Source organism: Streptomyces dangxiongensis (assembly GCF_003675325.1).
In the GTDB taxonomy this organism is placed as follows: domain Bacteria; phylum Actinomycetota; class Actinomycetes; order Streptomycetales; family Streptomycetaceae; genus Streptomyces; species Streptomyces dangxiongensis.
This window is the reverse complement of the sequence record NZ_CP033073.1, coordinates 6,085,647-6,142,799: the sequence shown is the minus strand read 5'-3', so window position 1 is coordinate 6,142,799 and position 57,153 is coordinate 6,085,647. Positions and strand designations below refer to the sequence as shown.

Annotated in this window: 51 protein-coding genes, 2 pseudogenes and 1 riboswitch (2 of these 54 running past the window's edge); of the genes and pseudogenes, 33 read left to right on the top strand and 20 right to left on the bottom strand. The window is 73.9% G+C overall.

What is annotated here, in order from left to right:
- Positions 1-810, bottom strand: partial view of a CynX/NimT family MFS transporter gene (locus D9753_RS27725; RefSeq protein WP_121789488.1) — the 5' portion only. Its footprint begins 465 nt before the window's first position; 810 of the gene's 1,275 nt are visible here — the first part of the coding sequence; its start codon is at positions 808-810; the stop codon falls past the left edge of the window.
- Between the two features lie 124 nt (positions 811-934).
- On the opposite strand from D9753_RS27725, the gene D9753_RS27720 reads away from it, so the two are divergent.
- Entirely contained in the window at positions 935-1,627 is a 693-nt protein-coding gene (locus tag D9753_RS27720) for a FadR/GntR family transcriptional regulator (RefSeq protein ID WP_121789487.1), read from the top strand.
- Here D9753_RS27720 and D9753_RS27715 read toward each other — a convergent pair.
- The 3 genes from D9753_RS27715 to fabG all read right to left on the bottom strand — a co-directional run bounded on the left by D9753_RS27715 (position 1,605) and on the right by fabG (position 3,609).
- The gene (locus D9753_RS27715) at positions 1,605-1,955 is read right to left on the bottom strand and encodes a hypothetical protein (protein WP_121789486.1); all 351 of its coding nucleotides are present in this window, start codon (positions 1,953-1,955) and stop codon (positions 1,605-1,607) included. The genes D9753_RS27720 and D9753_RS27715 overlap by 23 nt on opposite strands.
- A 161-nt stretch (positions 1,956-2,116) precedes the next feature.
- Complete coding sequence (fabI, locus tag D9753_RS27710) at positions 2,117-2,884, bottom strand: enoyl-ACP reductase FabI (protein WP_121789485.1); 768 nt, start codon at positions 2,882-2,884, stop codon at positions 2,117-2,119.
- A gap of 5 nt (positions 2,885-2,889) precedes the next feature.
- Positions 2,890-3,609 carry a 3-oxoacyl-[acyl-carrier-protein] reductase gene (gene fabG / locus D9753_RS27705; RefSeq protein ID WP_121789484.1) on the bottom strand — a complete coding sequence of 240 codons (720 nt, stop codon included), beginning with the start codon at positions 3,607-3,609 and terminating at the stop codon, positions 2,890-2,892.
- Between the two features lie 248 nt (positions 3,610-3,857).
- Between fabG and D9753_RS27700 the strand changes: the two genes are divergently transcribed.
- From D9753_RS27700 to tyrS, 3 genes are read left to right on the top strand one after another with little or no spacing between them, the layout of a single operon-like run.
- Entirely contained in the window at positions 3,858-5,381 is a 1,524-nt protein-coding gene (locus tag D9753_RS27700; protein WP_121791321.1) for a TldD/PmbA family protein, read from the top strand.
- A complete protein-coding gene (locus tag D9753_RS27695; RefSeq protein ID WP_121789483.1) occupies positions 5,378-6,775 on the top strand; it encodes a metallopeptidase TldD-related protein in 1,398 nt (465 codons plus the stop codon). Before D9753_RS27700 ends, D9753_RS27695 begins: the two co-directional genes overlap by 4 nt.
- 56 nt (positions 6,776-6,831) lie before the next feature.
- Entirely contained in the window at positions 6,832-8,100 is a 1,269-nt protein-coding gene (tyrS, locus tag D9753_RS27690; protein WP_121789482.1) for a tyrosine--tRNA ligase, read from the top strand.
- Between the two features lie 111 nt (positions 8,101-8,211).
- On the opposite strand, the gene D9753_RS27685 is transcribed toward tyrS, so the two are convergent.
- Positions 8,212-8,493, bottom strand: a complete 282-nt coding sequence (locus tag D9753_RS27685; RefSeq protein ID WP_121789481.1) for a GlsB/YeaQ/YmgE family stress response membrane protein — start codon at positions 8,491-8,493, stop codon at positions 8,212-8,214.
- 253 nt (positions 8,494-8,746) lie between these two features.
- Between D9753_RS27685 and D9753_RS27680 the strand changes: the two genes are divergently transcribed.
- Together D9753_RS27680 and D9753_RS27675 are read left to right on the top strand one after the other, a co-directional pair.
- Positions 8,747-9,115, top strand: a complete 369-nt coding sequence (locus D9753_RS27680; RefSeq protein ID WP_163010807.1) for a DUF3099 domain-containing protein — start codon at positions 8,747-8,749, stop codon at positions 9,113-9,115.
- A gap of 217 nt (positions 9,116-9,332) precedes the next feature.
- Entirely contained in the window at positions 9,333-9,569 is a 237-nt protein-coding gene (locus D9753_RS27675) for a hypothetical protein (protein WP_121789479.1), read from the top strand.
- Between the two features lie 56 nt (positions 9,570-9,625).
- Here the strand turns inward: D9753_RS27675 and D9753_RS27670 are convergent, their stop codons facing one another.
- The gene (locus D9753_RS27670; RefSeq protein WP_121789478.1) at positions 9,626-10,558 is read right to left on the bottom strand and encodes a LysR family transcriptional regulator; all 933 of its coding nucleotides are present in this window, start codon (positions 10,556-10,558) and stop codon (positions 9,626-9,628) included.
- 119 nt (positions 10,559-10,677) lie between these two features.
- Between D9753_RS27670 and D9753_RS27665 the strand changes: the two genes are divergently transcribed.
- Entirely contained in the window at positions 10,678-11,490 is an 813-nt protein-coding gene (locus tag D9753_RS27665) for an inositol monophosphatase family protein (RefSeq protein ID WP_121789477.1), read from the top strand.
- A 77-nt stretch (positions 11,491-11,567) separates the two neighbouring features.
- Positions 11,568-12,212, top strand: coding sequence for an NADPH-dependent F420 reductase (locus tag D9753_RS27660; RefSeq protein ID WP_121789476.1), 645 nt, complete (start codon positions 11,568-11,570; stop codon positions 12,210-12,212).
- Between the two features lie 41 nt (positions 12,213-12,253).
- On the opposite strand, the gene moaA is transcribed toward D9753_RS27660, so the two are convergent.
- The 3 genes from moaA to D9753_RS27645 form a co-directional block, all read right to left on the bottom strand.
- The gene (gene moaA / locus D9753_RS27655) at positions 12,254-13,243 is read right to left on the bottom strand and encodes a GTP 3',8-cyclase MoaA (RefSeq protein ID WP_205614279.1); all 990 of its coding nucleotides are present in this window, start codon (positions 13,241-13,243) and stop codon (positions 12,254-12,256) included.
- Positions 13,244-13,415: 172 nt separating this feature from the next.
- Complete coding sequence (locus D9753_RS27650; protein ID WP_121789475.1) at positions 13,416-15,071, bottom strand: solute symporter family protein; 1,656 nt, start codon at positions 15,069-15,071, stop codon at positions 13,416-13,418.
- Entirely contained in the window at positions 15,068-15,424 is a 357-nt protein-coding gene (locus D9753_RS27645; protein ID WP_121789474.1) for a DUF485 domain-containing protein, read from the bottom strand. Before D9753_RS27645 ends, D9753_RS27650 begins: the two co-directional genes overlap by 4 nt.
- Before the next feature lie 348 nt (positions 15,425-15,772).
- On the opposite strand from D9753_RS27645, the gene D9753_RS27635 reads away from it, so the two are divergent.
- The 3 genes and pseudogenes from D9753_RS27635 to D9753_RS38235 all read left to right on the top strand — a co-directional run.
- On the top strand, positions 15,773-17,278 hold the full coding sequence (locus tag D9753_RS27635; protein WP_121789472.1) for a S8 family serine peptidase: 1,506 nt from the start codon (positions 15,773-15,775) through the stop codon (positions 17,276-17,278).
- A 71-nt stretch (positions 17,279-17,349) separates the two neighbouring features.
- Positions 17,350-18,726 carry a CoA transferase gene (locus D9753_RS27630; protein ID WP_121789471.1) on the top strand — a complete coding sequence of 459 codons (1,377 nt, stop codon included), beginning with the start codon at positions 17,350-17,352 and terminating at the stop codon, positions 18,724-18,726.
- Positions 18,727-18,864: 138 nt separating this feature from the next.
- Positions 18,865-18,989 (top strand): annotated as a pseudogene (locus tag D9753_RS38235) (3-hydroxyacyl-CoA dehydrogenase NAD-binding domain-containing protein); the annotation flags it as partial.
- A 97-nt stretch (positions 18,990-19,086) separates the two neighbouring features.
- Here the strand turns inward: D9753_RS38235 and D9753_RS27625 are convergent.
- Positions 19,087-19,797, bottom strand: coding sequence for a VIT1/CCC1 transporter family protein (locus D9753_RS27625; RefSeq protein ID WP_121789470.1), 711 nt, complete (start codon positions 19,795-19,797; stop codon positions 19,087-19,089).
- A gap of 630 nt (positions 19,798-20,427) precedes the next feature.
- On the opposite strand from D9753_RS27625, the gene D9753_RS27620 reads away from it, so the two are divergent.
- The 5 genes from D9753_RS27620 (at position 20,428) to D9753_RS27600 (ending at position 25,335) form a co-directional block, all read left to right on the top strand.
- Positions 20,428-21,411 (top strand): DEDDh family exonuclease, encoded by a 984-nt coding sequence (locus D9753_RS27620; protein ID WP_121789469.1) that lies wholly within the window; start codon positions 20,428-20,430, stop codon positions 21,409-21,411.
- Between the two features lie 127 nt (positions 21,412-21,538).
- Positions 21,539-21,772: a hypothetical protein gene (locus tag D9753_RS27615; protein WP_121789468.1), complete on the top strand. Its 234-nt coding sequence runs from the start codon at positions 21,539-21,541 to the stop codon at positions 21,770-21,772.
- A gap of 49 nt (positions 21,773-21,821) precedes the next feature.
- The gene (locus D9753_RS27610) at positions 21,822-22,619 is read left to right on the top strand and encodes an SURF1 family cytochrome oxidase biogenesis protein (protein ID WP_121789467.1); all 798 of its coding nucleotides are present in this window, start codon (positions 21,822-21,824) and stop codon (positions 22,617-22,619) included.
- 164 nt (positions 22,620-22,783) lie between these two features.
- A complete protein-coding gene (locus D9753_RS27605) occupies positions 22,784-24,574 on the top strand; it encodes a glycoside hydrolase family 15 protein (protein WP_121789466.1) in 1,791 nt (596 codons plus the stop codon).
- A 5-nt stretch (positions 24,575-24,579) separates the two neighbouring features.
- Positions 24,580-25,335, top strand: coding sequence for an SDR family oxidoreductase (locus tag D9753_RS27600; RefSeq protein ID WP_121789465.1), 756 nt, complete (start codon positions 24,580-24,582; stop codon positions 25,333-25,335).
- A 243-nt stretch (positions 25,336-25,578) separates the two neighbouring features.
- On the opposite strand, the gene D9753_RS27595 is transcribed toward D9753_RS27600, so the two are convergent.
- The 4 genes from D9753_RS27595 to D9753_RS27580 all read right to left on the bottom strand — a co-directional run bounded on the left by D9753_RS27595 (position 25,579) and on the right by D9753_RS27580 (position 29,730).
- A complete protein-coding gene (locus tag D9753_RS27595; protein ID WP_121789464.1) occupies positions 25,579-26,382 on the bottom strand; it encodes an enoyl-CoA hydratase/isomerase family protein in 804 nt (267 codons plus the stop codon).
- 117 nt (positions 26,383-26,499) lie between these two features.
- Positions 26,500-26,721 carry a helix-turn-helix domain-containing protein gene (locus D9753_RS27590; RefSeq protein WP_010355597.1) on the bottom strand — a complete coding sequence of 74 codons (222 nt, stop codon included), beginning with the start codon at positions 26,719-26,721 and terminating at the stop codon, positions 26,500-26,502.
- 335 nt (positions 26,722-27,056) lie between these two features.
- Positions 27,057-28,655, bottom strand: coding sequence for an ABC-F family ATP-binding cassette domain-containing protein (locus D9753_RS27585; protein WP_121789463.1), 1,599 nt, complete (start codon positions 28,653-28,655; stop codon positions 27,057-27,059).
- A 130-nt stretch (positions 28,656-28,785) separates the two neighbouring features.
- Positions 28,786-29,730: a PQQ-binding-like beta-propeller repeat protein gene (locus D9753_RS27580; RefSeq protein ID WP_240468299.1), complete on the bottom strand. Its 945-nt coding sequence runs from the start codon at positions 29,728-29,730 to the stop codon at positions 28,786-28,788.
- Between the two features lie 212 nt (positions 29,731-29,942).
- On the opposite strand from D9753_RS27580, the gene D9753_RS27575 reads away from it, so the two are divergent.
- Complete coding sequence (locus D9753_RS27575; protein ID WP_121789461.1) at positions 29,943-30,356, top strand: VOC family protein; 414 nt, start codon at positions 29,943-29,945, stop codon at positions 30,354-30,356.
- 16 nt (positions 30,357-30,372) lie between these two features.
- Here the strand turns inward: D9753_RS27575 and D9753_RS27570 are convergent, their stop codons facing one another.
- The 3 genes from D9753_RS27570 to D9753_RS27560 form a co-directional block, all read right to left on the bottom strand.
- Positions 30,373-31,791, bottom strand: coding sequence for a hypothetical protein (locus D9753_RS27570; protein ID WP_205614278.1), 1,419 nt, complete (start codon positions 31,789-31,791; stop codon positions 30,373-30,375).
- Between the two features lie 172 nt (positions 31,792-31,963).
- Positions 31,964-33,091: an alpha/beta hydrolase gene (locus D9753_RS27565; RefSeq protein WP_121789459.1), complete on the bottom strand. Its 1,128-nt coding sequence runs from the start codon at positions 33,089-33,091 to the stop codon at positions 31,964-31,966.
- 178 nt (positions 33,092-33,269) lie between these two features.
- Positions 33,270-33,956, bottom strand: coding sequence for a class II aldolase/adducin family protein (locus D9753_RS27560; RefSeq protein ID WP_121791319.1), 687 nt, complete (start codon positions 33,954-33,956; stop codon positions 33,270-33,272).
- Positions 33,957-34,419: 463 nt separating this feature from the next.
- On the opposite strand from D9753_RS27560, the gene D9753_RS27555 reads away from it, so the two are divergent.
- From D9753_RS27555 to cobI, 10 genes are all read left to right on the top strand, one after another.
- Complete coding sequence (locus D9753_RS27555) at positions 34,420-35,043, top strand: GH25 family lysozyme (RefSeq protein ID WP_394346759.1); 624 nt, start codon at positions 34,420-34,422, stop codon at positions 35,041-35,043.
- Positions 35,025-36,281 carry an inorganic phosphate transporter gene (locus D9753_RS27550; protein ID WP_121789458.1) on the top strand — a complete coding sequence of 419 codons (1,257 nt, stop codon included), beginning with the start codon at positions 35,025-35,027 and terminating at the stop codon, positions 36,279-36,281. Before D9753_RS27555 ends, D9753_RS27550 begins: the two co-directional genes overlap by 19 nt.
- A 35-nt stretch (positions 36,282-36,316) precedes the next feature.
- Entirely contained in the window at positions 36,317-36,544 is a 228-nt protein-coding gene (locus tag D9753_RS27545) for a hypothetical protein (protein WP_121789457.1), read from the top strand.
- Positions 36,545-36,674: 130 nt separating this feature from the next.
- Positions 36,675-36,815, top strand: a riboswitch (cobalamin riboswitch).
- Positions 36,816-36,930: 115 nt separating this feature from the next.
- Positions 36,931-37,875 (top strand): cobalamin biosynthesis protein, encoded by a 945-nt coding sequence (locus D9753_RS27540; protein WP_121789456.1) that lies wholly within the window; start codon positions 36,931-36,933, stop codon positions 37,873-37,875.
- Positions 37,872-39,380 carry a cobyric acid synthase gene (locus tag D9753_RS27535; protein ID WP_121789455.1) on the top strand — a complete coding sequence of 503 codons (1,509 nt, stop codon included), beginning with the start codon at positions 37,872-37,874 and terminating at the stop codon, positions 39,378-39,380. The genes D9753_RS27540 and D9753_RS27535 overlap by 4 nt, the downstream gene beginning before the upstream one ends.
- A complete protein-coding gene (cobN, locus tag D9753_RS27530) occupies positions 39,377-43,027 on the top strand; it encodes a cobaltochelatase subunit CobN (protein ID WP_121789454.1) in 3,651 nt (1,216 codons plus the stop codon). Before D9753_RS27535 ends, cobN begins: the two co-directional genes overlap by 4 nt.
- On the top strand, positions 43,024-45,072 hold the full coding sequence (locus D9753_RS27525; protein ID WP_121789453.1) for a putative cobaltochelatase: 2,049 nt from the start codon (positions 43,024-43,026) through the stop codon (positions 45,070-45,072). Before cobN ends, D9753_RS27525 begins: the two co-directional genes overlap by 4 nt.
- Positions 45,072-45,680 (top strand): cob(I)yrinic acid a,c-diamide adenosyltransferase, encoded by a 609-nt coding sequence (gene cobO / locus D9753_RS27520; RefSeq protein ID WP_121789452.1) that lies wholly within the window; start codon positions 45,072-45,074, stop codon positions 45,678-45,680. The genes D9753_RS27525 and cobO overlap by 1 nt, the downstream gene beginning before the upstream one ends.
- A complete protein-coding gene (locus D9753_RS27515; RefSeq protein WP_394346758.1) occupies positions 45,674-47,089 on the top strand; it encodes a cobyrinate a,c-diamide synthase in 1,416 nt (471 codons plus the stop codon). Before cobO ends, D9753_RS27515 begins: the two co-directional genes overlap by 7 nt.
- On the top strand, positions 47,086-47,817 hold the full coding sequence (gene cobI / locus D9753_RS27510; protein ID WP_121791317.1) for a precorrin-2 C(20)-methyltransferase: 732 nt from the start codon (positions 47,086-47,088) through the stop codon (positions 47,815-47,817). Before D9753_RS27515 ends, cobI begins: the two co-directional genes overlap by 4 nt.
- 14 nt (positions 47,818-47,831) lie before the next feature.
- Here cobI and D9753_RS27505 read toward each other — a convergent pair whose 3' ends face one another.
- Complete coding sequence (locus D9753_RS27505) at positions 47,832-48,560, bottom strand: ZIP family metal transporter (protein WP_121789451.1); 729 nt, start codon at positions 48,558-48,560, stop codon at positions 47,832-47,834.
- A 150-nt stretch (positions 48,561-48,710) separates the two neighbouring features.
- Between D9753_RS27505 and cobM the strand changes: the two genes are divergently transcribed.
- The 6 genes and pseudogenes from cobM (at position 48,711) to cobC (ending at position 55,044) form a co-directional block, all read left to right on the top strand.
- Entirely contained in the window at positions 48,711-49,529 is an 819-nt protein-coding gene (gene cobM / locus D9753_RS27500) for a precorrin-4 C(11)-methyltransferase (RefSeq protein ID WP_121789450.1), read from the top strand.
- Positions 49,526-50,762 (top strand): annotated as a pseudogene (gene cbiE / locus D9753_RS27495) (precorrin-6y C5,15-methyltransferase (decarboxylating) subunit CbiE). The gene cobM and the pseudogene cbiE overlap by 4 nt, the downstream one beginning before the upstream one ends.
- Positions 50,759-52,462: a precorrin-3B C(17)-methyltransferase gene (cobJ, locus tag D9753_RS27490; protein WP_121789449.1), complete on the top strand. Its 1,704-nt coding sequence runs from the start codon at positions 50,759-50,761 to the stop codon at positions 52,460-52,462. Before cbiE ends, cobJ begins: the two are co-directional and overlap by 4 nt.
- Positions 52,459-53,046: a precorrin-8X methylmutase gene (locus D9753_RS27485; RefSeq protein ID WP_121789448.1), complete on the top strand. Its 588-nt coding sequence runs from the start codon at positions 52,459-52,461 to the stop codon at positions 53,044-53,046. The genes cobJ and D9753_RS27485 overlap by 4 nt, the downstream gene beginning before the upstream one ends.
- On the top strand, positions 53,043-53,969 hold the full coding sequence (locus D9753_RS27480; protein ID WP_121789447.1) for a sirohydrochlorin chelatase: 927 nt from the start codon (positions 53,043-53,045) through the stop codon (positions 53,967-53,969). The genes D9753_RS27485 and D9753_RS27480 overlap by 4 nt, the downstream gene beginning before the upstream one ends.
- Positions 53,959-55,044: an Rv2231c family pyridoxal phosphate-dependent protein CobC gene (cobC, locus tag D9753_RS27475; RefSeq protein ID WP_121789446.1), complete on the top strand. Its 1,086-nt coding sequence runs from the start codon at positions 53,959-53,961 to the stop codon at positions 55,042-55,044. The genes D9753_RS27480 and cobC overlap by 11 nt, the downstream gene beginning before the upstream one ends.
- A gap of 389 nt (positions 55,045-55,433) precedes the next feature.
- Here cobC and D9753_RS27470 read toward each other — a convergent pair whose 3' ends face one another.
- Together D9753_RS27470 and D9753_RS27465 are read right to left on the bottom strand one after the other, a co-directional pair.
- On the bottom strand, positions 55,434-56,342 hold the full coding sequence (locus D9753_RS27470; RefSeq protein ID WP_121789445.1) for an SCO1860 family LAETG-anchored protein: 909 nt from the start codon (positions 56,340-56,342) through the stop codon (positions 55,434-55,436).
- Between the two features lie 133 nt (positions 56,343-56,475).
- A protein-coding gene (locus tag D9753_RS27465; protein ID WP_121789444.1) for an amidohydrolase family protein crosses the window boundary here: on the bottom strand, positions 56,476-57,153 show its 3' portion. The gene runs 414 nt beyond the window's last position; 678 of the gene's 1,092 nt are visible here — the last part of the coding sequence; its start codon lies beyond the right edge, outside the window; its stop codon occupies positions 56,476-56,478.

The window sequence follows — 57,153 nt, the reverse complement described above, 5'->3', positions numbered from 1 at the left end:
CGGGACACCGGCGTCCCGGAAGATCTGCGGCATCCAGCCCATGGTGATGTAGGCGGCGGTGGCCTGGAGGCCGAAGAAGACGGCGAGGGCCCAGGCGGTGCGGCTGCGGGAGATCCGCAGCGGTGCGGCCCGCGCCGGCTCCGGCGGCGTCTCGCGGTGTTCCCCGGCCGGGGCCGCGCCGCGGTCGCGGACGAGCGGCAGCCAGGGCAGGACGGCGACGGCGGCGATGGTCGCCCACACGGCGAGCCCGGGCTGCCAGTGGCCGCCGAGGGCGTCGGTCAGGGGGACGGTGACCGCTGCGGCGAGGGAGGTGCCGAGGGCGAGGGCCATCGAGTACAGGCCGGTCATGGAGCCGACGCGGTCGGGGAACCAGCGCTTGACGATGACCGGCATGAGGACGTTGCTGACGGCGATACCCATCAGGGCGAGGGCGCTGCCGGCCAGGAATCCGGCGGTGTTCCCGGCGTACGGCCGTATGAGCAGGCCGGCGGTGATGGCGGCCATGCCGGCGCACACCACGGCGGCCGGTCCGAAGCGGCGGGCCAGGCGGGGGGCGGTGACGCCGAAGACGGCGAAGCACAGCGGGGGCACGGAGGTGAGCAGGCCGGCCACGCTGCCGCTCATGCCGAGACCGTCGCGGACCTCCTCCAGGAGTGCGCCGAGGCTCGTGATGGCCGGCCGGAGGTTGAGCGCGGAGAGCACGATGCCGACGACGACCAGCCGCGCCGCCCACGCGCGCCTGCGGGCCGCGCCGGGGGTCGTCCCGCGCGGGCGCGCCTGGTCGGCCGTACCGCGTTCGGTCGGTGACATCGCCGTACGGGTGTCCGCTGTCCGGGTTTCCTCACTAGCCATGCAGTCCATCATAGAATCATGGGATGATTGGTTGTCCATCCCCGGGACCTCCGTGCCCGGGCCTCGCGTGCGAAGGTGTGCCATGCCCTTGAGCCACCCCCGTCGTTCGGCGCTGTCCGAGCAGGTCATCGCCGAACTGCGGAACCAGATCACCTCCGGCGAGTGGCCGGTCGGCTCGCGCATCCCGACGGAGCCGGAACTGGTCGAGCAGCTCGGCGTCGCCCGCAACACCGTCCGCGAGGCCGTCCGCGCGCTGGCGCACAACGGTCTGCTGGACATCCGTCAGGGTTCGGGCACGTACGTCGTCGCGACGAGCGAGCTGGCCGGCGTGATGCACCGCCGGTTCGCCGGCGCCGACCCGCGGCACATCGCCGAGCTGCGTTCCACGCTGGAGTCGGCCGCCGCCAAGCTGGCCGCCGAGCGGCGCACCGAGAAGGACCTCAAGCAGTTGGACGCGCTGCTGGCGCGGCGCGACGAGACCTGGGAGACCGGCGACACGGAGGCCTTCGTGACGGCCGACGCCACGTTCCACCTGGCCGTGGTGGCCGCCTCCCACAACGACGTGATGACCGCGATGTACGCGGACCTGGGCGAGGTGCTGCGGGACTGGCTGCGCGCGGACGTCGGCGCGGAGCTGACTCCCGACACGCGCATGGACCACACGCGGCTGATGGACGCGATCCGCGCGGGGGACGCGGAGTCGGCGGCGGCGGAGGCCGCGAGCTATCCGTTCCTGTGCCGTCCGGGCCGGTTCACCGCGCCTTCTGGTGGCTGACCCAGACGGTACGGACCTCCTTCCAGCACCGGCCGGTGAGCCGTACGGTCAGGGCGGGCCCGGCGTCCACCGGGGCGCTGTCGGTGTCGATGTCCCACCAGCGGGCGCACTCGATGTGCAGTCGTACGCGATCGATGTCGACGTACGGGTTGTGGCAGTAGGCCACCACGCGGGAGCCCCGGACGGCCGTCCGGCAGGCGGCGCCGAACCGGCTCGGCGCGGGCGGTTTCCCGTCGCTCACGCGCGCGTGCGGAAGCGCGTCGTACGGCAGGGACAGCACGAGGGCCAGGGCCACGGTCACCGGGGCGAGGCTGCGGGACAGGCGCACAAGGGGACCTCCTCGGCCGGGCTGCGGAGGGACCTGGGGGGACGGCGTAATCCAGGGTGCGCCGCCGCGTCCGGGGCGGCCCGGCGGGTGAGCCGAACGGGTGACGCCCCGTTCCCCGCTCGTGACGGCGGGGAACGGGGCGTCGGTGAGGCCCGGCGAGGTCAGGCGCCGATGGCGTGCAGACCGCCGTCGACGTGGATGATCTCGCCCGTGGTCTTCGGGAACCAGTCGCTCAGCAGGGCGACGACACCGCGGCCGGCCGGCTCGGGGTCCTTCAGGTCCCACTCCAGCGGGGAGCGGGTGTCCCACACGGCGGCCAGGTCGCTGAAGCCCGGGATGGACTTGGCGGCCATGGAGCCGATCGGACCCGCCGAGATGAGGTTGCAGCGGATGTTCTGCTTGCCGAGGTCGCGCGCCATGTAGCGGCTGGTGGCCTCCAGGGCGGCCTTTGCCGGGCCCATCCAGTCGTACTGCGGCCAGGCGTACTGGGCGTCGAAGGTGAGGCCGACGACCGAGCCGCCGTTCTGCATCAGCGGCAGGCAGGCCGTGGTCAGCGACTTAAGGGAGAACGCCGAGACGTGCATGGCGGTGGCGACCGATTCGAACGGCGTGTTCAGGAAGTTGCCGCCGAGCGCGTCCTGCGGGGCGAAGCCGATGGAGTGGACGATGCCGTCGAGGCCGCCCAGCTCCTCGCCGACGACGTCGGCCAGGCGCGCGAGGTGCTCCTCGTTCGTCACGTCCAGCTCGATGACCTTGGCGGGCTTCGGCAGCTTCTTGGCGATGCGCTCGGTCAGCGTGGGCCGCGGGAACGCGGTCAGGATGATCTCGGCGCCCTGCTCCTGGGCGAGCCTGGCGACGTGGAAGGCGATGGAGGACTCCATCAGCACACCCGTGACCAGGATGCGCTTGCCCTCGAGAATTCCGCTCATGGTGATCAGTGACCCATTCCCAGTCCGCCGTCAACGGGAATGACGGCTCCAGTGATGTACGAGGCGTCGTCCGAGGCGAGGAACCGCACCGTCGCGGCGATCTCCTCCGGCTGCGCGTAACGGCCGAGCGGCACCTGAGAGACGATGTTCTTGCGCTGCTCGTCGGAGAGCGCCTTCGTCATGTCGGTGTCGACGAAGCCGGGCGCGACGACGTTGAAGGTGAGGTTGCGCGAGCCCAGCTCGCGGGCGAGGGAACGCGCGAAGCCGACCAGGGCGGCCTTGGAGGCGGCGTAGTTCGCCTGGCCCGCCGAGCCGAGGAGGCCGACCACGGACGAGATCAGGACGACCCGGCCCTTCTTGGCGCGCAGCATGCCGCGGTTGGCGCGCTTGACGACCCGGAAGGTGCCGGTGAGGTTGGTGTCGATGACCGAGGTGAAGTCCTCCTCGGACATGCGCATCAGTAGCTGGTCCTTGGTGACACCGGCGTTGGCGATCAGGACCTCGACCGGACCGTGCCGGTCCTCGATCTCCTTGTAGGCCTGCTCCACCTGCTCCGGGTCGGTGATGTCGCACTTGACGGCCAGGCAGCCCAATTCCGTCAGGGCGGCCGGCGGCTCACCCGAGCGGTACGTGATCGCGACCTTGTCGCCGGCGTCGGCGAATGCGCGGGCGATGGCGAGGCCGATGCCCCGGTTGCCTCCGGTGACGAGAACCGAGCGGCTCAACGGATCACCCTTTCGATAGCGGTCTGATGCAGTCCGACAATCCGCCCGGACACCTCAATGACAGGCGGCTTCACCAGAAACCTATCGGTCCGCATTCCCGCGCGGACATTCGGGCACCGACAGTGGCTCGGGGGTGTCACTGTCGGGTCCCTACAGATTCGACCGGTCCGGCCACCCGAACGTGTGGTCCGCCGGACCGCTCGCACGACATGATCGGGACGACAGGCCACGACAGCAGGGAGACCTCCGTGCCTCATTCCATCGACGAAGCCTTCACGGCGCTTCCCCTACGGGCCCTCGCCGACGCCGCGCTGGCCCGCGCGCGTGCGCTGGGGGCCGAGCACGCGGACTTCCGGTTCGAGCGGGTGCGCAGCGCGTCCTGGCGGCTGCGGGACGCCAGGCCCGCCGGGACGTCGGACACCACCGACCTCGGGTACGCGGTCCGGGTGGTGCACGGGGGTACGTGGGGCTTCGCGTCCGGGGTGGACCTGACCATGGACGCCGCCGCGCGCGTCGCCTCCCAGGCGGTCGCGATGGCCAAGCTCTCGGCGGAGGTGATCAGGGCGGCCGGGTCGCGGGAACGGGTCGAACTGGCCGACGAGCCGGTGCACGCCGACCGGACGTGGATCTCGTCCTACGAGATCGACCCGTTCTCGGTGCCGGACGAGGAGAAGGCCGCGCTGCTGGCCGAGTGGAGCGGGCGCCTGCTGGCCGCGAACGGCGTCGACCATGTCGACGCCTCCCTGCTCACCGTGCACGAGAACAAGTTCTACGCCGACACCGCCGGGACCGTGACGACCCAGCAGCGGGTGCGGCTGCACCCCGCGCTGACGGCCGTGTCCGTCGACGGGTCGAGCGGCGAGTTCGACTCCATGCGCACCCTCGCGCCCCCGGCGGGCCGCGGCTGGGAGTACCTGACCGGCTGCGGCTGGGACTGGGACGCCGAGCTGGAGCGGATGCCCGGGCTGCTGGCCGAGAAGATGCGGGCGCCGAGCGTGGAACCCGGCCTGTACGACCTGGTCGTCGACCCGTCCAACCTGTGGCTGACCATCCACGAATCCATCGGCCACGCCACCGAGCTGGACCGCGCCCTCGGTTACGAGGCCGCCTACGCCGGCACCTCCTTCGCCACCTTCGACCAGCTCGGCAAGCTCAGGTACGGCTCCGAGCTGATGAACGTCACCGGCGACCGCACCGCCGAGCACGGCCTCGCGACCATCGGCTACGACGACGAGGGCGTCGAGGCGCAGTCCTGGGACCTGGTGCGGGACGGCACGCTGGTGGGCTACCAGCTCGACCGGCGGATCGCGCGGCTGACCGGGTTCGAGCGGTCCAACGGATGCGCGTTCGCCGACTCGCCCGATCACGTGCCGGTGCAGCGCATGGCCAACGTGTCACTGCGACCGGACCCGGCCGGGCTGTCCACGGAGGACCTGATCGGGGGCGTCGACCGGGGCATCTACGTGGTCGGCGACCGGTCCTGGTCGATCGACATGCAGCGGTACAACTTCCAGTTCACCGGGCAGCGCTTCTTCCGGATCGAGAACGGGCGGATCACCGGGCAGCTCAAGGACGTGGCCTACCAGGCGACGACCACCGACTTCTGGGGGTCCATGGCCGCCGTGGGCGGTCCGCAGACGTACGTCCTCGGTGGCGCCTTCAACTGCGGCAAGGCCCAGCCGGGCCAGGTGGCCGCCGTGTCCCACGGCTGCCCCTCCGCCCTGTTCCGGGCAGTGAACATCCTCAACACCACGCAGGAGGCCGGTCGATGAGCGCCCGTACCACCAAGCCGCACGAGATCGTCGAGCAGGCCCTCGCGCTGTCCCGCGCCGACGGCTGCGTCGTCATCGCCGACGAGCACTCCACCGCCAACCTGCGCTGGGCGGGCAACGCGCTCACCACCAACGGCGTCACGCGGGGCCGTACGCTCACCGTGATCGCGACGGTGAACGGCCGGGAGGGCACCGCCTCCGGTGTCGTGTCCCGGTCGGCGGTCACCCCCGAGGAGCTGGAGCCGCTGGTGCGGGCCGCGGAGGCCGCCGCGCGCGGTGCCGGGCCCGCCGAGGACGCGCAGCCGCTGGTCGTCGGGGTGCCGCTGTCCCCGGACTTCACTCAGGCGCCCGCGGAGACCTCCTCCGCCGTGTTCGCCGACTTCGCCCCGGCGCTCGGCGAGGCCTTCGCACGCGCGCCTGCGGGCGGCCGGGAGCTGTACGGCTTCGCCAGCCACGAGCTGGTGTCGACGTACCTCGGCACGTCCACCGGGCTGCGGCTGCGGCACGACCAGCCCAGCGGCACGCTGGAGATGAACGCCAAGTCGCCGGACCGTACGCGCTCGGCATGGACCGGCCGGTCAACGCGGGACTTCAAGGACGTCGACCCCGGGGCGCTGGACGCCGAGCTGGCCGTACGGCTCGGCTGGGCCGAGCGGCGGGTCGAACTGCCCGCGGGCCGCTACGAGACCCTGCTGCCGCCGACCGCGGTCGCTGATCTGCTGATCTACCAGCTCTGGTCGGCGTCGGGCCGGGACGCGGCCGAGGGGCGGACGGTGTTCTCCCGGCCCGGCGGGGGCACGCGGGTCGGCGAGAAGCTGGGCGCGCTGCCGCTGACCCTGCGCAGCGACCCGGACGAGCCGGGCCTGGAGTGCTCGCCCTTCGTGGTCGCGCACTCCTCCGGCGGCGACCGCTCCGTGTTCGACAACGGGCTGCCGGTCCGCGCCACCGAGTGGATCAGCGACGGCGTGCTCACGCGGCTGACCACCACCCGGCACAGTGCGGGCCTGACCGGGCTGCCGGTCGCCCCGGCGCTGGGGAACCTGATCCTGGACGGCGGGCAGGACCGCTCCCTGGAGGAGATGGTCGCGGACACGCGCGGGCCCTGCCTGCTGCTGACGTGCCTGTGGTACATCCGCGAGGTCGACCCGGCGACGCTGCTGCTGACCGGCCTGACCCGGGACGGCGTCTACCTCGTGGAGAACGGCGAGGTGACCGGGCAGGTCAACAACTTCCGGTTCAACGAGTCGCCGGTGGACCTGCTCGGCCGGGCCACGGAGGCCGGGCGGACCGGGAAGACGCTGCCGCGCGAGTGGAGCGACTGGTTCACGCGCACCGCGATGCCCCCGCTGCGCGTCCCCGATTTCAACATGAGCTCTGTCAGTCAGGGCGTATAACCTCGTAGGCGGCTGTCACCCGACCGCCCCGACATCTTCGAGGAGACACGAGAACCGTGACGGACATCGTCGACGAACTGAAGTGGCGGGGGCTCATCGCCCTCTCCACCGACGAGGACGCACTGCGCAAGGCGTTCGCGGACGGTCCCGTCACGTTCTATTGCGGCTTCGACCCGACCGCGCCCAGCCTCCACCTCGGCAACCTCGTGCAGATCCTCACGATGCGCCGCATCCAGGAGGCGGGGAACCGTCCGCTGGCGCTGGTCGGCGGCGCCACCGGGCTCATCGGTGACCCCAAGCCCACGGCCGAGCGCACGCTGAACGCGCCGGAGGTCGTGGCCGGCTGGGTGGAGCGGCTGCGCGCCCAGATCGAGCCGCTGCTCCACTTCGACGGGCCGAACGCCGCGGTGATGGTGAACAACCTGGACTGGACCCAGGGCATGTCGGCCATCGAGTTCCTGCGGGACATCGGCAAGCACTTCCGGGTCAACAAGATGATCGCCAAGGAGGCCGTCTCCCGGCGGCTCAACTCCGACGCGGGCATCAGCTACACCGAGTTCAGCTACCAGATCCTCCAGGGCATGGACTTCCTGGAGCTGTACCGGCGGCACGGCTGCACGCTCCAGACCGGCGGCAGCGACCAGTGGGGCAACCTCACCTCCGGCACGGACCTGATCCACCGGGTCGAGCCGGGCGCCGAGGTGCACGCGCTGGGCACCCCGCTGATCACCAAGGCGGACGGCACCAAGTTCGGCAAGACCGAGTCCGGCACGGTGTGGCTCGACCCGGAGATGACCACGCCGTACGCGTTCTACCAGTTCTGGGTCAACGCGGACGACCGGGACGTCTCCAAGTTCCTGCGCATCTTCAGCTTCCGCTCCCGTGCGGAGATCGAGGAGCTGGAGCGGCAGACCGAGGAGCGTCCGCAGGCCCGCGCCGCGCAGCGCGCGCTCGCCGAGGAGCTGACGACGCTGGTGCACGGCGCCGGCCAGACGGCCGCGGTGATCGCCGCGTCGAAGGCGCTGTTCGGCCAGGGCGAGCTGGCGGAGCTGGACGAGAGGACGCTGGCCGCGGCGCTGTCCGAGGTGCCGCACATCCAGGTCGCCGAGCCGGCCGCGGTGGTCGACCTGTTCGCCGAGGTCGGTCTCGTCGCCAGCAAGTCCGCCGCCCGGCGGACCGTGAAGGAGGGCGGGGCCTACGTGAACAACGTGAAGGTCGCCGCCGAGGACTTCGTCCCGGGGACCGACGCGCTGCTGCACGGGCGGTGGCTGGTGCTGCGGCGGGGCAAGAAGAACCTGGCCGCGGTGGAGGTCACCGGCGCCTGAGACGCCGTAGTGGCGCGGCGGCGTCGAGGGACGCGGGGGGTGTGCGAGCGTCCGCCTGATGGTGGACACCGGTGCGCGCCCCGTGCCCCGTCCGCGGCGTCGGCCGGGGGCTCAAGCCCGCTGGTGCTTCCGCTTGCCCAGCGTCGCCATGTACAGGGCGTCCACCGCGGCGACGATGATGATCGCGGCCACAAGCTGGAAGGCGTGCCGGCTCCAGTCGATGCCGGGGGTCTCGGCCACGCCGAGCGCGCGGGCGACGGCGTTGCCCACGATGGCGCCGAGCACGCCGCAGATGGTGGTCAGCCACAAGGGGCTGTGCTGCTTGCCCGGGATGACCGCCTTGGCGATGAGGCCCAGCACGAACCCCACGACGATCGCCCACAACCAGCCCATGGCTGCCTCCTCGTACGGCTCGACGTGAGCATTACGATCAGTGTGCTGCCGTGCGCCGCCCGGCGCATGCCGGGTTCCCCCGTACGCGGGGCGGGCTGCATCGGCGCAGGTTGCGCGATACCCGGTCTCGTGGGCGGCGTGGGCGCGGCGTACCGTTGACAGTGCCCCCGGTCCGGTGCCCTTCCGGTTCGCCGCCGGGTGCGGACGGCGGCGAAAGCCGGGGAAGTCCGATGCGGGCGGATGGTGGAATGTGATGCGGAAGCAGCACGGCGACGACGTCCAGGTGTTCCGGATCACCGGGGCCCGGACGGGACTCGCCGAGGACGTACGGGGCCGGCAGCGGCGGTACGTGATCTCGATGTTGATCCGTACCGTCTCCGTGATCCTCGCGATCTCCCTGTGGAACGTCGAGCGGTACGTGGCCATCGTCGCGCTCGTGCTCGGCGCGGCCCTCCCCTACATCGCCGTGGTGATCGCTAACGCGGGCCGGGAGAGGCCGCCGTCGCTTCCGTCGACGTTCGTCACCGTGCCCGTGCGGCCGATGATCACGCCGCCGCCACCGAGCGAGGGCGAACGGGCGGAGCCGTCCGGAATGCCCGGTGAGCGCCCCGGTACGGCCTGAGCGCGGCGGACGCCGCGGAAGCGGAATGTGGCCGTGTGTCAAGCTCAAGAAAACCTCAGATCAATCCTGCTGTTCCGGTGCCGGGCGGCGGGATGTGCGTGACATACTGCGTACGCGCTCCGCATCCCCCGTCGGAGCGACAGACCGACGCCGGGCAGCTCCCCCCGTGGCTGCTCGGCGTCGCCTTGTTCCCCCCCCGTTTTCGTGAGACGAACCCGTGAGTGACGAGACCCCGATCTGCTCCGCCAAGGGCTGCCGCACCGCTGCCGTGTGGGTGCTGGCGTGGAACAACCCGAAGATCCACACCCCGGAGCGCCGCAAGACGTGGCTCGCCTGCGACGAGCACCGCGAGCACCTGTCCGAGTTCCTCGGGGTGCGGGGGTTCCTCAAGGACGTGGTGACGCTCGAGCAGTGGCAGGCGTCCGAGGACGCCGGGCCGTCGGTGGCGGGCTAGCCGAGACCCTACGGAACCGCTGACCGATCCGCGTGTGCCCGACGCCGCTGTCCGGTTCAGGGAGTGGGGTCCTGGGGCGAGGCGGGCGGGGGTTCGAACAGTGCCCGGACGGTCTCGGTGGCCAGGTCGCGCAGCCAGGTGTGGGCGCGGTCGTCGTCGTGGCGCTGGTGCCACAGCAGGTAGAGCGGGACGGCCGGCATCTGGAAGGGCAGCGGCAGGGTGATCAGGCCGAGCCGGTCCCGGGCCGTGCGGGTGACCGCGTCGGGGAGGGTGAGCACCAGGTCGGTCTCGGGGGCGAGTTGCAGCGCGAAGGCGAGGGTGGGCCCGGTGGCGACGACGTGGCGTTCGCGCCCGCGTGCGGTCAGGGCGTCGTCGACCGGGTCGCGCAGGCGTCCGCGCCGCGAGACGGTGAGGTGTTCGGCGGCGGCGTAGCGCTCGATGCTCGGCGGACCCTCGGCGAGCGGGTGGCCGGGTCGGACGGCGACGACGAGCTGATCGCGGCCGACGAGGCGGTGGCGGATGTCGGGGAGCGTCGGCCGGGCGGAGCTGGATTCGAGGTCGACCTCCCCCCGTCGTAGCTCGGGGGTGTCCGTGCCGGACTCGGCGGGCAGGCGTAGCTGGACGCCGGGGGCCCGGCGGTGGACGGCGGTGATGAGGGCCGTGCCGCAGGCGGTGGTCAGGGCGTCGTGCCAGCGCACGGTGAACACCCGCTCCAGGGCCGCCAGGTCGAGTTCCTGCTGAGCGGACAGAAGATGGTGCGCCTGCTGCACGAGGGCGTGGACCTGGGAGCGGATGGCCAGCGCGCGCGGGGTGGGGACCATGCTGCGGCCGGTGCGGACCAGGATCTGGTCACCGGTGGCCTTGCGGATGCGGCCCAGGGAGCGGCTCATCGCCGGTGCGGTGACGTGGAGGCGGGCCGCGGCGCCGGCGACGCTGCCCTCTTCGAGCAATGCGTCCAGTGCCGTGAGCAGATTCAGATCCAGTTGCATGAGAGTAACTCTACGAGTGAATAGCATGCACTTGTCGTTAATCATCGTGCGGCCTACCTTCGAGGTGCGGGCACGGGACGAGCCCCCCCCCCGCAGTCACCGAACCCCAGGAGCCCGCCATGAGCACCACCATGCCTTTCGCCGCCGGCACGACGCTCCTCGCCGACGTGACGTCCCTGGTGCGGACCGCCGGCCGCACCCTGCTCGACCGCCGCACCCCGCACGCCCGGGGTGTGAGCCTGGACGAGATCGTCGACGAGATCCACGCCAACGACGACGCGGTGCTGGATGTGCTGCGGGAGCCGCTGCTGCGGACCCGGCCCGGATCGCGGTGGGCCGAGGACGAGCTGGCCGGCGGCGCGCTCCCGCCCGGGGAGTGGTGGGTCGTCGACCCCGCCGAGGGCAACATCAACCACGTCCACGCCATGGAGGACTGGGCCGTCACCGCCACCCTGGTCCGCGACAACCAGCCGGTGCTCACCGTGGTCCACCTGCCGCTGACCGGCGAAACCTACACCGCCGTCGCCGGCGGCGGCGCCCGCCTGGACGGCCGGCCCCTGAAGGTGTCCGCCAAGACCGACCTGGGCGCGACACTCACCGGCACCGGTCAGGCCAGGCCCGGCGAGGACATGCGCACCTTCCGGCGGATCGGCGAGTCGGTCACCGCCATGCTCGCGAGCGGACTGGTCGTACGCGTGTCCGTTCCCGCCACGATGCAGCTCATCCACGTCGCCGCCGGACGCATGGACGCCTTCTGGCAGTTCTCCGACGTCCGCTCGGGCCTGGTCGCCGGTGCCCTGCTGGTGTCCGAGGCCGGGGGCACCGTCACCGATCTGGCGGGCGAACCCTGGAGCACGGCCGGCCGGGACTTCCTGGCCGCCGCCCCCGGCGTCCACACCGCCGCCCTGGAGGTCCTGTCGCCGATCGCCTGACCGTCGAAGCGACCTGCTGCCCGCTCCCGTTCCTCCCCTGCCCGACACCACCCCGACACCACAAGGAGCATCATCCCATGACCAGCATCGGCATCCTGGGCGCCGGCCGCGTCGGCGCCAACCTCGCCGGCAAGCTCGCCGCAGCCGGACACCACGTCGTGCTCGGCCGCCGCGACCCGGACGAGCGGACTCCGGCGCTCACCGGCACCACCGGCCCCCGCGTCTCCTTCTCCGACCAGCGCACCACCGCCCGCACCACGGATGTCGTGATCAACGCGACGCCCGGCGACAGCGCCCTGGACCGCCTCACCGGCCTGCGCGCCGAACTCGCCGGGAAGATCCTCGTCGACGTCTCCAACGCCACCCGCGACACCGGCGGCCTGCCCGGCGACCTGTGCTATCCCGGCAGCAGCCTCGCCGAGCGACTCCAGGCCGCCCTCCCCGACACCCGTGTGGTCAAGACCCTCAACACCATGCTGTACATGGTCATGACCGCTCCCGGCATGCTGGCCACCCCGCCGACCGTCTACGTCTCGGGCGACGACGCGTCCGCGAAGACGACCGTCACCGGCCTGCTCGGTGACCTGGGCTGGCAGCCGGGGTGGATCGAGGACCTCGGGGACATCACCACGGCCCGCGCCACCGAAGCCATGATCCTGGTCGTGCCCCACGTCCTGCGGCGGCACGGTCTCGAGCCCTTCGCCGTCTCCCTCGCCCGCTGACCCCATAGGGGCCGCGCCCGGCAGCGGGAACCGGTGCGTGCCTAGCCGCCGATCGCGGACATGGGCCGGTCCGGCTGCACGAACGACGGGTCGTCCAGGCCCGCTCCGGCCTTCTTCCCCCACATCGCCAGACGCCACAGGCGGGCGATCTCCTCATCCGGCGCGCCCGAACGCAGGGCCGCGCGCAGGTCGGTCTCCTCGGTGGCGAACAGGCAGGTCCGTATCTGGCCGTCGGCGGTGAGGCGGGTGCGGTCGCAGGCCGCGCAGAACGGGCGGGTGACCGAGGCGATCACGCCCACCCGGTGCGGGCCACCGTCCACCAGCCAGCGTTCCGCCGGTGCCGAGCCGCGCTCCTGGGCACCCTCGGGGGTGAGGTCGAAGCGGGTGTGCAGGGAGGTGAGGATGTCCCCGGCGGTGACCATGCCCTCGCGCTTCCAGCCGTGCTGGGCGTCCAGGGGCATCTGCTCGATGAAGCGCAGTTCGTAGTCGTGCTCCACCGCCCAGGCCAGCAGGTCCGGGGCCTCGTCGTCGTTCAGACCCGGCATCAGGACCGAGTTGACCTTGACGGGGGTCAGGCCGGCCTCGCGGGCGGCTTCCAGTCCCTCCAGCACGTCCTTGTGGCGGTCGCGGCGGGTGAGGGTTTTGAAGACGTCCGGACGGAGGGTGTCCAGGGAGACGTTGACCCGGTCCAGGCCCGCCGCCTTCAGCGCGGCAGCGGTGCGCCTGAGACCGATGCCGTTGGTGGTGAGGGACATCCGGGGGCGCGGGGCGAGGGCCGCGACGCGCTCGACGATGCCGGTCAGGCCCGGGCGCAGCAGTGGCTCGCCGCCGGTGAAGCGGACCTCCTCGATGCCGAGCGCGCGGACCGCGATGCCGATCAGCCGGACGATCTCGTCATCGGTGAGCAGGTCCGGCTTGGCCAGCCACTGGAGGCCCTCCTCGGGCATGCAGTAGGTGCAGCGCAGATTGCACCGGTCGGTCAGCGAGACCCTCAGATCGGTGGCCACCCGGCCGTAGGTGTCGATGAGCACGTGGGCCCCCTCCCTCTCCGGATCACTCGTTGCGAAGCGGCAGCGTGTCTCCTGTTCACCAGCGAGCCTACGTGACCCCACCGACATCGAGGGCGGCCCGATCCGACGAGGCACGGCACGGCCGCGTCGTAGGACCGTACAGTCCCCCACGACGCGGCCGTCCGTACGAACCTCAGTGCGCTCCGGTGCCGGTCAGGGACCGCACCTCCAGCTCCGCGTACTTGCCGTCGTCCGGGGTCTCCTTCGACAGCAGGGTGCCCACGACGCCGAGCAGGAAGCCGACCGGGATGGAGATGATCCCGGGGTTCTCCAGCGGGAACCAGTGGAAGTCGACGCCGGGGAACATCGAGGACTCCTTGCCGGAGACCACCGGCGAGAACAGCACCAGGCCGACCGCCGTGACCAGGCCGCCGTAGATCGACCACAGGGCGCCCGAGGTGGTGAACCGCTTCCAGAACAGGCTGTAGAGGATGGTCGGCAGGTTGGCGGAGGCGGCGACCGCGAAGGCGAGGGCCACCAGGCCGGCCACGTTCAGGTCGCGGGCCAGGGCGCCCAGCAGGATGGAGACGGCGCCGATGCCCACGGTCGCGTAGCGGGCCGCGCTGATCTCCTGCTTCTCGGTGGCCTGGCCCTTCCTGATGACGTTCGCGTAGATGTCGTGGGCGAAGGACGAGGAGGAGGCCAGGGTCAGGCCCGCGACGACCGCGAGGATGGTGGCGAAGGCGACCGCCGAGATGGTGGCGAGCAGGACCGCTCCCCAGTCGGAGTGGAGGCCGCCCAGGTGCAGCGCGAGGAGGGGAGCCGCGGTGTTGCCCGCCTTGTTGGAACCGGTGATCTCGTCCGGGTCGATCAGTGCGGCGGCTCCGAAGCCGAGGGCAAGCGTCATCAGGTAGAAGACACCGATCAGGCCGATCGCCCAGAGGACCGACTTACGGGCGGCCCTGGCCGTGGGGACCGTGTAGAAGCGGATCAGGATGTGCGGCAGGCCGGCGGTGCCGAGGACCAGGGCGATGCCGAGGGAGAGGAAGTCCAGCTTGGTGGTGCCGGTGGCGCCGTACTTCAGACCGGGCTCCAGGAACGCCGAGCCCTTGCCGCTGTTGGCGGCGGCCTTCCCGAGCAGGTCCGAGACGTTGAAGTGGAACTTGAGCAGCACCAGGAAGGTCAGCAGCAGGGCGCCGACGATCAGCAGCACCGCCTTGACCATCTGGACCCAGGTGGTGCCCTTCATGCCGCCGATGGTGACGTACACGATCATCAGGACGCCGACCAGGGCGACGATGCCGATCTTGCCGCCGTCGCTGGTGATGCCCAGCAGCAGCGAGACCAGGACGCCGGCGCCCGCCATCTGGGCCAGCAGGTAGAAGATCGACACGACGATCGTGGAGGTGCCGGCGGCCGTGCGGACGGGGCGCTGGCGCATCCGGTAGGCCAGGACGTCGCCCATCGTGTAGCGGCCGGAGTTGCGCAGCGGCTCGGCGACGAGGAGCAGGGCGACGAGCCAGGCGACGAGGAAGCCGATGGAGTACAGGAAGCCGTCGTAGCCGAACAGGGCGATGGCGCCGGCGATGCCGAGGAAGGACGCGGCGGACATGTAGTCGCCGGAGACGGCCAGTCCGTTCTGGAAGCCGGTGAACTGCCGTCCGCCGGCGTAGAAGTCGGCGGCGTCCTTGGTCTGCCGGCCGGCCCAGACGGTGATGACGAGGGTCGCGGCGACGAACACCGCGAACAGGGTGACGATCAGTGTCCGGTGCTCGCTCGCCTCGCCGGCGGCCAGCAGGGTGTGCGATGCCCGGCCGGTGGCCGACAGGGTGTGCTGTGCGGGGCTCATGCGCCGCCCTCCATCCGGGACTTGATGGCCTCGGCCCGCGGGTCGAGTTCGGTGGCGGCGTGCCGCGCGTACCACCAGGCGATGAGGAACGTGGTGAGGAACTGGGCGAGGCCCAGCACGAGGGCCACATTGATGTTGCCGGCCACCCTGGTGCCCATGAAGCCGCCCGCGTAGTTGGACAGCAGGACGTAGAGCAGGTACCAGGTGATGAAAACGACGGTGAGCGGGAAGGCGAAGGAGCGGTGGGCGCGGCGCAGTTCACCGAACTCCGCGCTCTGCTGCACCTCGGTGAACTCCTCGGTGGAGGGAAGTGGGGCCCCCGGTGTCGCGGGGGGCGGTGTCTCGGTGGCCACGGAGTCTCCTCGGGTGACGGACCTGCGCGTTGTCTGACTCGGCTGGACAGGCGCCAGGTGACCGGACGTCACGTGGCGCCGTGCTTGCGTGTCTTGGGGGAGCCGCGATCCCGCCGGTCCCCCTGATCACGGTCACGGCGCCGCGCGCGGAGCGGTTCACGCCGGTTCCGTTCCGCGGGCGCACGCGCGGGGGGACGCACGGGTGCGCGGCTTCCGGGCGGCATCGCGTCGGGCCCTTCCGGAGACCGGGCGCGGAAGATAGCTTCGGCCTGCACCACCCGTCATGTACCTGCCCGAGCACCATCCGTGTCTCGGGGCTGTTCCGTACCCGGATGATGTGGAGATCCCATGGCTCATCTGCGTTCCGGACGCCGGCTCGCGCTCGCCGTGCCGGTCGTGCTGTCGCTCACCGCCTCGCTCGGCCTGCTGCCGTCGGCGGCCTCGGCGGCGCCCGCCGCCGACGGGCCCGTGCTCAGCTATGTCGTCAACGTCGGCCCGGGACACGGTGTCGCGCACCGCGTCCGGAAGGCGATCGCCGAGGCCGGGGGCTCGGTCGTGATCGCGTACGACCGGATCGGCGTGATCGTCGTCCACTCGGCGAACCCCGCTTTCGCCGAGGCCGTCCGTACGGTGCCCGGGGTGGACTCGGCGGGTGCCACGCGCAACGCGCCGCTGCCCGCCCAGTCCACCACCGACGTCGGCACACCGAAGGTGCTCGGCGCCGGGGAGGCCGCCGCGGCGGGCGCCCGGGCGGCCGACGGCCAGGACCCGTTGGAGCCGCTCCAGTGGGACCTGCCGGCCATCAAGGCGGACAAGGCACACGAGAAGACCCTGGGCAGCCGGAAGGTCACGGTCGCCGTCATCGACACGGGCGTCGACGACACCCACCCGGACATCGCGCCCAACTTCGACCGCGAGGCGTCCGCCGACTGCGTGTCGGGCAGGCCGGACACGACGGACGGCGCCTGGCGGCCGAGCGCGTCGGAGAGCCCGCACGGTACGCACGTGGCGGGCGAGATCGCGGCGGCGAAGAACGGCGTGGGCGTCACGGGTGTGGCACCGGGCGTCCGGGTCGCCGGCATCAAGGTCGGCAACCCGGACGGGTACTTCTACACGGAGGCCGTGGTCTGCGGCTTCGTGTGGGCGGCCGAACACCACGTCGACGTGACCAACAACAGCTATTACACCGACCCGTGGTACTTCAACTGCACCACCGACCCGGACCAGAGGGCGCTCGTGGACGCCGTCGCCCGCGCCTCGCGGTACGCGGAGGAGCAGGGCGCGGTCAATGTCGCGGCGGCCGGCAACGAGCGCTACGACCTCGCGTCCCACGCGATCACCGACCCGGTCTCCCCCAACGACGGCACGCCCGCGGAGCGGGTGATCGACCCGCACGCGTGCTACGACATACCGACCCAGTTGCCGGGTGTCGTGACGGTGGCGGCGACGGGCGCCAAGGGCCTGAAGTCGTCCTTCTCCAACTATGGCCTCGGCGTGATCGACATCGCCGCGCCCGGTGGCGACTCGACGGCCTACCAGGCACCGCGGCCCCCGGCGACCAGCGGCCTCGTCCTGGGCCCGCTGCCCGGCGGCAAGTGGGGCTACATGGCGGGGACGTCCATGGCGACGCCGCATGTCGCCGGGGTCGCCGCATTGATCAAGTCAACCCATCCGCACGCCTCCGCGGCCCTCGTCAAGGCCCTGCTGTACGCGGAGGCCGACGCCACGCCGTGCACGGACCCCTACGACATCGACGGGGACGGCAAGGTGGACGCGGTGTGCGAGGGGACGAGGAACCGCAACGGCTTCTACGGCTGGGGGACGGCGGACGCACTGGCCGCGGTGACGAGGTAGGTCCCTACAGATAGGTCCGCTCAGGTAAGCCCCTCCATATATTGATTCAGTCAATAGTGCATAGTGCAGTCATGACTGAAATCATGTACGCGTGGTCCGCGGTGGGCGGTGATCCCGCCCGGCTCGCACGGCTCACCACCGTGGCACGGGAAGGCGTGCTCCCGGCCCGCCTTCCCGTACGGCAACTGGCCAGGGCGTGCGTCGGCGCGTGCGGGCTGGCCGCCGCGGAGCTGGCGGCCCGCCGGGCCGGACTAGGCGAGGTGCCGGGCGTCCGGGTCGACGACGGCGCGGTCGCGGCCGCCTTCCACAGCGAGCGTCACCTGCGGGTCGACGGACGGGCGCCGGTCCTCTTCTCGCCGCTGTCCCGGTTCTGGCGGACGGCCGACGGCTGGGTGCGCACCCACGCCAACTACCCGCACCACCGGGCCCGGCTGCTCACCGCGCTGGATCTGCCGCGGGACGCCCCGGCGGAGAAGGCCGCCGCCCGGCTCGCCGCGCTGTCGGCCCTGGAGGCGGAGGAGGCGGTCTGCGGCGCGGGCGGCCTGGCGGTGGCCCTGCGCACGCCCGCGCAGTGGCAGGCGCACGAGCAGGCCGCGGAGGTGGCCCTGCGGCCACTGGTCGAGCGCGAACAACTGGACGCGGCACCCGCGCGCGTACTTGCCCCGCTCGATCCGGCCGGCGCTCCCCTGCTGCCCGCCGCCGGGCTGCGTGTGCTGGACCTGACCCGGGTCCTGGCGGGCCCGGTCGCCACCCGCACCCTGGCGCTGCTCGGCGCGGACGTGCTGCGCGTGGATGCCCCGTGGCTGCCCGAACTCCCGGACCAGCACGCCGACACGGGCTTCGGGAAACGGTCCGCCGTCCTCGACCTGGCGGCCGGCCGGGACACCTTCGAGGATCTGCTGAGCGCGGCCGACGTCGTGGTGAGCGGGTACCGGCCCGGTGCCCTGGACCGGTTCGGGCTCTCCCCGCGGGAGCTGGTCGCGCGGCGCCCCGGCCTGGTGGTGGCGCAGGTGTCGGCGTGGGGCGCGTACGGGCCGTGGGGCGGGCGGCGCGGCTTCGACAGCCTGGTGCAGGCCGCCACCGGCATCGCCGTGACCGAGGGGCCGGCCGGGGAGCCGGGTGCGCTGCCCGCGCAGGCCCTGGACCACGGCACCGGCTATCTGCTGGCCGCGGCCGTCCTGCGGGCGCTGACCGAGCAGTCGTACGAGGGCGGGAGCCGGCTGGTCCGCCTTGCGCTGGCCCGGACCGCCCACTGGCTGACGTCCGGCATCGGTCCGGCCCCGGCCGAGGGCACGCCGTACCCGGGCCCGGAGGCCTGGCTGACCGGGACCGACAGCCCCCTGGGCCGGCTGCGGCACGCCCGGCCGGCCGTGTCCTTCACGGGCGGCCCCACCGATTGGGCCCGGCCCCCGGGGCCTTGGGGCTCGGACCCCGCCCGCTGGCGGTGAGGCCCCGGGCGGCGCCGGTGGTGTCGCGGTCCGCCGCCGCGATTCCGGTCGACGGGCATCGGCACCGTCGGGGGCCGGGGACGCCGTCAGAGGCCCGGGGCGCCGTCAGGGGTCGGGGGCGTCGTCGGGAGCCGGGGACGCCGTCACGGCATCGAGCCCCGCCCGGTCCGCAAGGTCGCCGTCCTCGGCGCCGGCATGATGGGCGCGGCATCGCCTACTCGTGCGCCCGCGCGAGCATCGACGTCCTCCTGAAGGACGTCTCCCTCCGTCAGGGGCCGGCATGCCGTCAGAGGCCGGGGACGCCGTCAGAGGTTCGGTCCGCTGTCAGGAGCCGGGGACGCCGTCAGAGGTCGGGGACCGTCACACGCCTGCCGCGCCCAGCAGGCTTCCCGCCGCGTACGTCACGCCCATCGCCAGCACGCCGCCCGCCACGTTGCGCAGCACCGCGCGCCCCGGGTCCGCCGCGCCGAGGCGGGCGCTGCTCCAGCCGGTGAGGACGAGCGCGGCCAGTACGCAGGCCACGGTGACCGGGAGCCGCTGACCCGCCGGTGGCAGCACGATGGCCAGCAGGGGCAGCAGGGCGCCCACGGTGAAGGCCAGGAAGCTCGCCCAGGCCGCGTGCCAGGGGTTGGTCAGTTCGTCGGGGTCGATGCCCAGCTCCACGCGCGCGTGGGCCCGTAACGCGTCCCGCGCGGTGAGCTGTTCGGCGGCCTCGCGGGCCACCTGCCGGGACAGGCCACGCCCCTCCAGCAGCTCGGTCAGCTCCTCCAGTTCGGCCTCCGGTTGCTCGCGCAGCTCCCGGCGCTCCACGGCCAGCGCGGCCATCTCGGAGTCGCGCTGGGTGGAGACGGAGACGTACTCGCCGGCCGCCATGGACATGGAGCCGGCGAGCAGACCGGCCAGTCCGGCGGTCAGCAGTGCGGCCCGGCTCCCGGTCGCCCCGGCCACGCCGACGACCAGTCCCGCCGTGGAGACGATGCCGTCATTGGCGCCCAGCACGGCGGCCCGCAGCCAGTTCAGCCGGGAGCCGAGCGCGCCGCCGTGGGTCTCGTCGTGGGTGGGTTCCGTCACAGCAGGGAGGATGCCATCCCCAGGGTCGCGGCAGCCGTACCGACGCTCCTGCCGGTCCCGTCCTCGCCGGGCCGTCGTCCGGCGGAGGAGGTCCGGCGGAGGAGGTCCGGCGGAGGAGGTCCGGCGGTGCCGGGCGGGGCCCGGCCGGAACGGCGGGCGTGGCGTTCGACCGGTCGGGGGCGGTGCCGGGCCGGGCCCTTCGCCGCGGCTGCGCGAACCCGGCGCACCCGTGCGGGAGTTCGTCGGGGCGCCGGGGCGCGCGTGCGCCCGACCGGCGTCCGGGACGAGGGAATACGAGCAGGTGTCGCCGCTGCCGGTGTGCGGCGGGGTGGTGCCCGAGGGTCCGGTCGGGGGCGGCCTGCCGGTCGCCGCCCGGACCCGCCAACGCCTCCCGACGCCCCCCCGGCAACCCGCGAACACCCCCCGCAACGACCCCCCGACGACCCGTCGACGGCCGGGGGTCCGGTCGGGGGTGCCGGAGTGCCTCCGGGGCCTGGATCGAACTTGTCGGGGTGCGCGCGGTGTTGTGGCGCGCGGGTGCGGGCGGTGGTCGAGCGGGGGCGACTGCGTGTGGTGCGGCCGGCACCTGACGGAGACCGCTGTCAGTCATGGCCCGTATCCTCAGGGACCATGCTCGAAGACCATGCGACCGCAGTGTCCTCCCCCACCCCGTGGCCGGCCGCGTATCCGCGCGGATACGCGGTGGTTGACGTGGAGACCACCGGTCTGGCCCGCGACGACCGCATCATCTCCGCGGCCGTGTACCGGCTGGACTGGCGCGGTGAGGTCGAGGACCACTGGTACACGCTGGTCAACCCGGAGCGCGATCCGGGGCCGGTGTGGATACACGGTCTGACGAGTGACGTGCTCGCGGGCGCACCGCTGTTCGGGGACATCGCCGAGGAGTTCGCCGCCCGCCTGGACGGCCGGGTCCTCGTGGCGCACAACGCCGTCTTCGACTGGCAGATGATCGCCCGCGAGTACGCGCGCGTCCGGCGCGAGGCGCCGGTACGGCAACGGCTGTGCACCATCGCGCTCTCCAAGGAGCTGGCCCTGCCGCTGCCCAACCACAAGCTGGAGTCGCTGGCGGCGCACTTCGGGGTGGTGCAGCAGCGGGCGCACCACGCGCTGGACGACGCGCGCGTGCTGGCGGAGGCGTTCCGGCCCAGCCTGCGGGCCGCGGCGGCGGGCGGCGTGCGGCTGCCGCTGCTGGAGTGCCGGCCGCTGACCGAGTGGGCGGACCGGTCCGTGCCCCGGCAGGCGACGGGCGGCTACGGCGGCTACCCGTCCGGCAGTTGGCGCCCCTCCCGCAAACGCCCCGCATGCCCGCATCCCAACCCGGGCCGCTACGAAGAGGGCAAAAGCCTCAAACAGGGCATGCGGGTAGCCTTTTCGGGTGACACGTCCACCGAGCGCGAACTGCTGGAGGACCGAGCCGTCGAGGCCGGCCTGCACGTCGCCACCAGCATCTCCCGGCTGACCAGCCTGCTGGTGACCAACGACCCGGACTCGGGCACCTCGAAGACGGTCAAGGCCCGGCAGTACGGCACGCCGGTCGTGGACGAAGCCGCGTTCGGACAGCTACTCGGGGACGTGGAGCCCGCCGACGGGTGAACCGGCCGGGCGACGGGTCCGCCGGCGGGTCCTCGCCCCGGCGGACCACCGTACGAACGGGTGATTGCCACACGACTCACCCGGTACCCGCTCGCCCCCGGATCGGCGACGGCCCACCCTGTGGCCCATGGCGACATGCGAAGTCTGCGGCAATGACTACGGAATGACCTTCGAGGTGCACGCGCAGGGCGCGGTGCACGTCTTCGACTGCTTCTCCTGCGCGATCCACCGCATGGCCCCGATCTGCGAGCACTGCCGCGTGCAGATCATCGGCCAGGGTGTCGAGGTCGAGGGTCACTGGTTCTGCGGCGCGCACTGCGCCCGCGCCGAGGGAAACGCGGGCATCGTCGACCGGGTGTGACCCGGTACCCGCCTGATTGCACCCCGCGGCCCGGAGGTAACGTCGTGGGGTGCACCGCTACCGCTTCCTGTTGTCCCGCCAGTGGGTGATCCTCACCCTCGTCGCGATCGCGCTGATCCCGACGATGATCAAGCTGGGTTTCTGGCAGCAGCACCGGTACCAGGAGCGCACCGCCCGCAACGACCTGGTCTCCGCCGCGCTGCACGCCGAACCGGTACCGGTCGAGCGGCTCACGTCCCCCGGTCACACCGTGACCCGCACCGAGAAGTACCGCACGGTCACCGCCACCGGCACCTTCGACACCGCCAGGCAGGTCGTGGTCCGGCGCCGCACCAGCTCCGACGGCGAGGTCGGCTTCCACGTCCTGACCCCCCTGGTGCTCACGGACGGCATGGTGCTCCTCGTCAACCGCGGCTGGATCCCCGCGAACGGCGCGCAGACCGCGTTCCCGAAGATCCCCGCTCCGCCGGCCGGCCGGACCACGGTCACCGGACGGCTGAAGGCCGACGAGACGACCGCGGCGAGCGGCATCAAGAACGTCGAGGGCCTCCCCGACCGGCAGATCATGCTGATCAACAGCGCGGAGGAGGCGCACCGCCTGGGCGCGCGGGTACTCGGCGGCTACGTCGAGCAGACCGCGCCCGCGGCAAAGGGCGGTTCCCCCGAACAGATCTCCGACCCGGGCAGCGAGGACGCCCCGCTGAACTACGCGTACATGATCCAGTGGTGGCTGTTCGCGGCGGCCGTACCGGTCGGCTGGTGGTTCCTGGTGCGGCGCGAGATCCGCGACCGGGAGGAGACCGCGGCCGAGCGGAAGCCGGAGGAGAGCGAGCCGGCCACCGTCTGAGGCGGACACCGCACACCGGGTTCTCCGGCCACCGGGCTCTGCGGCCGTCGGGCTCTGCGGCCGTCGGGCTCCCCGGCCGCCGGGGCGCGATGGGCTGCGGGAGAGTCTCACCCCGTCGGCGCACCCTCTGGTTGGCCCCCTGGTCCACCGGGAAACCGCACCCCGTGAACCCGCGTATCGAGGACTACGCCCTCATCGGCGACGAGCAGAGCGCGGCCCTGATCGGACGGGACGGCTCGGTCGACTGGCTGTGTCTGCCCCGCTTCGACTCCGGCGCCTGCTTCGCCCGGCTGCTGGGCGACGAGAACCACGGCCACTGGCGGATCGCTCCCGAGGGTACGGACACCTGCACGCGCCGCGCCTACCGGTCCGACACCCTCGTCCTCGACACCGAGTGGGAGACCTCCGACGGCACGGTGCGGGTCACCGACCTGATGCCGCAGCGCGGACGCGCCCCCGACGTCGTACGGATCGTGGAGGGGATCAGCGGCCGGGTCACCGTCCGCAGCACCCTCCGCCTGCGCTTCGACTACGGCTCGGTCATGCCGTGGATGCGGCGCGCGGACGGCCACCGGGTGGCCGTCGCGGGCCCGGACTCCGCCTGGCTGCGCACCGAACCAGCCGTGGACACCTGGGGCGAGGACCACGCCACCCACGCACGGTTCACCGTCGAGGAGGGCGAGCGGATCGCGTTCGTGCTCACCTGGCACCCCTCGCACGAGAAGCGCCCGCCGCTCATCGACCCGTACGAGGCGCTGGAGCACAGCGTGACCGACTGGCGGCGGTGGGCACGGCGGTGCCGGTACGACGGCCCCCACCGGGACGCGGTCGTCCGGTCGCTGATCACCCTCAAGGCCCTCACCTACGCCCCGACCGGCGGGATCGTCGCCGCGGCGACCACATCCCTGCCCGAGCAGCCGGGCGGTGTGCGCAACTGGGACTACCGCTACTGCTGGCTGCGCGACTCCACCCTCACCCTCGGCGCGCTGCTCACCGCGGGCTATCAGGAGGAGGCCGAGGCCTGGCGGGACTGGCTGCTGCGCGCGGTCGCCGGCGACCCGGCCGATCTCCAGATCATGTACGGCGTCGCCGGTGAGCGGCGGCTGCCGGAGACGGAACTGCCGTGGTTGCCCGGCTTCGCCGACTCAGCGCCCGTGCGGACCGGCAACGGCGCCGTCGACCAGCTCCAGCTCGACGTGTACGGCGAGGTGATGGACTCGCTGTCACTGGCCCGCGGCTCGGGCCTGCCCACGAAGCCGCACATGTGGGCCATGCAGCGTGCGCTGCTGCGGTACCTGGAGACGGCGTGGCGGCAGCCGGACGAAGGCCTGTGGGAGGTGCGCGGCGGCCGGCGCCACTTCGTGCACTCCAAGGTGATGGTGTGGGTGGCCTTCGACCGGGCCGTGCGCACCATGGAGCGGCACCCGCGGCTGGGCGGCGACCTGGAGGGCTGGCGCGCGCTGCGCGACGAGGTCCACCGGGAGGTGTGCGAGAAGGGCTTCGACCGGGAGCGGAACACCTTCACCCAGTACTACGGCTCCCGGGGCCTGGACGCCGCGCTGCTGCTCATCCCCCGCGTCGGGTTCCTGCCGCCGGACGACCCGCGGGTCGTCGGCACCGTCGACGCGATCCGCGACGACCTCGGGCACGGCGGCTTCCTGCGCCGCTACGACACCAGGGACGCGGGCTCGGAGATCGACGGGCTGCCCGGTGCCGAGGGCACCTTCGTGGCCTGCTCGTTCTGGCTGGCCGACGCGCTGCACCGGACCGGCCGGACGGAGGAGGCGCGGGAGCTGTTCGACCGGCTGGTGGGCCTGTGCAACGACGTGGGTCTGCTGGCCGAGGAGTACGACCCGGTGGACGGCCGCCTGCTGGGCAACTACCCGCAGGCGTTCAGTCACATCGGCCTGGTCAACACCGCCCTCACCCTCTTCGGGGACGACGAGGCAGGATAGGGGCCATGGATCTTGGACTGAAGGACCGGGTGTTCGTCGTCACCGGAGCCACGCGCGGGCTGGGCAACGCCGCCGCGCGGGAACTCGTCGCCGACGGCGCGAAGGTGGTCATCACCGGCCGGGACGGGCAGCGGGTCGCCGACGCCGCCGCCGCTCTGGGCCCGAACGCGGTGGGCGTGGCCGTGGACAACGCCGACCCGGAGGCCGCCGAGCGGCTGATCGCCGCCGCGCGTGAGCACTTCGGCGGCTTCCACGGGGTGCTGGTGAGCGTGGGCGGGCCGGCGCCGGGGTTCGTCGCCGACAACACCGACGAGCAGTGGCGCGGCGCGTTCGAGTCGGTGTTCCTCGGCGCGGTACGGGTCGCCCGCGCGGCGGCGGCCGAGCTGACGGCGGGCGGTGTCATCGGGTTCGTGCTGTCGGGGTCGGTGTACGAGCCCATCCCGGGGCTGACCATCTCCAACGGGCTGCGGCCCGGGCTCGCCGGATTCGCCAAGTCGCTCGCGGACGAGCTGGGGCCGCGGGGCATCCGGGTGGTGGGGGTGCTGCCGTCCCGGATCGACACGGACCGCGTACGGGAGCTGGACGCGCTGTCCGCGGACCCCGAGGCCACGCGGGCGGCGAACGAGTCCCGCATTCCGCTGCGCCGGTACGGGACCCCGCAGGAGTTCGGCAAGGTGGCCGCGTTCCTGCTGTCCCCGGCCGCGTCCTATCTGACCGGCCTCATGGTGCCCGTCGACGGGGGCATGCTGCACGGCTTCTAGGCAACCGACGGCGCCACACCGCCGGGCCGCCGCATCGCCGGGCCGTCGGCGCGGCCCGTCGGCACCGGGCGCCGTACAGGAGCCGGCGGCGGGCCCGACGGCGGGGACGTTGCCGCGGTTGGCACGGCGGGGGCGGCGCAGCGGTTGCCACGGTCGGGGAGTCGGCGACAGGCCGGACGGCGGCAAGAGGTCCGGCGGCGGGGGCGGCCTCGTGGTTGTCGTGGCCGCCACCCGCGCGTGGGGCTATTCGCCGAGGCCCGCCAGGTCTCGCAGGCGGCGGGTCTGTGCGGCGCGTTCGGCGGCGCGCTGGGTGTCGTAGTCCCGGTCCCGCGCGCCCCGCACCAGCGCCTTGGTCTCCACCACGGCGTCCCGGGGTGCGGCGAGGACCGCTGCGGCCAGGTCCCGGGCCGCCGCGTCGAGTTCCGACGCGGGCACGGCGAGGCTGGCCAGGCCGCTCGTCACCGCCTCCTCGGCCCCGACGAACCGTCCGGTCACGCAGATCTCGAGCGCGCGGCCGTATCCGACGAGGCTCACCAGCGGATGGGTGCCGGCCAGGTCGGGAACGAGTCCGAGGCTGGTCTCGCGCATGGCGAACTGCACGTCGTCGGCGACGACCCGGAGGTCGCAGCCGAGGGCGAGCTGGAAGCCGGCGCCGATGGCATGGCCCTGGACGGCGGCGATGGACACGATGTCGTTCCGCCGCCACCAGGTGAACGCCTCCTGGTACTCGGCGATGGTCGCGTCGAGCCCGGCGTCGTCACGGCGCGCGAGGTCCATGAAGGACGGCTCGCCCGGGATCCCTTCCGGCGTGAACATCTGCCGATCGAGTCCGGCGGAGAAGGACTTGCCCTCACCGCGCAGCACGACGACCCGGACGGAGCCCGGCAGCCGCTGACCGGCCTCGGCGAGCGCCCGCCACAGAGCGGGGCTCTGCGCGTTGCGCTTGGCCGGGTTGGTCAGCGTCACCGTGGCGAGCGTGTCGTCGACGGTGAGCCGTACGCCGTCCTTGTCGAGTACGGGAGCGAGGTCCTGGTCGGGCGAAGCCATGGGGCGCCTCCGGTGAGTGCGGTCAGCAGAGCAGAGCTAAGTGACTGCACAGTAACCACCCGGCCGGTCAGTCCGCCGACCGGGTGGCCACCATCGAAGCCGATGGGCCGCCCGGCGTCAGGACGTCGCGGCCTTCTTGCCCCGGGTCGCTCCGCCGCGTCCACGCAGCGTGACGCCCGACTCACTGAGCATCCGGTGCACGAAGCCATACGAGCGGCCGGTCTCCTCGGCCAGCGCCCGGATGCTCGCACCGGAGTCGTACTTCTTCTTCAGGTCTGCCGCGAGCTTGTCGCGCGCGGCGCCGGTCACCCGGCTGCCCTTCTTCAGAGTCTCGGCCACCCGTGCCTCCTCATGGGAAGTGCGCTCTGGTCTCCTCATGATCACCCCTTCCGGGCGTGATGGCCACCCATTCGGCAAGGTCCGTGCGACATCGTTGTGACGACAGGAGTCGGTCCCCACAATCGGAATCAGACATTCCATGCGGTGGCGTCCGTGGACCCGAACGGGTGGATTCGCGAAGTACCAGGTCAGAGACGCGAAACGGCCGATCCCCCGACTACCGGGGGATCGGCCGGAAAATCCGTGTACGACACACCTCGATACGAGGAGATCTCACACAGATGGTGGATCACGGATCGGCCGAATGATCCATACTCAGTGGATCAGTCTTTCGATCACGCCAGGGCGACGAGGTCCGCGTAGTCGGCGCCCCACAGGTCCTCGACGCCGTCCGGGAGCAGGATGATCCGCTCCGGCTGGAGCGCCTCGACGGCACCCTCGTCGTGGGTGACGAGGACCACCGCGCCCTTGTAGGTGCGCAGGGCGCCGAGGATCTCCTCGCGGCTGGCCGGGTCGAGGTTGTTGGTCGGCTCGTCCAGGAGCAGCACGTTCGCCGAGGAGACGACGAGCGTGGCGAGCGCCAGCCGGGTCTTCTCACCGCCGGAGAGGACACCGGCGGGCTTGTCGACGTCGTCGCCGGAGAACAGGAACGAGCCGAGCACCTTGCGGACCTCGACCAGGTCCAGGTCGGGGGCGGCCGAGCGCATGTTCTCCAGAACCGTGCGGTCGGGGTCCAGGGTCTCGTGCTCCTGCGCGTAGTAGCCGAGCTTGAGGCCGTGACCGGGGACGACCTGGCCGGTGTCGGGCCGCTCCGCGCCCGCGAGCAGCCGCAGCAGCGTCGTCTTGCCGGCGCCGTTGAGGCCGAGGATGACGACGCGGGAGCCCCGGTCGATGGCCAGGTCGACGTCGGTGAAGATCTCCAGCGAGCCGTACGACTTCGACAGGCCCTCGGCCATCAGCGGCGTCCTGCCGCAGGGCGAGGGGTCGGGGAAGCGCAGCTTGGCGACCTTGTCGGACTGGCGGACCGCCTCCAGACCGGACAGCAGCTTGTCCGCGCGGCGGGCCATGTTCTGCGCGGCGACCGTCTTGGTGGCCTTGGCGCGCATCTTGTCGGCCTGCGTGTGCAGCGCCGCGGCCTTCTTCTCGGCGTTGGCGCGCTCGCGCTTGCGGCGCTTCTCGTCGGCCTCGCGCTGCTGCTGGTAGAGCTTCCAGCCCATGTTGTAGACGTCGATCTGGGAGCGGTTGGCGTCCAGGTAGAACACCTTGTTGACGACCGTCTCGACCAGGTCGACGTCGTGGGAGATCACGATGAAGCCGCCGCGGTAGGTCTTCAGGTAGTCGCGCAGCCAGACGATCGAGTCGGCGTCGAGGTGGTTGGTCGGCTCGTCGAGCAGCAGGGTGTCCGCGTCCGAGAACAGGATGCGGGCCAGCTCGATACGGCGGCGCTGACCGCCCGAGAGGGTGTGCAGCGGCTGGCCGAGCACGCGGTCGGGCAGGTTCAGCGCGGCGGCGATGGTGGCGGCCTCGGCCTCGGCGGAGTACCCGCCCTTGGTGAGGAACTCGGTCTCCTGGCGCTCGTACTGCCTGAGCGCCTTCTCGCGGGTGGCGCCCTGGCCGTTGGCGATGCGCTGCTCGTTGTCGCGCATCTTGCGGATCAGTATGTCGAGGCCGCGCGCGGACAGGATGCGGTCGCGGGCGAGGACGTCCAGGTCGCCGGTGCGGGGGTCCTGCGGCAGGTAGCCGACCTCGCCGGAGCGGGTGATCGTGCCGCCGGCGGGCACGCCCTCACCGGCCAGGCACTTGGTGAGGGTGGTCTTGCCGGCGCCGTTGCGGCCGACGAGACCGATGCGGTCGCCCTTGGCGACACGGAAGCTGGCGTTCTCGAGGAGGACGCGCGCACCGGCGCGCAGCTCGATACCGGAGGCGGAGATCAAGGACAGACTCCAGGGCGTAACGGATTGGCGGGTGGGGGGCTGCGGACGTTCCCGCCGTCTAATGCGCGAGGAGAATGGCCATGGGCCAAGTCTAACGGGGCCGGGCAAGCGCTTTTTTTCTACGTCTTCTCTACGTCCGCGCGCGCGGGCCCCGGCGCGGGAGACCGTTGCCGAGCGGGTCGCGGCCGGGGGTGATCCGGCCCTGGTCGTCCAGGGCGACGAGCTGTCCGGTCCAGGCGGTGTGCGCGCACGGCTGGGCGAGCAGCAGGGCCGCGCCCCGCCGTACGGCGCCCCGCGACCGGAAGACGCAGCCCTCGTGGGCGGGCAGCACCCAGCGCAGGTCGCCGTCGGCGATGCGGTACGCGGTGACGCGGTGCGGGGTGACGACTGCGAGGACGTCCGGGCCGAGGGGGCGCAGGACGCCGGTGCCGCCCTGGGCGGGGAGCCACTCGGCCGCGTCCGGCAGGGCGCGGTGCCAGCGTACGGAGCGGCCGTCGGTGTCGGTGAGCAGTCCGTCGTCCCAGAGCGCGATCACCTCCCCCCGCGCGGGGAGCACGGCGGCCGGCCGGTGCCCCGCGCGCGCGTAACGCCAGCGGACGGCGCCGGTACGGGCGTCACGGGCGGCCACGGCGCTCCCCCGGGCGCTCGGCGTCCAGGGCCCGCCGCGCGGCTGTCCCGCCACGCGCGCGGAGGTCGTCAGGCGGTCGCCGTAGGGGGCGGGCCGCAGGTGATGGGCCGCCGCGAGGAGACCGAACGCGAGGAGGAGACCACAGGCCCGGCGGACGTACGGCGCCACGGCCCGGAGCGGTGGGGCGTGGCCGGGAGCGGGGTGGCCGGAGGTGAGGTGGGGGGAGGCGGAGTGACGGGAGGCGGTGGCCGCGCGGTCCTGCCCGGCGACCCCCGGCGCCCCGGTGGCTCCGGCGGTCCCCCGCGCCCCGCCAGCCCCTGGGGCTTCAGCAGTCCCCGGCACCTCGTCGGCCCTCGGTGCCTCGGCGATCCCCGGCGCCTCGGCGGCCTTCCCGGGGTATTCAGGGGCGGTTCGGGGCGGGCGGGCCCGGTGGGGTGGAGCCGCCACCTCGGCCCCCTTCCGCTGTTCCCGGCCATGGATCGGGCGCGAGCGTAGCCGGATCCGGTCGCCGGGCGGGGGCGCCGGGCTCCGACGGGGCCGGTACGTCGCCCGTCCGGGTGCCCGGGGGCAGTGGCGCGCGGGCCGCTCGGCCGGGGCGCTGTCGGTGGTGCCTGCGACACTCGGAGGTACCGGAAGCGACGCGCGAAGGAGTGGTCGGCATGGCGGGCACGGGCGGCGCACGGCCGGGCATCTGCCCCACGCTGCTGTACGCGGACGCGAAGGCGGCGATCAGACAGCTTACGGAGGCCCTCGGCTTCACCGAGCTGTCGGTGTACGAGACGGCGGACGGCACGGTGCTGCACGCCGAGCTGGTCCAGGGCAACGGCGCGGTGATGATCGGTTCCAGGGGCCGCGGCGGCGTCTTCGACACGGCGCTGAGGGACGGCGGACCCGCCGGGGTGTACGTCGTGGTGGACGATGTGGACGCCCACCACGAGCGGGCCGTGGCGCACGGCGTGGAGATCCTGATGCCGCCGACGGACCAGGAGTACGGCTCGCGGGACTACCTGGCCCGGGACACCGAGGGCAACGTCTGGAGCTTCGGCACGTACGCCCCCGAGATCGGCGCCTGAGCCGGCTCCGCGCCGCTCACCTGCCGGTGTGCACCTGGAACGCGGCCCGTCGCACGGCCTTGGCCAGGGCCGGGTCGGGGTGGGCGGCGGCGAGCGCGACCAGGACCTGCACGGTACGGGGGTGGCCGACGGCGCGGACCTCGTCGAGTAGCTGGGGGACGGTGGGCTGCACCGCGGACTCCAGGTGCCGGACCAGCATCGGCGCCTCGCCGTGGTCGGCGACGGCGGCGGCGGTGTCCACCCACAGCCAGGTGGCCTCCTCACGGGTGAGGACCTCGTGGGCGTCCTCCGGGTCGACGCCGTCGTGCTCGGCGAGCCACAGCAGGGCGTACGGCCGCAGGGCGGGCTCGTCCACGACGGCCCGCACGTCGGGCTCGGCGGGGGCGCCGACGACCCGCAGCGCCTCGAAGGCCAGGCCGCGCAGCAGGGCGTCGTCGCCGCGGGCGGCGTGGATCAGCTCGGTGACGGCGCTGCCGACGGGACGGGCGGCGAGCCAGGCGCGGTACTCGGCGCGGGCCGCGTTCGGGCGGAGCTGGGCGCAGCCGCGGAGCATGTCCTCGGCCGACTGCTCGATGTTGCCGGCGGGGCTCTGCGCGGCCACGCAGATCTGCTCCAGCTTGACCCAGACCGCCCAGCTGCCCAGCGGGGTGAGGGTGGCCTGGCCGGCGCCGTAGGTGAGGGCGCCCACGGAGGCGAGGGCCCGCAGCGCCCAGTCGAGGAGCGGGGCGAGGGGGGCGTCCGCGGCGGGGGCGGGATCCACCGGGGCGGGGGATCCGGCGGGCCGGCCGGTGCCGGGCTCGTAGGAGACCTCGCAGCGTTCGGTGCGCAGTTCGGTGACCCGCTGCTGGAGCAGGTCGAGTAGCTGCTCGACCGGGACGGGGCCGGCGGACAACTGGAGGAAGGAGAGCACCTGGGGCATGGCCGAGACGACCTCGGCGACAGCGGCGGGCTCGTGCGCGTCGGGTTCCGGGCAGGCGAGCGACCAGGCGTCGAACAGCGCGACCCAGCCGCGCAGGACGGCGCTGTCGTCGCGGTCCCAGGCGCGCAGGCGCCAGCCGGGCCGCGCGTCGTCGCCGTGCACCTCGACGAGCCCGGCGAGGCGGGCGGTGTCCCAGTCGGCGCGGATCTGAGCGGGGCTCAGTCCCAGGTCGGCGGCGGCGCGTTCCGCGGTGGCCCCGGAGAGGGTGGCCTTGCCGTCGGCGGTGGCACCCTCTCGGCCGGGGCCCAGGGCGGCGTCCGCCCAGCGGGCCACGCGGACCGCGCCGGCCAGGCCGCTGCGGGCCATTCCGGCCAGTTCGGCGGGTGCGGGCGTGCCCTCCGGCGGCCGGGGTGCGGCGCGGCGCGGGCGCCGCTGGTTCACAGCTCTGGGGGCGGCGGCCAGGGGTCGTGGTCGGACGAGGCGGAGCCTGGAGTCGCGCGGGATACGGGACGTCACGGGTGCAGTCTTCCGGTTGATGGTCCGAAAACCCAAACGGAATGTCACGGGGGGCGACGGGGGTGGCCAACGCACGGCGTGACAGGGCGCTCGGGAAGGCATGTTCCGGCCAGTCTCACGGCCGCAAGCGGAACGGTTGGGCCGGGGCCGGCCGCACCCCGGCGCCGGGGTGTCACATCAGCGGGGTCAGGAACCGGCGCAGTTGTTCCTCGTACTCCGAGGGGTCCGCGTTCCACATCGCCGCGTGCGGGGCCCCCGGCACGGTGTGCAGGGAGACGAGGTCGGCGCGGTCCCGGGCGAGCCGGCGGGAGAACCGCCAGGGGGCGACCTGGTCGTCCGGGCCGTGGATGAGCAGGGTGGGGACGCGGAGCAGGGCCGGTCCGGTGTCCTCGGTGATCCGGCCGGTGCGCAGCCCGGCGCGGCCCTGTGCGGCCCGCACCGCGAGCGGCAGCAGCGGCCGGGGGGTGTGGCGGGCCGTGGCCAGGGCGCGCAGGGTGGCCTGCCAGTTGAGCACCGGGGAGTCGAGGACGAGTCCGGCGACGCGCTCGCGGACGGTGGAGTGCCCGGCGGCGTGCAGGGCCATGGTGGCGCCCGTGGACCAGCCGAGCAGGACGACCCGGCGGGCGCCGCGGCCGACGGCGTAGCGGATCGCCGCGTCGACGTCGCGCCACTCGGTCTCGCCGAGGTGGTGCAGTCCGTCCGGCGGGCGGGGGGCGCCGAGGTCGCCGCGGTAGGCGAGGGCGAGGACCGGCAGACTGCGGCCGTGCAGGAAGCGCAGGACGTTCAGGACCTGCTCGCGGGTGGTGCCGAGGCCGTGCACGGCGATCACCCAGATGTCCCGGTGACCGGGGAGGAACCAGGCGGGCAGTGCGCCGAGTTCGCCGGGCACCTCGACGTCGGTGTGGTCGAGGCCGAGAGCGGTGCCCGGGTTGCCGACGTACAGGTTGGGGGTGAGCCACACCGCGTCGCCGGGGGCGAACGCGCCGTGGGTGACGCGTTCCAGGCGGCGTACGACGGTGTCGGCGGTGTGCCGGGGCGCCTCCAGGACGGGGCCGACGACGGCGTGGCTGCCGTCCCCGGCGAGGCCGTAGGTGCCCGGGCGCAGGGTGGCCAGGTCGCGGGTCAGCGTGATCCGGCCGGCGCCCGTGCCGTGCACGGTGAGGCGGGGCTCGGTGGGCAGGGGGCGGCCCGCGGGCGCCTTCAGCGCGGCGTCGCTGGCGAACCGTCCGGCGGCCACGGAGGCCAGGCCGGCGGCGACGGCGGCGGTGACCGCGGTGGCGGTCGCTCTGACGATGCGCACGGGTCCAGTGTCGGGGCGGTGCGCGCCACCGGCCAGCGGAGCGGTGGGCGGGGGTGAGGTGAGTACTCGGCCCCCAAAACCGCGATGGAGGCGGAGCAGGCCGGGCGGGGGCGTGCTGGTGGTCGGGGTGTGTGGGGCCCTGTTCGGTCGGCGTGGTGTCGGGCTGGGTGGCAAGGGGTCACCTCCGTTGGCCGTACCCCTTCAAGCGTTCCCCGGCTTCGGCCAGTTGTGCCTCCGACAGCAGAGACGGCGTCAGGCCCGGCACGGAGGACGCCGTGAGCCACAGGCGGCACATCCACTCCAACTGGGCGGTGCGGTCGTAGGCCTGGTCGAGGGTGGTGCCGTACGTGATCGTGCCGTGGTTGCGGAGCAGGCAGCCGGAGCGGCCGTCGAGGGCGCGGAGCATGTGCTCGGCCAGTTCGTCGGTGCCGTAGGTGGCGTAGGGGGCGACGCGGACGGGCCCGCCGAGGGCGCAGGCCATGTAGTGGATCGGCGGGAGCGCGGGCACGAGCGTGGAGACGGCGGTGGCGTGCACGGCGTGGGTGTGGACGACGGCGCGGGCGTCGGTGGTGCGGTAGACGGCGAGGTGCATGGGCAGTTCGCTGGTCGGCGCCAGGGTGCCCCGCGTCTGGCGGCCGGTGAGGTCGACGGCGGTGAGGTCGCCGGGGGTGAGCCGGTCGTAGGGGACGCCCGTCGGGGTGATCAGCACCAGGTCCCCGAGGCGCGCGGAGACGTTGCCGGAGGTGCCGACCACGAGTCCGTCGGTGACGGTCCGGCGTGCCGTCGCGACCAGTTCCGCCCAGAGTCGCGTCTCTTCCTGCCCGGTCTCTTCCGCGTCTGCCGGGTTCCGCCGCAGTTCAGCCATGCGGTGATCCTGCCAGTCGGCCCGGTGCCGCGTGGGCGGGCCGGTCACTTCCCTTCGGAAGCCGTGCCAGAGGCCTGCCGGAAGGCGTTCCACCGAACGGGGGAAACGATCGCGAAACGCTCGAAACAGACACAGCTTCGACGATCACCGGCCCTGCAATGGTCCCTCTTGCCCATTTCCGCCCACTTCTGCTCACCGGACGATCCGGACGGTCGCCGCCGCCCGCGGAGCCCCGGCCGTCCGTCACACCGCAGAGACGCACGGCCCGTACACGGCACCCTTGACCGCCACCACGCCGGCTTCGTGGCGGCGGTCGCGGCGGCCCCCGCCCTGACGGGGACCGCCGTGGCCGCGCAGGCCGGGCCGGTGGAGTCCACCACGGCGCTCCCCCGGGGGCACGACGTGCCGTTCCACCAGTGGCGGGCCGCCCGGCCGGCCGCCCGGGCGAGGGGCCGCGCGGTTCGTGTACGTCAAGGCGACCGAGTCCACGACGCACCGCAATCCCCACTTCTCCGGGCAGGACGCCGGCGCGCGCACGGCCGGCCTGATCCGGGGCGCGTACCACTTCGCCCTGCCGAATCGTTCCTACGGCGCCCGGCAGGCCGCGTACTTCGTGCGCCACGGCGGCGACCGGCGGGCGGACGGCCGGACGCCGCCGCCGGCGCCGGACGTGGAGTACAACCCGTACAGCACCCGGCACAAGTGCTACGGCCCGGGCAAGGCGCGGCGGACGGGCCGCCGCCCGGTGGTCCGTACGACGACCCGGCGGTGGAGGCGGTGCACCGGCGACAGCCGCGCCTTCGCCTCCTCGAACCCGCTGCGGATCGCCCGGCACGGCACCGCACGGCCGGGCGCGCTGCCGGGTGACCAGGATCTCTTCGACGGCTCCGCAGGCCGGCCGCGGACGTTCGCGCGGGGCCGGCGGCCAAGGGGCGTCTGGGGCGGCCGGGCCGAGCGGCACTCGGGACCCGTACGACGGTCACCACCATGCCGGTCCCAGTTCATCTTCCGTTCACCCAGGTTGCTTACGTTCGACTCGCCAATGACGTCGAACGATTGCCTGGGTAAATGGAAAGCTTCTCGCTGATCCTCGCGATTGTGGTGGTAACCGCTCTCGCGTTCGATTTCACGAACGGTTTCCACGACACCGCGAACGCGATGGCCACCACCATCTCCACAGGCGCCCTGAAGCCCAAGATCGCGGTGGCCATGTCCGCCGCCCTCAATCTTGTGGGCGCCTTCCTCTCCGTGGAGGTCGCGAACACGATCTCCAAGGGTCTCGTCGACGAGAGCGGCATCCGTCCCGAGGTCATCTTCGCCGCGCTGGTCGGCGCGATCCTCTGGAACCTGCTGACCTGGCTGGTGGGCCTGCCCTCCAGCTCCTCGCACGCCCTGATGGGCGGCCTGGTCGGCGCCACCGTCGCCTCCGCCGGTTTCGGCGCCGTCCACGGTGACGTTCTGGTCACCAAGGTGCTGCTCCCGGCGGTCGCCGCGCCGCTCGTGGCCGGTCTCGCCTCGCTGCTGGCCACCCGGTTCTCCTACGGCATCGGCGGCACCGCCGACGGCGAGGCCACCCGCAAGGGCTACCGCGCCGGCCAGATCGCCTCCGCCGGCCTGGTCTCCCTGGCCCACGGCACCAACGACGCCCAGAAGACGATGGGCATCATCACCCTCGCCCTCATCGCGGGCGGCTCCATCGCCCCCGGCTCCAACCCTCCCACCTGGGTGATCCTCTCCGCCGGCCTGGCCATCGCGCTCGGCACCTACATCGGCGGGTGGCGCATCATCCGCACCATGGGCAAGGGCCTGACCGACCTGGAGCCGCGCCAGGGCTTCGCCGCCCAGACCAGCGCCGCGACCGCCATCCTGGCCTCCGCCCACCTCGGTTTCTCCCTCTCCACCACCCACGTCGTCTCCGGTTCGGTGATGGGCGCGGGCCTCGGCCGCAAGGGCGGTGTGGTCCGCTGGTCCACCGCGACCCGCATGTTCGTCGCCTGGGCGCTCACCCTCCCGGCCGCCGCGCTGGTCGGCGCGGGCGCCGAGTCCGTCACCGGCCTGGGTGACTGGGGTACCGCAGTCGTCGCCGTCTTCCTCGTCGCCTCCAGCGCCGCGATCTACAAGTTCTCCCGCCGCGAGGTCGTGGACCACACCCACGTGGTCCAGGAGAGCGGCGAGCCGGCCGGTGTGGTCACCACCGCCATCGCCGCCGTGATCCCGCCCCCGGCCGGCCAGGTCGTCGTCGACCTGGACATCGCCTTCCCGCAGCAGGCCACGGCCCCGGCCGTCGAGCCCGCTCCCCCGGCGGCCCCGGCCGCCACCGTCTGAGCCCGGTCACCCCGGTTACCGAAGGAAGCATCCCCATGAAGATCGACTGGGCGGCCCTCGGCTCCGTCTTCGGAGTGAGCCTCGTGGCCACCGTGGGCCTCGTGTCCCTGTTCACCCTCGGCATCGCGGGCCTGAACCGGCGCGAGAAGGCCACGGCGCAGGGCGGCACCGCGGGACTCGCCGTCACCGGCGCCTACCTCTGCTTCGCGGCCTGCGCGGCGGCGGTGGCGTACGGCATCCACCTGGTCGTGGCCAAAGCCTGACCCGCGCCCCCTCGGAGGCTCCCCCGCACCGGCCGTGGAGGGGAGCCTCCGTCATGTCCCACCCGGCCCGCACGTCCCTCGGTGTGGTGATCGGCACACTCTCCCCACGCAGGTCAACGGCAAGTTGACGGCCCTTCCGGGCGCGTGGTGGACTGCCCAGGCCATCTACGGCGGCAGAAGAGGAAGCCGGTGCGAATCCGGCGCGGTCCCGCCACTGTCACCGGGGAGGAATCCCCGGGAGCCAGGAACTCTCACCGCCGATTCACGTCGAACCAGGGCGCGGACACCCTGAGTGAGGACCTACAGCGACATGCTCGGCTGCCCATCGAGGACCCGTTCGAGGACCCGCACCCGGACCGCTCCCGCCCCCACGGCCGGCTGAGCCGATGGGTGCCGATCGCACATACGCGTACGGCGCCGCCGCCGGCCTCCTCGGTGACCTGCTCCTCGGCGATCCGCGCCGCGGGCATCCGGTCGCCGCGTTCGGCCGGGCGGCCGGAGCCGTGGAACGCGTCCTGTGGCACGACCATCGCGGCTGGGGTGCCGTGCACACCGCCGTGTGCGCCGGCGGCGCCGTCGCGCTGGGCGCGCTGGCCGCACGCGCCACGCGCCCCCGCCCCGCCGTCTCCACCGCGCTGACCGCCGTCGCCGCCTGGGCGGTCGTCGGCGGCACCTCGCTCGCCCGCGAGGCCCGCGCCGTCGGGCGCGCCCTGGAGGCCGGGGACGTCGAGGCCGCCCGGGCCCGGCTGCCCCACCTGTGCGGCCGGGACCCGCAGGCGCTGGACGCCGACGGCATCGCCCGCGCCGTGGTCGAGTCGGTCGCCGAGAACACCTCCGACGCCGTGGTCGGCGCCCTCGTCTGGGGCGCCGTGGCCGGCGTCCCCGGGCTGCTCGGGTTCCGGGCGGTCAACACCCTGGACGCGATGGTGGGCCACAGATCACCCCGCCACCGGCGCTACGGCTGGGCCTCCGCCCGCCTCGACGACGTCGCCGGCTGGCCCGGGGCCCGGCTCACCGCCGTACTCGCCACCCTCGCCGGACCCGATCCGCGCGGTGCCGCGCGGGCCTGGCGGGCCGATGCCTCCCGGCACCCGAGCCCCAACGCCGGTCCCGTGGAGGCCGCGTTCGCGGGCGCCCTCGGCGTGCGGCTGGGCGGCACGCTCTCCTACGGCGGCCGGGTCGAACACCGGCCCGTGCTCAACGGCGGCACCGGACGGCCGGTCCGGGTCATCGACATCGACCGGGCCGTACGGCTCTCCCGTCGCGTCGGCCTCCTCGCGCTCGGCACCACGCTCGCCGCGCGCGGCCTGATGAAGGGACGTGGGAAGTGAACGGGGGTCTCCTCGTCGCCGGCACCACCTCCGACGCCGGCAAGAGCGTCGTGACGGCCGGGATCTGCCGCTGGCTGGTCCGCCAGGGCGTGAAGGTGGCGCCGTTCAAGGCGCAGAACATGTCCCTGAACTCGTTCGTCACCCTGGAAGGCGCGGAGATCGGGCGGGCGCAGGCCATGCAGGCGCAGGCCTGCCGCGTCGAGCCCACCGCGCTCATGAACCCCGTGCTGCTCAAGCCGGGCGGCGAACAGAGCAGCCAGGTGGTGCTGCTCGGCAAGCCCGTCGGGGAGCTGAGCGCGCGCGGCTACCACGGGGGGCGCCAGCAGCGGCTGCTCGGCACGGTGCTGGACTGCCTGGCCGAGTTGCGGGGCACGTATGACGCGGTGATCTGTGAGGGGGCGGGCAGTCCGGCCGAGATCAACCTGCGGCGGACGGACATCGTCAACATGGGCATCGCCCGCAACGCGCGGCTGCCCGTGCTGGTGGTGGGGGACATCGACCGCGGGGGCGTCTTCGCGTCCTTCTTCGGCACCGTCGCCCTGCTCTCCCCCGAGGACCAGGAACTGGTCGCCGGGTTCCTCGTGAACAAGTTCCGCGGCGACGTGTCGCTGCTGGAGCCGGGCCTGGACATGCTGTACGGGCTCACCGGACGGCGGACGTACGGCGTCCTGCCCTTCCGGCACGGCCTCGGCATCGACGAGGAGGACGGCCTGAGAGTGTCCCTGCGGGGCACCGTCCGCGAGTCCTCCGTGACGCCCCCGGTCGGCGCGGACGTGCTGCGGGTCGCCGTCTGCGCGGTCCCGCTGATGTCCAACTTCACCGACGTGGACGCCCTCGCCGCCGAACCGGGCGTCGTCGTGCGCTTCGTGGACCGCCCGGAGGAGCTGGCCGACGCCGACCTCGTGGTGGTCCCGGGCACGCGCGCCACCGTGCGGGCGCTGCAGTGGCTGCGGGAACGCGGGCTGGCCGACGCCCTCGTACGGCGGGCCGCCGAGGGGCGCCCCGTGCTCGGCATCTGCGGCGGTTTCCAGCTCCTCGGCGAGCACATCGAGGACGAGGTCGAGTCCCGCGCCGGACACGTCCCCGGGCTCGGCCTGCTCCCCGTCCGGGTCCGCTTCGCCCGCGAGAAGACCCTCACGCGGCCCGTCGGCCAGGCCCTCGGCGAGCGGGTGGAGGGGTACGAGATCCATCACGGGGTCGCCGACGTCACCGGCGGGGAGGCCTTCCTGGACGGCTGCCGTGCCGGCCGGACCTGGGGCACCCACTGGCACGGCTCGCTGGAGTCGGACGGCTTCCGGCGGGCCTTCCTGCGCGAGGTGGCCGCCGCCGCGGGCCGCCGCTTCGTGCCCGCGCCGGACACCTCCTTCGCCGCGCTGCGCGAGGAGCAGCTCGACCGGCTCGGCGACCTGATCGAACAGCACGCGGACACCGACGCGCTCTGGCGGCTCATCGAGTCGGGCGCGCCGCAAGGACTGCCTTTCATTCCACCGGGAGCGCCCGCATGAGCACAGTGTTGTTGTTGTCGACCGCCGACACGGATCTGCTGGCGGCCCGGGCCTGTGGCGCCGGCTACCGCATCGGCAACCCCACCCGTGTCGACGTCGCCGCGGAGCTGCCGGCCCTGGTCGAGGGCGCGGACATCGCCGTCGTACGGCTGCTGGGCGGCAAGCGCGCCTGGGAGGACGGGCTGGCGGTGCTGGGGGCGTCCGGGATCCCGACCGTGCTGCTGGGCGGCGAGGCCGTCCCGGACGCCGAGCTGATGGCCGAGTCGTCCGTGCCGGCCGGTGTGGTCGCCGAGGCGCTGAAGTACCTGGTCGAGGGCGGGCCGGAGAACCTGCTGGAGCTGTCCCGGTTCCTGTCGGACACCGTGCTGCTGACCGGTGAGGGCTTCGAGGGGCCGCGCGGCATGCCGGAGTACGGCGTGCACGGCGACCGCCCGGTCGTGGCCGGCCGCCCGACCGTGGGCGTCCTCTTCTACCGGGCGCACGAACTGAGCGGCAACACCGCCTTCGTGGACACGCTGTGCGACGCGATCGAGGCGCACGGCGCCAACGCCCTTCCCGTGTACTGCGGTTCGCTGCGCGGCGCGGACGCCGGGCTGTACCGGCTGCTGGAGCGGGCCGACGTGCTGGTGGCCACCGTCCTCGCGGCCGGCGGCACGCACGCCTCGCAGGCCTCGGCGGGCGGCGACGAGGAGTCCTGGGACATCGGCGCCCTCGCCGACCTCGACGTGCCCGTCCTGCAGGGCCTGTGCCTGACCTCCTCGCGGGCCGCGTGGGAGGAGTCCGACGCGGCCCTGTCCCCCATGGATGCGGCGATGCAGGTCGCGATCCCGGAGTTCGACGGCCGTCTCGTCACCGTCCCGTTCTCCTTCAAGGAGCAGGGTCCCGACGACGTGCCGGTGTACGTCGCCGACCCCGAGCGGGCCTCGCGGGTCGCCGGGATCGCCCTGCGGCACGCCCGGCTGAAGCACAAGCCGAACGCCGAGAAGAAGATCGCCCTGGTCTTCACCGCGTACCCGACCAAGCACTCCCGGGTCGGCAACGCGGTGGGTCTGGACACGCCCGCGTCCGCGGTGCGGGTGCTGGACGCGCTGCGGGACGCCGGCTACGCCCTGACCGAGTACCCCGCCGGCGGTGACGAACTGATCCACCGGCTGATCGAGGCCGGCGGCCACGACGTGGAATGGCTGACGGAGGAGCAGCTTGCCGCCGCGCCCGCCCGGGTGCCGCTGGCCGACTACCGGGCGTGGTTCGAGAAGCTGGACCCGGGGCTGCGGGACGCGATGACCGAGGCGTGGGGCGAGCCGCCGGGCGGCCTGTACGTGGACGGCGACGACATCGTGCTGGCGTCGCTGCGGTTCGGGAACGTCGTCGTGATGATCCAGCCGCCGCGCGGCTTCGGCGAGAACCCGATCGCGATCTACCACGACCCGGACATGCCGCCCTCCCACCACTACATGGCGGCCTACAGGTGGCTGGAGCACGGTTTCGGCGCCGACGCGGTCGTGCACATGGGCAAGCACGGCACGATGGAGTGGCTGCCGGGCAAGGGCCTGGGGCTCAGCGCCGGCTGCGCGCCGGACGCGGTCCTCGGCGACCTGCCGCTGATCTACCCGTTCATCGTGAACGACCCCGGTGAGGGCACCCAGGCCAAGCGGCGCGGGCACGCCACGGTCGTCGACCACCTGGTCCCGCCGATGGCCCGCGCCGACACGTACGGCGACCTGGCCAAGCTGGAGCAACTGCTCGACGAGTACGCCCTCGTCAGCGACCTCGACCCGGCGAAGGCGCCGGCCGTCCGCGCCCAGATCTGGACCCTGGTCAAGGCGGCGGAGCTGCACCACGACCTGCACGTGGACGAGCAGCCGGACGACACCGCGTTCGACGAGTTCGTCATGCACATCGACGGCTATCTGTGCGAGATCAAGGATGTGCAGATCCGGGACGGCCTGCACATCCTCGGCGGCGGACCGGTCGCCGAACCCCGGGTGAACCTCGTCCTCGCCGTGCTGCGCGCCTCACAGGTCTGGGGCGGGCAGGCGAACGCGATCCCCGGCCTGCGGGCCTCGCTCGCGGCCCGTTTCGGGCTGGACGAGAAGGAGTTGCTGGCCGAGCCGGGCGCCCCGGTGAAGGTGCCGGCCGAACTGACGGACCTGGTCGGCGGCCCGGCCCGGACCGCCGCCGACACGATCGACCTGCTGGAGCAGCTCTGCCGGCGGCTTGCGGAGGGCATGGAGGCGCGCGGCTGGGCCGCCGCCGAGTGCGCCCCCCTGGTCCGCGAGGTGATGGGCGGCGAGCTCCCGGCCGCCGAGACGGTGCTGGAGTTCGCCTGCACCGAGGTCGTACCGCGTCTCGCCCGCACGACCGACGAGATCGGGCACATCCTGCGGGCCCTGGACGGCGGTTACGTCCCGGCGGGCCCCTCGGGCTCCCCGACCCGCGGCCTGGTCAACGTGCTGCCGACCGGCCGGAACTTCTACTCGGTGGACCCCAAGGCCATCCCCTCCCGGCTGAGCTGGGAGGTCGGCCAGTCGCTGGCGGACTCGCTGGTGCAGCGCTACCTGCAGGACACCGGCGCGTACCCCGAGTCCGTGGGCCTCACGGTGTGGGGCACCTCGGCGATGCGCACCCAGGGCGACGACATCGCCGAGATCCTGGCGCTGCTGGGCTGCCGCCCGGTGTGGGACGACGCCTCGCGCCGCGTGACCGGCTTCGAGGTGATCCCGCCGGCCGAGCTGGGCCGCCCGCGCATCGACGTCACCGTCCGCATCTCCGGCTTCTTCCGGGACGCGTTCCCGCACGTCGTGGGGCTGATCGACGACGCGGTGCGGACGGTGGCCGAGCTGGACGAGCCGGCCGAGTCCAACTACGTGCGGGCGCACGTGGACGAGGACACCGCCGGGCACGGCGACCGGCGGCGGGCGACGGCCCGGATCTTCGGCTCGAAGCCGGGGGCCTACGGTGCCGGACTGCTGCCGCTGATCGACGCGCGCAACTGGCGTTCGGACGCCGACCTCGCCGAGGTGTACGCGGTGTGGGGCGGTTACGCCTACGGGCGCGGGCTCGACGGGCGGGCGGCGCGCGGGGACATGGAGACGGCGTTCCGGCGGATCGCCGTCGCGGCGAAGAACGTCGACACCCGCGAGCACGACCTGGTCGACGCCGACGACTACTTCCAGTACCACGGCGGCATGGTCGCCATGGTCCGGCACCTGACGGGCGCCAACCCCGAGGCGTACGTGGGCGACAGCGCCGTACCGGACCAGGTGAGGACCCGCACGCTGGGCGAGGAGACCCATCGCGTCTTCCGCGCCCGGGTCGTCAACCCGCGCTGGATGGCGGCCATGCGGCGGCACGGCTACAAGGGCGCCTTCGAGATGGCGGCGACCGTGGACTACCTGTTCGGGTACGACGCGACGGCCGGCGTGGTCGACGACTGGATGTACGAGAAGCTGAGCGCCGAGTACGTCTTCGACCCGGAGAACCGGGACTTCATGAAGAAGTCCAACCCGTGGGCGCTGCGCGGCGTCACCGAGCGGCTGCTGGAGGCGGCGGACCGCGGCCTGTGGGCGGAGCCGGACGCGCAGACGCTGGAGCGGCTGCGCGCCACCTACCTGGAGCTGGAAGGCGACTTGGAGGGCGACCAGTGACCACCCCGTTCCCGTTCACGGCCGTTGTCGGCCAGGACGACCTGCGGCTCGCGCTGCTCCTGAACGCCGTCTCGCCGGCGGTCGGCGGTGTGCTGGTGCGCGGCGAGAAGGGCACCGCGAAGTCCACGGCGGTGCGGGCGCTGTCGGCGCTGCTGCCCGAGGTGGCCGTGGTGCCCGGGTGCCGGTTCTCGTGCGATCCGGCGGCACCGGACCCCTCGTGCCCCGACGGGCCGCACGAGGCCGGCCCCGGCACCGGGCGCCCCGCGCGGATGGTGGAACTCCCCGTCGGCGCCTCGGAGGACCGGCTCGTCGGCGCCCTGGACATCGAGCGGGCCCTCGCGGAGGGCGTCAAGGCCTTCGAACCGGGCCTGCTGGCCGACGCGCACCGCGGGATCCTGTACGTCGACGAGGTCAACCTCCTCCACGACCACCTGGTCGACCTGCTGCTGGACGCGGCGGCGATGGGCGCCTCCTACGTGGAGCGCGAGGGCGTGTCGGTGCGGCACGCGGCCCGCTTCCTCCTCGTCGGCACCATGAACCCCGAAGAGGGCGAGCTGCGCCCTCAGTTGCTGGACCGGTTCGGGCTGACCGTGGAGGTCGCCGCGTCCCGGGAGCCGGAGCAGCGCGTGGAGGTCGTGCGGCGCCGGCTGGCGTACGACGACGATCCCGCGGGATTCGCGACGCGCTGGGCCGGCGAGGAGGCCGCCGTACGGCAGCGGGTCGTCGCGGCGCGGGAGCTGCTGCCGCAGGTGCAACTGGGTGACGGGGCGCTGCGGCAGATCGCGGCGACCTGCGCGGCCTTCGAGGTGGACGGCATGCGCGCCGACATCGTGATGGCCCGCACGGCGACGGCGCTGGCCGCGTGGGCCGGGCGTACCGACGTCCTCGCCGAGGACGTGCGGCAGGCGGCGCTGCTCGCGCTGCCGCACCGGCGCCGGCGCAACCCGTTCGACGCGCCGGGCCTCGACGAGGACAAGCTGGACGAGACGCTGGAGCAGTTCGCCGGGGACGGCGGGGACGGCGGGGACGGGAACGGCGAGGACGACGGCGACGACGGGGACGGCGACGACGATCCCGGTCCCGGGGGCCCCGGCGGGGGCGGCGGGCAGCCGGAGCCGGACGCCGGTCCGCGGGGCGGGGACACCGCCGCGCGGCCGGAGGCGGCGGACGGCGGGGAGCCGCAGCCGTCCGGTGCCGGCCCGGGCGAGCAGTCCCCGGCGCGGGCCGCGGAACCCTTCAGGGCCAGGGTGCTGAGCGTGCCCGGGATCGGTGAGGGTGCCGCCGGGCGGCGGTCGCGGGCGCGGACCGAGCACGGCCGGACCACGGGGTCCCGCCGGCCGCGGGGCGCGCTGACCAAGCTGCACCTGGCCGCGACCGTGCAGGCCGCCGCCCCGCATCAGCGGGCGCGCGGCCGGTCGGGACCGGGCCTGGTGATCCGCAGGGACGATCTGCGGCAGGCGGCCCGCGAGGGCCGTGAGGGGAACCTCGTGCTGTTCGTGGTGGACGCCTCGGGGTCGATGGCGGCGCGGCAGCGGATGAGCGCCGTCAAGGGCGCCGTCCTGTCGCTGCTCCTCGACGCCTACCAGCGGCGGGACAAGGTGGGGCTGGTGACCTTCCGGGGCTCCGGGGCCGAGGTGGCGCTGCCGCCGACGTCGTCCGTCGACGCCGCGGCGGTGCGGCTGGAGTCGCTGCCGACCGGTGGCCGTACGCCGCTCGCCGCCGGGCTGCTGAAGGCGCACGAGGTGCTGCGGGTGGAGCGGCTGCGGGACGCCGCGCGGCGGGCGCTGGTCGTGGTGGTGACCGACGGGCGGGCGACGGGCGGGACGGAGCCGGTGGCCCTCGCGGAGCGGGCGGCGCGGCTGTTCGCGGCCGACGGGATCGCCTCGGTGGTCGTGGACTGCGAGTCGGGGCCGGTGCGGCTGGGGCTCGCCGGCCGGCTGGCCGGTGAGCTGGGCGGTACCGCGGTGACGCTGGAGGAGCTGCGGGCCGACTCGATCGCCGGGCTGGTCAGGGATGTGCAGGGAACGACGAGGAGGGCCGCGTAGTGCCGCAGGGACAGCCGAGTGTCGTACCGGACGACGGACTGACGACCCGTCAGCGCAGGAACCGCCCGCTGGTCGTGGTGCACACGGGCGTCGGCAAGGGCAAGTCCACCGCCGCGTTCGGGCTGGCGCTGCGCGCCTGGAACCAGGGGTGGCCCATCGGGGTGTTCCAGTTCGTCAAGTCGGCGAAGTGGAAGGTCGGCGAGGAGAACGCGCTGCGCGTGCTCGGCGCCTCCGGTGAGGGCGGGACCGTCGACTGGCACAAGATGGGCGAGGGCTGGTCCTGGGTCCAGCGCGACATCCAGGGTGACAACTCGACCAACGAGGAGAAGGCCCGCGAGGGCTGGGAGCAGGTCAAGCGGGACCTGGCCGCCGAGACGTACCGGCTGTACGTGCTGGACGAGTTCGCGTACCCGATGCACTGGGGCTGGGTCGACACGGACGAGGTCGTGGAGGTGCTGCGCACCCGTCCGGGCACCCAGCACGTGGTGATCACGGGGCGCAACGCGCCGGAGAAGCTGGTGGACCTCGCCGACCTCGTCACCGACATGTCCAAGGTCAAGCACCCCATGGACGCCGGTCAGAAGGGCCAGAAGGGCATCGAGTGGTGAGTCCGCCGGTGCCCCGGCTGGTCGTCGCCGCGCCCTCCTCGGGCAGCGGCAAGACCACCGTCGCCACGGGGCTGATGGCCGCGTTCGCCGCGCGGGGGCTCGCCGTGTCCCCGCACAAGGTCGGACCGGACTACATCGACCCCGGCTACCACGCGCTCGCCACCGGGCGGGCGGGACGCAACCTGGACGCGTACCTGTGCGGGCCGGAGCTGGTCGCCCCGCTGTTCCTGCACGGGGCGCGGGGGTGCGACCTCGCGGTCGTGGAGGGCGTGATGGGGCTGTACGACGGGGCCGCCGGGGAGGGGGAACTCGCCTCCACGGCCCAGGTCGCCAAGCTGCTGCGCGCGCCGGTCGTCCTCGTCGTGGACGCGTCGTCGCAGTCACGGTCGGTGGCGGCGCTGGTGCACGGGTTCGCGTCCTGGGACCCTCAGGTGCGGATCGGGGGCGTGATCCTGAACAAGGTGGGCTCCGACCGGCACGAGGAACTGCTGCGGGAGGCCCTGGACGCGTCGGGCGTGCCCGTCCTCGGGGTGCTGCGGCGCGTGGCCCGGGTGGAGACGCCGTCGCGGCATCTGGGGCTGGTACCGGTGGCGGAGCGGACCTCGGCCGCGGTCGATGCCGTGGACGCCATGGCGGCGCAGGTGGCCCGGGGCTGCGACCTGGCCGCCCTGGAGGCGCTGGCCCGCTCGGCGGGCCCCCTGCCGGCGGGCTCCGCCCCCTGGACCCCCGGTCCTTCGTCCGCCCGCCACCCGACTCGGTCCGCCGGGAGTCAGGCCCCCGGGACGGCCCGGCCGGCCGGGGAGCGAGGGCCCGTGGTCGCCGTCGCCGGGGGTTCCGCGTTCACCTTCTCCTACGCCGAGCACACCGAGCTGCTCACCGCCGCCGGGGCGGAGGTCGTCACCTTCGACCCGCTGCGGGACGAGGGTCTGCCCGAGGGGACCGCCGGGCTGGTCGTCGGGGGCGGGTTCCCCGAGGTGTACGCCGCCGAGCTGTCCGCCAACGAGCCGCTGCGGGCGGCCGTCGCGGACCTCGCGCGTTCCGGCGCGCCCGTGGCCGCAGAGTGCGCCGGGCTGCTCTATCTGTGCCGGGAGCTGGACGGGCGGCCGATGTGCGGGGTGCTGGACGCCACCGCGCGGATGACTGAGCGGCTGACTCTCGGCTACCGGGACGCCGTGGCCGTCGGCGACAGTGTGCTGGCGGTGGCCGGGACGCGGATGCGGGGCCACGAGTTCCACCGCACCGTCGTCGAGCCGGGCGCCGGTGCCGCCCCCGCCTGGGGGGTGCGGGCCCCGGCCCGGCGGGTCGAGGGATTTGTACAGCAGGGCGTGCACGCGAGTTATCTGCACACGCACTGGGCGTCCGAGCCCGGTGTCGCCCGTCGGTTCGTGGAGAGGTGCCGGACGTCATGAGCAGCAGGCTGGTCGGAGTCGGGGTGGGTCCCGGTGATCCGGAGCTGGTGACCGTCAAGGGGGTCAACGCCCTGCGGGCGGCCGAGATCGTCGTCGTACCGGTCATGGACTCCGGCGAGCGGGGGCGGGCGGAGGCGACCGTGCTGCACTACGTGCCCCGGGAGAAGGTCGTCCGGGTGGTGTTCGCGCTGAACGAGCGGACCGACCGGGCGCGGCGGGAGGCGGCCTGGGACGCGGCCGGTGCCCGGGTCGCCGAGCTGCTGCGGCGGCACGGGTCGGTGGCGTTCGCGACCATCGGGGACCCGAACGTGTACTCGACGTTCACGTATCTCGCGCAGACCGTCGGGGAGCTGGTCCCGGGGCTCGCCGTGGAGACGGTGCCCGGCATCACCGCCATGCAGGATCTCGCGGCGCGGTCCGGTGCCGTGCTGACGGAGGGCACCGAACCGCTCACCCTCGTACCGGTCACCGCCGGGTCCGCCGTGCTGAAGGAGGCGCTGGCCGGGCCGGGGACGGTGGTGGCGTACAAGTTCGGGCGGCAGGCCGCGGAGGTCGCCGAGGCGCTGGCGGAGACCGGCCGGCTCGGGGACGCCGTGTGGGGGTCGGCGCTGGGTCTGCCGGAGGAGTCGGTGCGGCCGGCCGCCGAGCTGGACGGGGCGCCGCTGCCGTACCTGTCGACGCTCATCGCGCCCCCGCGGCGGGACGGCGGCCGGGGCGGGAAGCTGTGACAGCGCCCGTGCGGTCAGCCGGACAGGCCGACCACGAGCCAGACGAACAGGACGCCGGCCACCGTGCACAGCAGGGTGGGGCGGGCGGGGTGCTCGTGGTGGGCCTCGGGGAGGATCTCGGCGGCGGCGAGGTAGAGCAGTACGCCGCCGAAGAGGCCGAGATAGCCGCCGAGCACCGGCTCGGGGATGTGGACGAAGGCCGTCGAGAGCGCGCCCAGCAGGGGTGCGCAGGCGTCCGCCACCAGCATGCCGACGGCCCGGCGGCGCGCGTTGCCGTACAGGCTGGTGAGGGTGAAGGTGTTGAAGCCGTCGGCGAAGTCGTGGGCGATCACGGCGAGCGCGACGGACGCGCCCATGCCGCCGCCGACCTGGAAGGCCGCGCCGATCGCCACGCCGTCCATGGCGCTGTGGCCCACCATCGCGCCGGCCGCCGTCAGGCCCACCTCGGGCGCCCGGTGGCCGTTCTCGCCGCCCCCGTGCGCCGCCCGGCGGGCGGCGAGTGTGCGTTCCACCAGATGGGCCAGCAGGAATCCGGCCACGAACAGCAGCAGGGCGGCGGGTACGCCGAAGACCTCGTGGCCGGCCGCGTGCAGCGCCTCCGGCAGCAGGTCCAGTCCGACCACGCCGAGCATCAGCCCGCCGGCCAGGCCCAGGACCAGATGGCGGCGGTCGGTCACGCGCTGCGCCGTCCACCCGCCGGCCAGCGTCATCAGGAACGCGCCGAGCGCGACGAGGACCGCCATAGGCCTTTCGTATCCGATGCACCGGCCCTCGCGCACGTCCGGCGGCCGTGCGCGCGCTGACCGCCCGCACCGGCCGCACGTACCGACCGTCCCCATCGACCCGCCCGTAGTGACCCGCCCGTAGTGACCCGTAGGAGAGGACCGATCCCCATGGCCGATGCCCCCACCGGCAAGGTGACCTTCGTCGGTGCCGGCCCCGGCGCCGCCGATCTGCTGACGTTCCGTGCCGCGCGTGCCATCGCCGAGGCCGACGTCGTGATCTGGGCCGCGAGCCTGGTCCAGGCGGAGGTCCTCGAACACGCCCGAGAGGACGCCGAGGTGCTGGACTCGGCGACCATGTCGCTGGAGGACGTCGTCGCCGTGTACCGGCGGGCCGGCGACGAGGGGCTGCGGGTCGCCCGCATCCACTCCGGCGACCCGGCCCTGTGGGGCGGTACGCAGGAGCAGCTTGACCGCTGCCGGGAGATCGGCATCCCGACCGAGATCGTCCCGGGCGTGTCCTCGTTCTCCGCGGTGGCCGCGATCGCGCAGCGGGAGCTGACGATCCCGGAGGTCGCCCAGTCCGTGGTGCTGACCCGTCTCGGCGGCGGCAAGACACCGATGCCGCCCGGGGAGGAGGTCCGCGAGTTCGCCCGGCACGGCACCACGATGGCCGTCTTCCTGTCGGCGGCGCGCAGCGGGCAGCTCGTGCGGGAGCTGCTGGAGGGCGGCTACCCCACGGACACGCCGGTGGTCGTCGCCTACCAGGCGACCTGGCCGGAGGAGCTGGTCGTGCGGTGCACGATCGGCACGCTGGAGGAGACGGTCAAGGAGCACAAGCTCTGGAAGCACACGCTGTTCCTCGTCGGCCCGGCCCTGGACGCCAGCGGCACCCGTTCGCACCTGTACCACCCCGGTCACTTCCACGGCTACCGGAAGGCCGACCCGCAGGCCCGGCGGGCCCTGCGCGAGCAGCGGGCGAAGAGTTGATCACGGTCGTCGGGACGGGGACGGGGACGCCGGTCCCCGCGGACGTCCTCGCCGGGGCCGCGCTCGTGGTCGGCGGGCAGCGGCACCTGGACGCCGCAGCGCTGCCGGACGGGGCCGAGCGGGTGGTGCTCGGGCCGCTGGCGCCCGCCCTGGACACCGTCGCGAGGTACGCCGCCGCCGAGCTGCCGGTCATCGTGCTGGCCTCCGGCGACCCGGGGTTCTTCGGGATCGTGCGGGCGCTGGCCGAGCGGTTCGGCGCCGCGTCGCTGGACGTGCGGCCGGGGGTGTCCTCGGTGGCCACCGCCTTCGCGCGGATCGGGCTGCCCTGGGACGACGCGGTGGTGGTCAGCGCGCACGGCCGGGACCCGCGGACGGCCGTCAACGTGTGCCGGGCCCGGCCCAAGGTGGCCGTGCTGACCGGTCCGGGGGCCGGGCCCGCCGAGCTGGGGGCCGCGGTGCCGGCCGACCGGGTCCTCGTCGTGGCGAGCGCCCTCGGGGATCCGGAGCGGGAGCGGGTGGAGCGGGTGACGCCCGCCGAGGCGGCGGCCCGGGACTGGGGCACGGCGGTGAGCGTGGTGCTGTGCCTGGACGGGACGCGGGCGCTCGGCGCGGCGCGTACGGTCGCCGGGACGCCCGGCGGGCCGGCCCGGTGGGCCCTGGACGAGGGCGAGTTCACCCACCGCGACTCGATGATCACCAAGTTCGAGGTCCGGGCGCTGGCCCTGGCCCGGCTCGGACCGCGCCTCGGCGACCTGGTGTGGGACGTGGGCGCCGGGTCGGGTTCGGTGGCGGTGGAGTGCGCGCGGCTCGGCGCGGCCGTCGTCGCCGTCGAGAAGACCGCCGACGGGGTGGAGCGCGTCCGCGCCAACGCGGACGCGCACGGCGTCCACGTGGACGTGGTGCACGGCTCGGCGCCGGAGGTGCTGTCCGCGCTGTCCGGCGATCCGGACGCGGTGTTCGTCGGCGGCGGGGGCCGTGAGCTGCCCGCCGTCGTGACCGCGTGCGCGCGGCGGGGCGCGGCGCACCGTCGTGGTCGCCATGGCCGCGCTGGACCGGGTGCCGGCGGCGCGCGAGGCGCTGACGGCCGCCGGGTTCCGCTGCGACGGCGTGCTGCTGCAGTCGTCGCGCCTCGCGCCGCTGCCCGGGGACGTGACCCGGCTGGCGGCCACCAATCCTGTGTTCCTGCTGTGGGGCGAGCGCACCACGGCGTCCAGTGAAGGAGTTGTCCAGTGATCGGCCTCATTTCCGCCACCGCGGCGGGAGCGGCGGCGCGGGACCGGCTGGCCGCGGCCTGGCCGGACCGTACCCGGGTGTACGACGGTCCCGTCGGGGAGGCCGTACGGGCCGCGTTCGCGGAGTGCGAGCAGTTGGTGTGCTTCCTGGCGACGGGGGCGACCGTACGGCTGCTCGCGCCGCTGCTCGGCGACAAGGCCACCGACCCGGGTGTGGTGTGCGTGGACGAGGGCGGCCGGTTCGCGGTGTCGCTGGTCGGCGGGCACGGCGGCGGGGCCAACGCGCTCGCCCGTGAGGCCGGGGAGCTGCTGGGCGCCGAACCCGTGGTGACGACGGCGACGGACGCCGTCGGACTGCCGGGCCTGGACACGCTGGGGCTGCCGTACGAGGGCGCGGTCGCCGCGGTCTCCCGAGCCCTGCTGGACGGCGAACCGGTCGCGCTGGAGGCGGAGGTCGCGTGGCCACTGCCGCCGCTGCCGCTCGCGGCGCGCGGGGCGTACACGGTCCGGCTCACCGACCGGGCCGTCGAACCGGGCGAGCGGGAGGTGCTGTTGCGGCCTCCGTCGCTGGTGGTCGGCGTGGGCGCGTCGAAGGGCGCGCCGGCCGAGGAGGTCCTCGCGCTGGTCGGCGAGGCGCTGCGGGAGGCGGGTCTGTCGCCGCGGTCGGTCGCCGAACTGGCCACCGTGGACGCCAAGGCGGACGAGCCCGGCATCCTGGGCGCCGCCGAGCGGCTCGGGGTGCCCGTGGTGACGTACACCGCCGGGGAACTGGCCGCGGTGGAGGTGCCCAACCCGTCCGCCGCGCCGCTCTCCGCCGTCGGCACGCCGTCGGTCGCCGAGGCCGCCGCCCTGGCGCGCGGCGGTGAACTCCTCGTGCCCAAGCGGAAGTCCGTGCGCGCCGACGGCCGGCCCGCGATGGCGACCTGCGCGGTGGTACGGCGTCCGGGGCGCGGACGGCTCGCGGTGGTCGGGCTCGGGCCGGGCGCCCGGGACCTGCTCACCCCGCGCGCGGCGGCCGAGCTGCGGCGGGCGTCCGTGCTGGTCGGCCTCGACCAGTACGTCGACCAGATCCGCGACCTGCTGCGACCCGGCACCCGGGTGCTGGAGTCCGGGCTCGGCGCGGAGGAGGAGCGGGCCCGTACCGCGGTCGCTCAGGCCCGCGCGGGGCACGCGGTCGCGCTGATCGGCAGCGGTGACGCCGGCGTGTACGCGATGGCCTCCCCGGCGCTCGCCGAGGCGTCCGACGACATCGACGTGGTCGGGGTGCCCGGGGTGACGGCCGCGCTGGCCGCCGGGGCCGTCCTGGGCGCGCCGCTGGGCCACGATCACGTGTCGATCAGCCTGTCGGACCTGCACACCCCCTGGGAGGTCATCGAGCGCCGGGTGCGCGCGGCGGCCGAGGCGGACATCGTGGTGACCTTCTACAACCCGCGTTCGCGGGGCCGGGACTGGCAGCTACCCAAGGCGCTCGCGATCCTCTCCGGGCACCGGGAGGCGACGACACCGGTCGGCGTCGTCCGCAACGCCTCCCGCCCCGACGAGTCCAGCCGGGTGACGACGCTGGGCGCGCTGGACCCGGCGACGGTCGACATGATGACGGTCGTCACCGTGGGCAACACCGCGACCCGGAACATCGCGGGGCGCATGGTGACCCCGCGCGGCTACCGCTGGCAGAACGGCACACAGGAGGGCGCCCGGTGAACCGCGTGGTCCACCCCATCGAGCAGGAGTCCTTCCGGCGGCTGCGCGCCCGCCTGGACACCTCGCACTTCCCGCCGCTGACCCGGGCGGTGGTGGAGCGGGTCATCCACTCCGCCGCCGATCTGGAGTACGCGACCGACCTCGTCATGAACGAGGACGACCTGGTGACGGCGCACGCCGCGCTGCACGCCGGGGCGCCCGTCGTCGTCGACGTGGAGATGGTCGCGTCCGGCATCACCCGGCGCGGGACCGTCTGCCGGCTGCGGGACGCCGTCTCCGGGCCCGGGCTGACCCGTTCGGCACACGCCGTACGGCTCGCCCACGAGGAGGTCGGGCCCGGCGCCGTCTGGGTGATCGGCTGCGCGCCGACCGCCCTGGAGGAGCTGCTGACCCTCGACGCCTCCCCCGCGCTCGTCATCGGCCTGCCCGTCGGCTTCGTCGGCGCGGCCGAGTCCAAGGCCGCGTTGCGCGCGAGCGGGCTGCCCGCCGTGAGCAACGTGTCCGAGAAGGGCGGTTCGGCGGTCGCCGCCGCCGCGCTCAACGCCCTGCTGTACCACACCGTTTCGTCTGAGGAGACCTCGTGACCACCCCGCCCGCCCTGCTCATCGCCGGACACGGCACCCGTGACGACGCCGGAGCCGAGGCGTTCCGTGACTTCGTCCGGGAACTGGGGCGCCGCCACCCCGAACTGCCCGTCGCGGGCGGCTTCATCGAACTGTCGCCGCCGCCGCTGGGCGAGGCCGTCACCGAGCTGGTCGAGCGGGGCGTGCGCCGGTTCGCCGCCGTACCGCTGATGCTGGTGTCCGCCGGGCATGCCAAGGGTGACATCCCGGCCGCGCTGGCCCGCGAGAAGGAACGGCACCCGGGAATCTCGTACACCTACGGCCGTCCGCTGGGCCCGCACCCGGCGCTGCTGAACGTGCTGGAGCGGCGGCTGGACGAGGCGCTCGGGGGCGCCGCCCGCACGCCCGGGGACCGGGCGGACGTCACCGTGCTGCTCGTCGGGCGCGGCTCCACCGACCCCGACGCCAACGCCGAGGTGTTCAAGGCGGCCCGGCTGCTGTGGGAGGGCCGTGGGTACGCCGGTGTCGAGACGGCGTTCGTGTCGCTCGCGGCGCCGGACGTGCCGAGCGGCCTGGACCGGTGCGTCGCGCTGGGCGCGAAGAAGATCGTCGTCCTGCCGTACTTCCTGTTCACCGGGATCCTGCCGGACCGTGTGCGGCAGCAGACCGAGGGCTGGGCCGCGGCCCACCCGGAGACCGAGGTACGGTCGGCCGACGTCATCGGGCCCGAGCCGGAGCTGCTGGAACTGGTGATGGAGCGGTACCGGGAGGCCGTCGAGGGCGACCTGCGGATGAACTGCGACTCCTGCGTGTACCGGATCGCGCTGCCGGGCTTCGAGGACAAGGTGGGGCTGCCGCAGCAGCCGCACTTCCACCCGGACGACGAGGGACACGACCACGGGCACCACCATCACGGGGGGCACTCGCACAGCCATGCGCACTGAGGGCACCGGCGGGTCCGGACACGATCTGCGGCACCACGGGGACGCCGAAGTGCGCGACGACGGGGCGGCGTTGGTCGACCTCGCCGTCAACGTCCGCGCGGACACGCCCCCGCGGTGGCTGCGGGAGGAGATCGCCGGTTCGCTGTCGTCCCTCGCGGCCTACCCCGACGGGCGGGCCGCGAGGGCGGCGGTGGCCGCGCGGCACGGGCTGCCGGTGGAACGCGTGCTGCTGACAGCGGGGGCCGCGGAGGCGTTCGTCCTGCTCGCCCGCGCCCTGGAGGTCCGCCGGCCGGTCGTCGTGCACCCGCAGTTCACCGAGCCGGAGGCGGCGCTGCGGGACGCCGGGCACACGGTGGACCGGGTGCTGCTGCGCGAGGAGGACGGGTTCCGGCTGGACACGGCGGCCGTCCCGGAGGACGCCGACCTGGTGGTGATCGGCAACCCCACCAACCCGACGTCCGTGCTGCATCCGGCGCGGACGGTCACCCGGCTGGCCCGTCCGGGACGGACGCTGGTGGTCGACGAGGCGTTCATGGACGCGGTGCCCGGGGAGCGCGAGGCGCTGGCCGGCCGGACCGATGTGCCGGGACTCGTCGTGCTGCGCAGCCTCACCAAGACCTGGGGGCTGGCGGGACTGCGCATCGGGTACGCGCTGGCCGCGCCGGGCATGATCGCCCGCCTGGAGCGGGCCCAGCCGCTGTGGCCCGTGTCCACACCGGCGCTGGCCGCGGCGCGGGCGTGCGTGGCGCCCCGGGCGCTGGCCGAGGCGGGGCACGCGGCGCACCGTGTCGCCGGGGACCGGGCGCATCTCGTCGCGGGACTGTCCGCGCTCGCCGGCCGTGGCGTACGGGTGGTACAGCCGGCGGAGGGTCCCTTCGTGCTGGTCCGCATGCCGGACGCCGCGGCGGTACGGCGACGGCTGCGCGACCTCGGCCACGCCGTGCGCCGGGGGGACACGTTCCCCGGGCTCGGCCCCGACTGGATGCGGGTGGCGGTACGCGACCGCGCCACGACGAACGGCTTCCTGACAGCCCTGTCCGCCGCCCTGGACGCCCCCACCGGCCCGCGCGACTGAGAGCCCGGCTGCCTACGGTGGCCCGGCGGGCCCCAGTCCCCCGGGACCCGCCCGACGGGCCGGGCCCCCGGAACGCCCCGACCGTGGGCGGCCCGAAGCCGCTCCGGCGCCGTCACCGTCCCGCCACCGGGCCAGGAGACCGGCACGGGACACCGGGCGCCGCCGGGACGTCCGGCATCCCGGGGCCCGACCGCGGTCCGGGGCCCCTCCATCCACCCGTCCGGCCGGCCGGAACCGCGCCCCCTCTCCCTTCCCGCGCCCGAGCCGGCCCGCCGGGCGGCGGCGGTGGTGGACGAGGCGGGTGCCCGTGCGGCGTGAGCGGCGTCGTCCGCCGGGTGGGGCGGGGACGGCCCCTCCCGGGCGAGCGCCGTCCGCCGGGTGGGCCCGGGTCAGCTCTTGCGGCGCCGGGTCAGGGCAACCGCTCCGCCGCCCGCGAGCAGCAGCGCCAGCGCGCCACCGGCGATGTACGGGGTCGCCGGGCTGCCGCCGGTCTCCGCGAGACCGGCCTCGGCGGGGGCGCCCTGGGGGCGGACGTCGGCGGCCGGGTCGTGGCTCGGTACCGGGTGCCGGGCGGGCGGGGCCGCCGGGGACTCGCAGGTGGCCTCGGCCAGGGTGACGGTGCCCTCGACGTCGGCCACGTCGAGCTTCAAGGGGGTGACGGAGACCTTGAGCTGGAGCGCGGTCGCGGCGGCGGTACGGGTCGTGGTGCGCCGCTCGGCGAGGTCGAGGCGGACCTCGCCCACGCCGGGCACCTTCACCTGGACGGGGCCGCCGGCGGTCAGGGTGACGCGCTTGCCGAGGACGGTGACGGCGCCCAGGACGTCCGCGGAGGCGGTGGGCGCCGTGCCGGCCTCGCAGGTGGCCCTGGCGGTGATCGCGTCGGCCTCGATCACGGACAGCAGGGGCAGGCCGGGGACGTGCAGCCGGGCGTGGGCGACCCGGACCGAGCCCTCGGCGCGCCGGGCGGTGGCCGTCGCCCTCGTGCGGGCGACCTCCGCGTCGAGGACGGTGAACGGCCGGCCGCCGTTCACGCCGTCGAGCCGGGCGGACAGCGCGGTGCGGTCCGCGCTCCGCGGCGCCCGGACCTCGTCGAGGGAGAGGGCGAGCGGGAGGTGCACGCTCTTGGCGAGCAGGGACACGTCGAGCCCGGTGCGCAGGACGACGGCGGAGGCGCGGCCGTGGCCGCCGGTCGCGTGCGCGGCGCCCGCGCCCAGGACCGCGGGTGCCGCGGTGAGGGCGGCGACCGTCGCGAGCGCGGCGAGACGGCGTGCGGGCATGCGGAAGCTGTTGCTGTTCAAGGCGGTGGGACCCCCAGAGGGAATGTTCGGGACCCGTCAACCTTGTACGCACTGTGGGTGAACGGTCAGTGATCCGCGGTCACTTCACTCGAACGTGGATGTCCCGCACGCGGATTCGACAGCCGGGGCACGGCTACTCGACGACGCGCCCGTCGAGCACGACCCGCCGCGGCGCCGCCAGCACCCGTACGTCCGCCCGGGGATCGGCCTCGTACACCACCAGGTCGGCCGGCGCGCCCTCCTCCAGGCCGGGCCGGCCGAGCCACGTCCGGGCGGACCAGGTCGTGGCGGCGAGGGCCCGGACCGGCGGGATGCCGGCGGTGACCAGCTCGGCGACCTCCTCCGCGACCAGGCCGTGGGCCAGGGAGCCGCCGGCGTCCGTGCCGACGTAGACCGGGACGCCGGCGTCGAAGGCGCCGCGCACGGTGTCGTAGCGCCGCTCGTACAGCCGGCGCATGTGGGCGGACCAGCGCGGGTACTTGTCGTCGCCGCCCGCCGCGAGCTTCGGGAAGGTGGCGATGTTGACGAGGGTGGGGACGATCGCGACGCCCCGCTCGGCGAACAGCGGGATCAGGTCCTCGGTGAGGCCGGTGGCGTGCTCGATGCAGTCGATGCCCGCCTCGACCAGGTCGCGCAGCGAGTTCTCGGCGAAGCAGTGCGCGGTGACGCGGGCGCCGAGCCGGTGGGCCTCGGCGATGCCCGCCTCCACGGCCTCGCGGGGCCAGCAGGGGGCCAGGTCGCCGACGCCGCGGTCGATCCAGTCGCCGACCAGCTTGACCCAGCCGTCGCCGCGCCGGGCCTCCCGGGCGAC

What these genes read in the sequence shown, in the direction of transcription:
- D9753_RS27720 (WP_121789487.1), top strand. Translation starts at nt 935, where the DNA reads ATGCCCTTGAGCCACCCCCGTCGTTCGGCGCTGTCCGAGCAGGTCATC.
- fabI (WP_121789485.1), bottom strand. Translation starts at nt 2,884, where the DNA reads ATGAGCGGAATTCTCGAGGGCAAGCGCATCCTGGTCACGGGTGTGCTG.
- D9753_RS27695 (WP_121789483.1), top strand. Translation starts at nt 5,378, where the DNA reads ATGAGCGCCCGTACCACCAAGCCGCACGAGATCGTCGAGCAGGCCCTC.
- D9753_RS27685 (WP_121789481.1), bottom strand. Translation starts at nt 8,493, where the DNA reads ATGGGCTGGTTGTGGGCGATCGTCGTGGGGTTCGTGCTGGGCCTCATC.
- D9753_RS27680 (WP_163010807.1), top strand. Translation starts at nt 8,747, where the DNA reads ATGCGGAAGCAGCACGGCGACGACGTCCAGGTGTTCCGGATCACCGGG.
- D9753_RS27670 (WP_121789478.1), bottom strand. Translation starts at nt 10,558, where the DNA reads ATGCAACTGGATCTGAATCTGCTCACGGCACTGGACGCATTGCTCGAA.
- D9753_RS27665 (WP_121789477.1), top strand. Translation starts at nt 10,678, where the DNA reads ATGAGCACCACCATGCCTTTCGCCGCCGGCACGACGCTCCTCGCCGAC.
- D9753_RS27660 (WP_121789476.1), top strand. Translation starts at nt 11,568, where the DNA reads ATGACCAGCATCGGCATCCTGGGCGCCGGCCGCGTCGGCGCCAACCTC.
- D9753_RS27650 (WP_121789475.1), bottom strand. Translation starts at nt 15,071, where the DNA reads ATGAGCCCCGCACAGCACACCCTGTCGGCCACCGGCCGGGCATCGCAC.
- D9753_RS27635 (WP_121789472.1), top strand. Translation starts at nt 15,773, where the DNA reads ATGGCTCATCTGCGTTCCGGACGCCGGCTCGCGCTCGCCGTGCCGGTC.
- D9753_RS27630 (WP_121789471.1), top strand. Translation starts at nt 17,350, where the DNA reads ATGACTGAAATCATGTACGCGTGGTCCGCGGTGGGCGGTGATCCCGCC.
- D9753_RS27620 (WP_121789469.1), top strand. Translation starts at nt 20,428, where the DNA reads ATGCTCGAAGACCATGCGACCGCAGTGTCCTCCCCCACCCCGTGGCCG.
- D9753_RS27615 (WP_121789468.1), top strand. Translation starts at nt 21,539, where the DNA reads ATGGCGACATGCGAAGTCTGCGGCAATGACTACGGAATGACCTTCGAG.
- D9753_RS27600 (WP_121789465.1), top strand. Translation starts at nt 24,580, where the DNA reads ATGGATCTTGGACTGAAGGACCGGGTGTTCGTCGTCACCGGAGCCACG.
- D9753_RS27595 (WP_121789464.1), bottom strand. Translation starts at nt 26,382, where the DNA reads ATGGCTTCGCCCGACCAGGACCTCGCTCCCGTACTCGACAAGGACGGC.
- D9753_RS27575 (WP_121789461.1), top strand. Translation starts at nt 29,943, where the DNA reads ATGGCGGGCACGGGCGGCGCACGGCCGGGCATCTGCCCCACGCTGCTG.
- D9753_RS27560 (WP_121791319.1), bottom strand. Translation starts at nt 33,956, where the DNA reads ATGGCTGAACTGCGGCGGAACCCGGCAGACGCGGAAGAGACCGGGCAG.
- D9753_RS27550 (WP_121789458.1), top strand. Translation starts at nt 35,025, where the DNA reads ATGGAAAGCTTCTCGCTGATCCTCGCGATTGTGGTGGTAACCGCTCTC.
- D9753_RS27545 (WP_121789457.1), top strand. Translation starts at nt 36,317, where the DNA reads ATGAAGATCGACTGGGCGGCCCTCGGCTCCGTCTTCGGAGTGAGCCTC.
- D9753_RS27540 (WP_121789456.1), top strand. Translation starts at nt 36,931, where the DNA reads ATGGGTGCCGATCGCACATACGCGTACGGCGCCGCCGCCGGCCTCCTC.
- cobN (WP_121789454.1), top strand. Translation starts at nt 39,377, where the DNA reads ATGAGCACAGTGTTGTTGTTGTCGACCGCCGACACGGATCTGCTGGCG.
- cobI (WP_121791317.1), top strand. Translation starts at nt 47,086, where the DNA reads ATGAGCAGCAGGCTGGTCGGAGTCGGGGTGGGTCCCGGTGATCCGGAG.
- D9753_RS27505 (WP_121789451.1), bottom strand. Translation starts at nt 48,560, where the DNA reads ATGGCGGTCCTCGTCGCGCTCGGCGCGTTCCTGATGACGCTGGCCGGC.
- cobM (WP_121789450.1), top strand. Translation starts at nt 48,711, where the DNA reads ATGGCCGATGCCCCCACCGGCAAGGTGACCTTCGTCGGTGCCGGCCCC.
- cobC (WP_121789446.1), top strand. Translation starts at nt 53,959, where the DNA reads ATGCGCACTGAGGGCACCGGCGGGTCCGGACACGATCTGCGGCACCAC.